The organism is Thermithiobacillus tepidarius DSM 3134 (genome assembly GCF_000423825.1).
GTDB classification, from domain to species: Bacteria; Pseudomonadota; Gammaproteobacteria; order Acidithiobacillales; family Thermithiobacillaceae; genus Thermithiobacillus; species Thermithiobacillus tepidarius.
The window spans coordinates 1-55,153 of sequence record NZ_AUIS01000003.1 but is presented as its reverse complement, the minus strand read 5'-3'; the positions used below and the strand labels follow the sequence as shown (position 1 = coordinate 55,153).

53 protein-coding genes and 1 other RNA gene (1 of these 54 cut by a window edge) are annotated in these 55,153 nt (G+C 67.8%); 26 read left to right on the top strand and 28 right to left on the bottom strand.

The window, feature by feature from the left end:
- The 10 genes from G579_RS0100270 to G579_RS0100220 form a co-directional block, all read right to left on the bottom strand.
- Positions 1 to 897, bottom strand: partial view of a hypothetical protein gene (locus tag G579_RS0100270; protein ID WP_028988586.1) — the 5' portion only. It extends 9 nt beyond the left edge of the window; the window shows 897 of its 906 coding nt (coding positions 1-897); it begins with the start codon at positions 895 to 897; the stop codon falls past the left edge of the window.
- Positions 898 to 1,446: 549 nt separating this feature from the next.
- Positions 1,447 to 1,791, bottom strand: a complete 345-nt coding sequence (locus G579_RS18830) for a multicopper oxidase domain-containing protein (RefSeq protein ID WP_028988585.1) — start codon at positions 1,789 to 1,791, stop codon at positions 1,447 to 1,449.
- Complete coding sequence (locus G579_RS19660) at positions 1,761 to 2,780, bottom strand: multicopper oxidase domain-containing protein (RefSeq protein ID WP_408033211.1); 1,020 nt, start codon at positions 2,778 to 2,780, stop codon at positions 1,761 to 1,763. Before G579_RS19660 ends, G579_RS18830 begins: the two co-directional genes overlap by 31 nt.
- A 600-nt stretch (positions 2,781 to 3,380) precedes the next feature.
- A complete protein-coding gene (locus G579_RS0100250) occupies positions 3,381 to 4,151 on the bottom strand; it encodes an RMD1 family protein (protein WP_028988582.1) in 771 nt (256 codons plus the stop codon).
- On the bottom strand, positions 4,148 to 5,548 hold the full coding sequence (locus tag G579_RS0100245; protein ID WP_038017335.1) for an FAD-binding oxidoreductase: 1,401 nt from the start codon (positions 5,546 to 5,548) through the stop codon (positions 4,148 to 4,150). The genes G579_RS0100250 and G579_RS0100245 overlap by 4 nt, the downstream gene beginning before the upstream one ends.
- Positions 5,538 to 6,035 (bottom strand): D-glycero-beta-D-manno-heptose 1-phosphate adenylyltransferase, encoded by a 498-nt coding sequence (rfaE2, locus tag G579_RS0100240; RefSeq protein ID WP_038017332.1) that lies wholly within the window; start codon positions 6,033 to 6,035, stop codon positions 5,538 to 5,540. The genes G579_RS0100245 and rfaE2 overlap by 11 nt, the downstream gene beginning before the upstream one ends.
- A 1-nt stretch (position 6,036) precedes the next feature.
- Entirely contained in the window at positions 6,037 to 6,609 is a 573-nt protein-coding gene (locus G579_RS0100235) for a BON domain-containing protein (RefSeq protein WP_028988579.1), read from the bottom strand.
- Positions 6,610 to 6,641: 32 nt separating this feature from the next.
- Entirely contained in the window at positions 6,642 to 7,241 is a 600-nt protein-coding gene (locus tag G579_RS0100230) for a phosphoheptose isomerase (protein ID WP_028988578.1), read from the bottom strand.
- Positions 7,238 to 7,615, bottom strand: coding sequence for a YraN family protein (locus G579_RS0100225; protein ID WP_051180647.1), 378 nt, complete (start codon positions 7,613 to 7,615; stop codon positions 7,238 to 7,240). The genes G579_RS0100230 and G579_RS0100225 overlap by 4 nt, the downstream gene beginning before the upstream one ends.
- Positions 7,608 to 8,807: a penicillin-binding protein activator gene (locus tag G579_RS0100220; RefSeq protein WP_162142943.1), complete on the bottom strand. Its 1,200-nt coding sequence runs from the start codon at positions 8,805 to 8,807 to the stop codon at positions 7,608 to 7,610. The genes G579_RS0100225 and G579_RS0100220 overlap by 8 nt, the downstream gene beginning before the upstream one ends.
- Positions 8,808 to 8,983: 176 nt before the next feature.
- Between G579_RS0100220 and rsmI the strand changes: the two genes are divergently transcribed.
- The 19 genes from rsmI to lpxC all read left to right on the top strand — a co-directional run bounded on the left by rsmI (position 8,984) and on the right by lpxC (position 29,463).
- Complete coding sequence (gene rsmI, locus G579_RS0100215; protein ID WP_028988575.1) at positions 8,984 to 9,829, top strand: 16S rRNA (cytidine(1402)-2'-O)-methyltransferase; 846 nt, start codon at positions 8,984 to 8,986, stop codon at positions 9,827 to 9,829.
- A 282-nt stretch (positions 9,830 to 10,111) separates the two neighbouring features.
- Positions 10,112 to 10,457: RNase P RNA component class A (gene rnpB, locus G579_RS18025), an RNA gene on the top strand.
- 191 nt (positions 10,458 to 10,648) lie between these two features.
- Positions 10,649 to 11,092: a division/cell wall cluster transcriptional repressor MraZ gene (mraZ, locus tag G579_RS0100210; RefSeq protein WP_028988574.1), complete on the top strand. Its 444-nt coding sequence runs from the start codon at positions 10,649 to 10,651 to the stop codon at positions 11,090 to 11,092.
- 20 nt (positions 11,093 to 11,112) lie between these two features.
- Positions 11,113 to 12,069: a 16S rRNA (cytosine(1402)-N(4))-methyltransferase RsmH gene (gene rsmH, locus G579_RS0100205; RefSeq protein WP_028988573.1), complete on the top strand. Its 957-nt coding sequence runs from the start codon at positions 11,113 to 11,115 to the stop codon at positions 12,067 to 12,069.
- On the top strand, positions 12,069 to 12,332 hold the full coding sequence (gene ftsL / locus G579_RS0100200; RefSeq protein ID WP_028988572.1) for a cell division protein FtsL: 264 nt from the start codon (positions 12,069 to 12,071) through the stop codon (positions 12,330 to 12,332). The genes rsmH and ftsL overlap by 1 nt, the downstream gene beginning before the upstream one ends.
- Complete coding sequence (locus G579_RS14935) at positions 12,329 to 14,164, top strand: peptidoglycan D,D-transpeptidase FtsI family protein (protein WP_211218613.1); 1,836 nt, start codon at positions 12,329 to 12,331, stop codon at positions 14,162 to 14,164. Before ftsL ends, G579_RS14935 begins: the two co-directional genes overlap by 4 nt.
- Entirely contained in the window at positions 14,146 to 15,612 is a 1,467-nt protein-coding gene (locus tag G579_RS0100190) for a UDP-N-acetylmuramoyl-L-alanyl-D-glutamate--2,6-diaminopimelate ligase (protein WP_028988571.1), read from the top strand. Before G579_RS14935 ends, G579_RS0100190 begins: the two co-directional genes overlap by 19 nt.
- Before the next feature lie 2 nt (positions 15,613 to 15,614).
- Positions 15,615 to 16,952, top strand: coding sequence for a UDP-N-acetylmuramoyl-tripeptide--D-alanyl-D-alanine ligase (locus G579_RS0100185; RefSeq protein WP_038017328.1), 1,338 nt, complete (start codon positions 15,615 to 15,617; stop codon positions 16,950 to 16,952).
- Positions 16,953 to 18,035, top strand: a complete 1,083-nt coding sequence (mraY, locus tag G579_RS0100180) for a phospho-N-acetylmuramoyl-pentapeptide-transferase (protein ID WP_028988569.1) — start codon at positions 16,953 to 16,955, stop codon at positions 18,033 to 18,035.
- Positions 18,035 to 19,435, top strand: a complete 1,401-nt coding sequence (gene murD, locus G579_RS0100175; protein ID WP_038017325.1) for a UDP-N-acetylmuramoyl-L-alanine--D-glutamate ligase — start codon at positions 18,035 to 18,037, stop codon at positions 19,433 to 19,435. The genes mraY and murD overlap by 1 nt, the downstream gene beginning before the upstream one ends.
- A complete protein-coding gene (ftsW, locus tag G579_RS0100170) occupies positions 19,423 to 20,661 on the top strand; it encodes a putative lipid II flippase FtsW (RefSeq protein WP_155989674.1) in 1,239 nt (412 codons plus the stop codon). Before murD ends, ftsW begins: the two co-directional genes overlap by 13 nt.
- Positions 20,658 to 21,755 carry an undecaprenyldiphospho-muramoylpentapeptide beta-N-acetylglucosaminyltransferase gene (gene murG / locus G579_RS0100165; protein WP_028988566.1) on the top strand — a complete coding sequence of 366 codons (1,098 nt, stop codon included), beginning with the start codon at positions 20,658 to 20,660 and terminating at the stop codon, positions 21,753 to 21,755. The genes ftsW and murG overlap by 4 nt, the downstream gene beginning before the upstream one ends.
- A 39-nt stretch (positions 21,756 to 21,794) precedes the next feature.
- On the top strand, positions 21,795 to 23,195 hold the full coding sequence (gene murC / locus G579_RS0100160) for a UDP-N-acetylmuramate--L-alanine ligase (protein WP_028988565.1): 1,401 nt from the start codon (positions 21,795 to 21,797) through the stop codon (positions 23,193 to 23,195).
- Positions 23,192 to 24,133 carry a UDP-N-acetylmuramate dehydrogenase gene (gene murB, locus G579_RS0100155; protein ID WP_081662469.1) on the top strand — a complete coding sequence of 314 codons (942 nt, stop codon included), beginning with the start codon at positions 23,192 to 23,194 and terminating at the stop codon, positions 24,131 to 24,133. The genes murC and murB overlap by 4 nt, the downstream gene beginning before the upstream one ends.
- 64 nt (positions 24,134 to 24,197) lie before the next feature.
- Complete coding sequence (locus tag G579_RS0100150; protein ID WP_028988563.1) at positions 24,198 to 25,133, top strand: D-alanine--D-alanine ligase; 936 nt, start codon at positions 24,198 to 24,200, stop codon at positions 25,131 to 25,133.
- Positions 25,133 to 25,897 carry a cell division protein FtsQ/DivIB gene (locus G579_RS17960; protein ID WP_051180646.1) on the top strand — a complete coding sequence of 255 codons (765 nt, stop codon included), beginning with the start codon at positions 25,133 to 25,135 and terminating at the stop codon, positions 25,895 to 25,897. The genes G579_RS0100150 and G579_RS17960 overlap by 1 nt, the downstream gene beginning before the upstream one ends.
- Entirely contained in the window at positions 25,894 to 27,126 is a 1,233-nt protein-coding gene (ftsA, locus tag G579_RS0100140) for a cell division protein FtsA (RefSeq protein ID WP_028988562.1), read from the top strand. Before G579_RS17960 ends, ftsA begins: the two co-directional genes overlap by 4 nt.
- Positions 27,127 to 27,237: 111 nt before the next feature.
- Positions 27,238 to 28,392, top strand: coding sequence for a cell division protein FtsZ (ftsZ, locus tag G579_RS0100135; RefSeq protein WP_028988561.1), 1,155 nt, complete (start codon positions 27,238 to 27,240; stop codon positions 28,390 to 28,392).
- 162 nt (positions 28,393 to 28,554) lie between these two features.
- Positions 28,555 to 29,463, top strand: coding sequence for a UDP-3-O-acyl-N-acetylglucosamine deacetylase (lpxC, locus tag G579_RS0100130; RefSeq protein ID WP_028988560.1), 909 nt, complete (start codon positions 28,555 to 28,557; stop codon positions 29,461 to 29,463).
- Here the strand turns inward: lpxC and G579_RS0100125 are convergent.
- Positions 29,453 to 29,923, bottom strand: coding sequence for a DUF721 domain-containing protein (locus G579_RS0100125; protein ID WP_028988559.1), 471 nt, complete (start codon positions 29,921 to 29,923; stop codon positions 29,453 to 29,455). The genes lpxC and G579_RS0100125 overlap by 11 nt on opposite strands.
- 138 nt (positions 29,924 to 30,061) lie before the next feature.
- On the opposite strand from G579_RS0100125, the gene secA reads away from it, so the two are divergent.
- The 4 genes from secA (at position 30,062) to G579_RS14920 (ending at position 35,176) form a co-directional block, all read left to right on the top strand.
- Positions 30,062 to 32,761, top strand: coding sequence for a preprotein translocase subunit SecA (secA, locus tag G579_RS0100120; protein WP_028988558.1), 2,700 nt, complete (start codon positions 30,062 to 30,064; stop codon positions 32,759 to 32,761).
- Positions 32,762 to 32,894: 133 nt separating this feature from the next.
- The gene (argJ, locus tag G579_RS0100115) at positions 32,895 to 34,115 is read left to right on the top strand and encodes a bifunctional glutamate N-acetyltransferase/amino-acid acetyltransferase ArgJ (RefSeq protein ID WP_028988557.1); all 1,221 of its coding nucleotides are present in this window, start codon (positions 32,895 to 32,897) and stop codon (positions 34,113 to 34,115) included.
- A gap of 7 nt (positions 34,116 to 34,122) precedes the next feature.
- The gene (gene mutT / locus G579_RS14925) at positions 34,123 to 34,560 is read left to right on the top strand and encodes an 8-oxo-dGTP diphosphatase MutT (RefSeq protein WP_162142942.1); all 438 of its coding nucleotides are present in this window, start codon (positions 34,123 to 34,125) and stop codon (positions 34,558 to 34,560) included.
- On the top strand, positions 34,547 to 35,176 hold the full coding sequence (locus tag G579_RS14920) for a thiamine phosphate synthase (RefSeq protein WP_051180645.1): 630 nt from the start codon (positions 34,547 to 34,549) through the stop codon (positions 35,174 to 35,176). The genes mutT and G579_RS14920 overlap by 14 nt, the downstream gene beginning before the upstream one ends.
- A 150-nt stretch (positions 35,177 to 35,326) precedes the next feature.
- On the opposite strand, the gene G579_RS14915 is transcribed toward G579_RS14920, so the two are convergent.
- Positions 35,327 to 35,842, bottom strand: a complete 516-nt coding sequence (locus G579_RS14915) for a hypothetical protein (RefSeq protein WP_051180644.1) — start codon at positions 35,840 to 35,842, stop codon at positions 35,327 to 35,329.
- A gap of 62 nt (positions 35,843 to 35,904) precedes the next feature.
- Between G579_RS14915 and G579_RS0100095 the strand changes: the two genes are divergently transcribed.
- Positions 35,905 to 36,849, top strand: coding sequence for a sigma-54 interaction domain-containing protein (locus G579_RS0100095; RefSeq protein ID WP_028988556.1), 945 nt, complete (start codon positions 35,905 to 35,907; stop codon positions 36,847 to 36,849).
- Between the two features lie 152 nt (positions 36,850 to 37,001).
- On the opposite strand, the gene G579_RS0100090 is transcribed toward G579_RS0100095, so the two are convergent.
- The 13 genes from G579_RS0100090 to aroE all read right to left on the bottom strand — a co-directional run bounded on the left by G579_RS0100090 (position 37,002) and on the right by aroE (position 50,954).
- A complete protein-coding gene (locus tag G579_RS0100090) occupies positions 37,002 to 37,451 on the bottom strand; it encodes a copper chaperone PCu(A)C (protein ID WP_028988555.1) in 450 nt (149 codons plus the stop codon).
- A 37-nt stretch (positions 37,452 to 37,488) separates the two neighbouring features.
- Entirely contained in the window at positions 37,489 to 38,205 is a 717-nt protein-coding gene (locus G579_RS0100085; RefSeq protein WP_155989673.1) for a sulfite exporter TauE/SafE family protein, read from the bottom strand.
- Between the two features lie 52 nt (positions 38,206 to 38,257).
- On the bottom strand, positions 38,258 to 40,297 hold the full coding sequence (locus G579_RS0100080; protein ID WP_028988553.1) for a TonB-dependent receptor domain-containing protein: 2,040 nt from the start codon (positions 40,295 to 40,297) through the stop codon (positions 38,258 to 38,260).
- A gap of 195 nt (positions 40,298 to 40,492) precedes the next feature.
- A complete protein-coding gene (locus G579_RS0100075) occupies positions 40,493 to 41,500 on the bottom strand; it encodes a class 1 fructose-bisphosphatase (RefSeq protein WP_028988552.1) in 1,008 nt (335 codons plus the stop codon).
- Positions 41,500 to 41,709 carry a DNA gyrase inhibitor YacG gene (locus G579_RS0100070; RefSeq protein ID WP_028988551.1) on the bottom strand — a complete coding sequence of 70 codons (210 nt, stop codon included), beginning with the start codon at positions 41,707 to 41,709 and terminating at the stop codon, positions 41,500 to 41,502. The genes G579_RS0100075 and G579_RS0100070 overlap by 1 nt, the downstream gene beginning before the upstream one ends.
- A gap of 14 nt (positions 41,710 to 41,723) precedes the next feature.
- A complete protein-coding gene (zapD, locus tag G579_RS0100065; RefSeq protein ID WP_028988550.1) occupies positions 41,724 to 42,485 on the bottom strand; it encodes a cell division protein ZapD in 762 nt (253 codons plus the stop codon).
- 4 nt (positions 42,486 to 42,489) lie between these two features.
- A complete protein-coding gene (coaE, locus tag G579_RS14910; RefSeq protein ID WP_051180643.1) occupies positions 42,490 to 43,152 on the bottom strand; it encodes a dephospho-CoA kinase in 663 nt (220 codons plus the stop codon).
- A gap of 4 nt (positions 43,153 to 43,156) precedes the next feature.
- Positions 43,157 to 43,960: a prepilin peptidase gene (locus G579_RS0100055; RefSeq protein ID WP_028988549.1), complete on the bottom strand. Its 804-nt coding sequence runs from the start codon at positions 43,958 to 43,960 to the stop codon at positions 43,157 to 43,159.
- An 88-nt stretch (positions 43,961 to 44,048) separates the two neighbouring features.
- Complete coding sequence (locus G579_RS0100050) at positions 44,049 to 45,410, bottom strand: sigma-54-dependent transcriptional regulator (protein ID WP_211218612.1); 1,362 nt, start codon at positions 45,408 to 45,410, stop codon at positions 44,049 to 44,051.
- Entirely contained in the window at positions 45,407 to 47,116 is a 1,710-nt protein-coding gene (locus G579_RS14905) for a two-component system sensor histidine kinase NtrB (protein WP_051180642.1), read from the bottom strand. Before G579_RS14905 ends, G579_RS0100050 begins: the two co-directional genes overlap by 4 nt.
- Before the next feature lie 13 nt (positions 47,117 to 47,129).
- A complete protein-coding gene (locus tag G579_RS0100040) occupies positions 47,130 to 48,377 on the bottom strand; it encodes a type II secretion system F family protein (RefSeq protein ID WP_051180641.1) in 1,248 nt (415 codons plus the stop codon).
- Positions 48,378 to 48,393: 16 nt separating this feature from the next.
- On the bottom strand, positions 48,394 to 50,115 hold the full coding sequence (pilB, locus tag G579_RS0100035) for a type IV-A pilus assembly ATPase PilB (protein ID WP_028988546.1): 1,722 nt from the start codon (positions 50,113 to 50,115) through the stop codon (positions 48,394 to 48,396).
- Entirely contained in the window at positions 50,082 to 50,954 is an 873-nt protein-coding gene (gene aroE / locus G579_RS0100030; protein ID WP_028988545.1) for a shikimate dehydrogenase, read from the bottom strand. Before aroE ends, pilB begins: the two co-directional genes overlap by 34 nt.
- 192 nt (positions 50,955 to 51,146) lie before the next feature.
- Between aroE and G579_RS0100025 the strand changes: the two genes are divergently transcribed.
- A complete protein-coding gene (locus tag G579_RS0100025; RefSeq protein ID WP_028988544.1) occupies positions 51,147 to 51,776 on the top strand; it encodes a sulfite oxidase-like oxidoreductase in 630 nt (209 codons plus the stop codon).
- Between the two features lie 15 nt (positions 51,777 to 51,791).
- Positions 51,792 to 52,220, top strand: a complete 429-nt coding sequence (locus G579_RS0100020) for an FKBP-type peptidyl-prolyl cis-trans isomerase (protein ID WP_028988543.1) — start codon at positions 51,792 to 51,794, stop codon at positions 52,218 to 52,220.
- A 13-nt stretch (positions 52,221 to 52,233) separates the two neighbouring features.
- Here G579_RS0100020 and G579_RS0100015 read toward each other — a convergent pair whose 3' ends face one another.
- The 3 genes from G579_RS0100015 to G579_RS0100005 form a co-directional block, all read right to left on the bottom strand.
- Positions 52,234 to 54,150 (bottom strand): ATP-binding cassette domain-containing protein, encoded by a 1,917-nt coding sequence (locus tag G579_RS0100015; RefSeq protein WP_028988542.1) that lies wholly within the window; start codon positions 54,148 to 54,150, stop codon positions 52,234 to 52,236.
- A 12-nt stretch (positions 54,151 to 54,162) separates the two neighbouring features.
- Positions 54,163 to 54,762 (bottom strand): histidine phosphatase family protein, encoded by a 600-nt coding sequence (locus tag G579_RS0100010; RefSeq protein ID WP_028988541.1) that lies wholly within the window; start codon positions 54,760 to 54,762, stop codon positions 54,163 to 54,165.
- 69 nt (positions 54,763 to 54,831) lie between these two features.
- Positions 54,832 to 55,153, bottom strand: a 322-nt coding sequence (locus tag G579_RS0100005; RefSeq protein WP_028988540.1) for an IS5 family transposase, incomplete at its 5' end; no start/stop codon positions are given.

Genomic DNA, 55,153 nt, shown 5'->3' with positions numbered 1-55,153 from the left:
GACGGACACGGCGACCTGCTGCTGCATGGCGTTGTTGGCGCCGTTGTTCTGCTGCACCTGGGTGATGCCGGACACCTGCTGGAAGGCATTGTCCTTGATGGTGTTGTCCTGGCTGGCCATGATCACGGCGCTGCCGTTGCCGGCCACCACCGCACCCAGGGAACTGCCGGCGACGGCCGTGCTCCAGATGCTGTCCCACTTGTTGGCGGCCACCGCGGCACCCTGCTGCATGGCATTGTTGCTGCCGTTGTTCTGCTGCACCTGGGTGATGCCTTCGGCCTGCTTGAAGGCGTTGTCCTTGATGGTGTTGTCCTGCGTACCGCCATAGAAGTAGAAGGAGGTGGTGGCAGCACCGTTGCCGATCACGGCAGCGCCATGTCCGGAATCAGCGATGGCGGTGCTGGCGCCGTAGTTGTCGGCCTCATTGGCCGCCACCGCGGCACCCTGCTGCATGATGTTGTTGCTGCCGTTGTTCTGCTGCACCTGGGTCACGCCAGAGGCACCCTGGAAGGCATTGTCCTTGAGAGTGTTGTTCTGGGTGCTGCCGATGTTGACGTCGAGATTGGGCCCGACTTCCGCGACGTTGTAGTCGCCGGTGGCGGCGGCGTTGCTCTTGGCGCCGCCCACGTTCTTGTTGGCCGATACCGCCACGCCCTGCTGCATGGCGTTGTTGCTGCCGTTGTTCTGCTGCACCTGGGTGATGCCCTCGGCGTGCTGGAAGGCGTTGTTCTTGATGGTGTTGTCTTGGGCGCTGAACAGCGTGACCGCCACGTTGCCGGCCACGGCGGCGCCGGCGTCGGCGATGCTGCCGGCGGCGTTGGTGTCTCCGGACGCCCAGGCGGAGGCGGACAGGCCGAAGAGCACAGCGGAAATGCCAGCCATCAACGTCTTGTTCATGGTGAATCCTCCTGAAATTTGGATTTATGGTGATTACGCAACGTATCCGGTGCGCGAGTCCTACCCACTATTCTGCCGGTGCAGCCTGCAGCCCGTTGGTCGGCACTGGGATTTAGCAAGGGGTGTGCCAAGTGCTTCGCTCGACCTTAAGTCGTTAAAAATGAATTGCTTTTTGTCGGATTTGGCAGGGCGGGGTTCGTGGGAGCGACAGTGGCGGCAGATGCAAGTGTAAATGCGGATTAACACCCCTCCTTCAGCGGCAGCCAGGGCGGGTTGCCAAAAGCGCATGAAAACTGAGTCGCGGCCCTGGACGCAAAACTGTTCAGCACCTTAACAGTGCGGCTGCATGCAATCGGGCTGCGGGGGGAGGATCTGGCTGGAAACCGCGCTGCGGCTCGGCAATGGGGAGCTTGGCGCATCGTAAACGGCGGGATATCCGTAGCCGGATATCCCGCCGGACGCCTTCCAACTGGCCGGTGCCTTGGCTCAGGGCAGGACCTCGAAGGGCCGCATCATGTCATGATCCTCGTGTTCGATGATGTGGCAATGCTAGGAGTAGCGCCCGGTGAAGTCGGTGAATGGCACCAGCAGCGACACCACCTTGCCGGGATTCACCCGCACCGTGTCCTTGTATCCCAACTCGTTCCGGTCGGGCGGCACGAGGGAGCCGGTAAAGACGAGTTGCTTGCTCGCCAAATGGCGGTTAACGTCGAAGCGTTGCCGGCCGAGCACCTGGAACTGCACCAGATGGAGGTGGATGGGGTGGGTGTCCACCGTCAGGTTGATCAGGCGCCAGATTTCGGCCGTGCCGCGCTTGGGCGTTTCCGTCACCGGGGCGTCGAAGGGCAGGCCGTTGAGCAGCATCAGGAGCCGGCCGGGCACGACCGGGTCCATGCCCTCCGAGCGTCAGGTTGCGCGTCCGGACGACCGGTACCCGGAGCTGCGGCACCGGCGGCAACGCCAAGGGCAGGCTGGAGGTGTCCGCCCCCGCCAGCGGCTTGTCCACCCGCAACTGCAGGATGTTCAGCGTCTGGGCCGGGCCATTGGGGAACGGCGCAGTCGCCGTGCTGCTCAGGATGATCGTCTGCCCGGCGCGCCGCGAGAAGTCCAGGATCACGTCGGCGCGTTCGGCCGGCGCCAGCAGGATTTCCGCCGCGATGGCGGGCGCGGGCAGCAGTCCTCCTTCGTTGCCGATCTGGTGGAAGACCTGCCCCGAGGACAGTCTGAGGCGATAGAAGCGGGCATTGGAGTCGTTCAGGATGCGGAAGCGATACTTCCTGGGCTCGACCCGCAGGAAGGGCCACACCTTGCCGTTGACCAGCACCGTGTCCCCGAAGAACTCCGGAATCCAGGGCGCGTTCGGGAAACCCGACAGCGGATACAGCGATTGGCCGTTCTGGTCGAGGTTGCGATCCTGGATCACGAGCGGGATCTCGTAGGAACCGCGGGACAGGTTGAGCCCGTCCTCGACCGCGTCCCGGAGCAGGTAAAAGCCCGCCAGGCCGGCGTAGACGTTCAGGCGGGTATTGGAGATGGCATGGTCGTGATACCACAGGGTGCTGGCCCGCTGGATGTTCGGGTAGTCGAAGGTCGCCGAGCCGCCCGAAGGCGTACCAGTCCATGGGCCCGCCGTCGCTCTGGGACGTCACGTGGCCGCCATGCAGGTGCACTACCGTGCGCACGGCGGGATTGCCGGTCATGTCGTGCAGGGTGAAGTCCAGCGCGTCATTGAGCAGGTGCGTGGTCGGCAGATTGTTGATCCAGGTGACCTTGATCGGTACGTTGGCGCGTGCTTCGATGGTGGGGCCGGGGTAGGTGCCATTATAGCCCCATACACGGGTGAGCGGCAGGTTGGCGTGGAGTTTCTGGTAGAACTCCGTCATCCGGATCTGGTACTGCGCGGCGGTGGGCAGGGCCGTGGGGATGGGCAGGGGGTCCAGGAAGGGCGTCAGGACGGCTGGCTGCCCGAAGGCCTTGCGCAGGTCCAGTTGCCATGGCAGCAGGCCCGCGCCCGCGATTGCCCCGAGTTTGAGAAACTGCCGTCTGCTGTATTTCATGATTACTCCTCCTGGCTCGAAGAGCCGCAGATGGAGTGGTGCAGGTTCTGTTTAGGGTCGCTTTCCTCCGTTGCTGCTGGTTGCCTCGATGCTGCTTGCCATGGACGGTGACGCCGTGGTCCCGCCGAGGCCGTTCGCCGGGCGAACGAAAAAGGGCGAGCCTGCGCTCGCCCTTTGGGTACTCTGCACCGTTTTCCGGCCTGCCGGCCGCCGGCCGCTTCCGCGAGGGCGGCTGCGATGGACAAAAGGTAATCCGCGCTTGGTCATGGCCTGCCGCCTGGTGGCTTGCAATGAGCCGCTCGGCTGGTGGAAACAAGGCGCTGGAGGGAAACCAACAACTTCTCTGAAGTATAGACCGCCTTTCGTCCTAGTGCTTCTTGTTTCCGGCTTAAGTGCTAGGACTTTGGTGCGGGACATGAAGACCGCTCAGTCCGGCCCGATGAGCATGATCAACCCTTCCAGGGCGATCAGGACGATGATGATCCACTCCAGCAGCGTCTCGCGGTTGTGGCGGCTGCCTTCGATGATGACTTCCAGCCCTTCGCTGATGGCGTCGAGCTTTTCATCCAGCGCCCGAAAGCGGCTGGTGAGCTCCAGGTCGGCGGACAGGTCGCGCGACAGCAGCTCCAGGCCGGGCTCGTCCCAGACGATGTCCGGGTTGTCCAGCACCGCCAAGCGGGCGAGGATTTCGGTGCGGGTGGCCGAAGTGGAGGCCAGGAATTTGAGATGGTTGCTGCGCCGTCCCGGCAGGCGGCCGCTGGCCTCCACCTGATTGAGCAGGTTCAGCGTGGTCTCCATGAGGTTTTCCACCGCTTCCTCGTGCAGCTCCAGGGCGACGCTCTGCGCCAGGCGCAGGGCGACGAGGAGCAGGCGCTCGTCGTCCAGTTGCCGGAGCGTGATGCCGTCCTTGCCGACGCCGTCCCGCTCTCCCAGGCCGATCTGCACCTCTTCGCCATGGGGCGTATCCAGCGGCTCGAAGTCGGCCTGCACCCTGGCCAGCACCCTGGCCTGCAAGGCCGGCGGCGCGTCATAAAAGCCGATCACGCCGGCGCGGAAGAGATAGACGCGGATGTCGCCTTGGCGCAGCACCCGCTGGGCGGCCGTATCGACCAGCACCGTCATGCCGAAGTCCTCGGGCCACTGCTTGAGGGCGATGTGGCGCACGGCCTGGACGGCATGCAGGACGGTGCTGCTCATTGATCGGAATCCGGGAGCGTCTTGCCGGGATTGAGGAGATCGAAGGGGTCGAACTGGGCCTTGATGGCGCGCATGACCGCGAGGGTGGGCGGGTCGAGTTCCAGGGGCAGGTAGTTGCGCTTTTCCGTGCCGATGCCGTGTTCGCCGGAGAGCGTGCCGCCCAGGCGCAGCACCTCGGCGAAGAGGCGGTGCAGCGCCTCGCGCGCGCGCGCCATCTCATCCGCGTCGTCCGGGTGCACCATCAGGTTCACGTGCAGGTTGCCGTTGCCGGCATGGCCGAAGGCGACGATGGAAATGCGCCAGTCGCGGGCCAGCCGGTCCACGTGGGCGACCAGCTCGGCCAGGCGGCTGACGGGCACCACCACGTCCTCGTTGATTTTCAGGGGCGCGATGCGCTTGATGGCGCCGGACAGGGACTTGCGCGCGCTCCACAGGGCGGCGACGGCGGCGGGGTCCTGCGCCTCCTGCAGCTCCAGCAGGCCCGGTCCCTGCAGGGCCGCCTTCAGGGCGGCGGTCTGGCGCGCTACGTCGGCGGGGTCGCCATCCGCCTCCACCATGAGCAGGGCCTGGGTGCCGGCCGGCAGGTCGGACGCCGCGCCGGCGGCGCGGATGGCGGCGATCGCGTGGTGATCCATGAACTCCAGGGCGCTGGGGATCACCGGCTGGCGCATGACGCGCGCCACCGCGGCGCAGGCCGGCACGCTGCCGTCGTAGCAGACCCGCAGGGTGGCCTTGGCGGCCGGCGCCGGCAGGAGCCGCAGGGTCGCTTCGGTGATCAGCGCCAGGGTGCCCTCGCTGCCCACCAGCAGCCGGGTGAGATCGTAGCCCACCACGCCCTTGCTGGTGCGGCAGCCGGTGTGGATCTCGGCGCCGGTGCCGGTCACCGCACGCAGGCCGAGCACGTAATCGCGGGTCACGCCATACTTGACCGCCTTGGGGCCGGCGGCGTTCATGGCCAGATTGCCGCCGATGCGGCAATAGGGCGCGCTGCCCGGATCGGGCGGATAGAAGAGACCTTGGCTGCGGGCCAGCCGGTCGATGTCGCCGGTCACCACGCCGCTCTCCACGGTGATGGTGCGATTGGCCGGATCGAAGTCGAGAATGCGCGTCATGCACTCGAAGCTGACCACGACGCTGCCGGCCACCGGCAGGGCGCCGCCCACGTTGCCGGACCCGGCACCGCGCGCCACCAGGGGGAGGCGATGGCGCAGGGCGATCTCCATGATGGCGCGGACCTCCGCGTGGCTGCGGGGGAAGACCACCGCCTGCGGCGGGCAGGATTTGGGCGTGTCGTCGCTGGCGTAGGCTTGGCGCGCGAAGTCGTCGGCCAAAACCCGTGCGGAGCCCAGGCCATCCTCCAGCTCGCGCAGGACACTCGCGAAGGCGTCAACGGCCATGGCCGGTCTCCTGCAGACGCCTCACCAGCGCGGTGGTGGAGCGTTCATGCTCGAAGGGAATGGAATGCACCTGGCCGCCGCGGGCCAGCACCAGGTCGGCGCCGACGATGGCCGTCACCGGCCAGTCGCCGCCCTTGACCAGCACGTCCGGCTGCAGGGCGGTGATCAGTTGCAGCGGGGTGTCCTCGTCGAAAGCGGTCACGAAATCCACGCTCTCCAGGGCGGCCAGCACTTCCAGGCGGTCTTCCAGCGGGTTGATGGGGCGTTCCGGCCCCTTGTTCAGGCGGTGCACGGAGGCGTCCGTGTTGACCCCGACCACCAGCGCCGCCCCCAGGCTGCGCGCCTGGTCCAGGTAGGTGACGTGGCCGCGGTGCAGGATGTCGAAGCAGCCGTTGGTGAAGACCAGCGGCCGCCGCCCACCGCAGGCGGCGGCCAGCGCCTGCCAATCCCGGATGATCTTGCGGCGGAAGCGGGGCGGGGCGTCCATGTCAGGAGATGTACTCGTAGACCTTGACCACCTGGGTGACGCCGCTGACGTGGCTGGCCACATCGGCCGCCCAGTCGCCTTCGTCCTGGCGCACCAGGCCTTGCAGGTACACGACGCCGCGATCCACCGTCACGTTGACCTTGAGGCCGGGATGGTCCTCGGCGGCCAGGAGGCGCGTCTTCACCTCGGCCGTGATCCAGGAGTCCTTGGCGCGCTCCCCCAACGGAGCGATGGGGCCGACGCGCAGTTCATTGACCACCCGCTGCACGCCGCCCTGCCGCTGCACCAGATCGCCCGCCCGTGCCTTGGCCTCCTCGCTGGGTACCTCGCCCACCAGCAGCACGGTGCCGTTGAAGCTGGACACGATGATGCGGCCCGGCACGGTCAAGGGGTCCTGGCGCAGCGCCGAGGTGGCCTTGACCGCAAGCATCTTGTCGTCCACCAGGCTGCCGACGGTGCGGCGATCCTGGGCCACGTAGGCGCCCGTGGCCAAGCCGCCGACCACGGCCGCGGCGCAGCCGCCGAGCACGGCGGGCAGGGCGAGAGCAAGAAAGAGAGAAGCAGTACGACGCATGGAGACTCCTTTGTGTGAAGCGGGCGGGGGCTTCAGTCGAAGCCGCCCAAGAGCTGCTGGTCGATCAGGTCGCACAGGCAGTGCAGGACCAGCAAATGCACTTCCTGGATGCGGGCGGTGCTTTGGCTGGGGACGCAGATGACCACGTCGCCGTAGCCCTGCGCCAGGCGGGCCAGTTCGCCGCCGTCGCGTCCGGTCAGGGCGATGACGACCATCTCCCGTTCCTGGGCGGCCTCCACCGCCTGGGTGATGCTCGGCGAATTGCCGCTGGTGGAAATGGCCAGCAGGAGATCGCCGCTCTGGCCGAGGGCCTGGATCTGGCGCGAGAAGACCTGAGCGTACTGATAGTCGTTGGAGATGGAGGTCAGCGTGGAGCTGTCCGTGGTCAGGGCGATGGCGGGCAGGGCCGGGCGCTCCAGTTCGAAGCGGTTGAGCAGTTCGGAGGAAAAGTGCTGGGCATCGGCCGCCGAGCCGCCGTTGCCGCACACCAGGATCTTCCGGCCGTCCAGCAGTGCGCTGGCCATGCGCTCGGCGGCGATGGCGATGACCGGAGCGAGCAGGTCGGCGCAATCGAGCTTGGTCTGGGCGCTGGCGAGAAAGCTGGCGCGGGCGCGGTCGCTGAGTTGATTCATGTATCGGAAACCTCGAAGGCATGCTGGATCCACTGCGGCTGGCGCCGCGCGTCGAAGGCAATGATATCAAAACGGCAGTCCCGGTGCTGATGCTCCGGGTGCTGATGTAAAAAGTAGCGGGCCGCCTGGATCAGCTTGGCCTGCTTGCGCGGGTCCACCGAGAGCGCCGCGCCGCCGAAGCCGGCATGGCTGCGGTAGCGGACTTCCACGAAGACCAGCGTGGCGGCCTCCAGCGTGATCAGGTCCAGCTCTCCCCGGCGGCAGCGGAAATTGCGCGCCACCAAATGATGGCCGCGGCTTTGCAGGAAGTGCAGGGCAAGGTCCTCGCTGGCGCGCCCCTTTTCCTGGGTGGATGGCCAGGGCAGCCTAATCATGCAGCTTCGGCGGCGGGCCATTGCGCAGCCGGACTTGCCCCTGCTCGTACGCCGCCCAGATGAGTCGCCGCTGCAGGATGCCATTGTCCGCGAAGCTGATCAGGCCGGTGGCGCCGGCGTAGGCGCTCTGGGTCTGCCCCTGCCAGATGCGCAGCGCAATCTGGTAGCTGTCGAGGCCCAAAGCCGCCAGCCGCCAGGTGATTTCGTTGCGTGCCGGCAGTTTTTGGGCCAGTTCCTGGCGCAGCAGCGTCCATTCCTCGCCGGGACTGAGCAGCCAGGGCATGTCGACGAAGCTCAGGGCATCCAGCACACTGTCCCGCAACGGGTCGGGCTGGGTGCTGTAAACCCGGGAGCTGCTGAAAACCGGCAGATCGAGGGCGTAGCTGCGCAAGACCGGCATGAGGGCGCGGGCGCGGACATCGCTGACCAGCAGCAGCACGAAGTCCGCGGCCGGTTGCGATGCCGGCGCGGCGGCATCGCCGTCAGCGTCGGATGGCTGGGTCTCGTCCAGGCCCAGCGCCCTGCGGATCAGCCCGTCCGGATCCTCGTTCCGGGCGGGCAGCGGCGTGGCCGCCGCCACCTGTCCGCCCTGGCGGCGCCACGCCTGGACGAAGGCGTCGCGCAGCCGGGTGCCCATCTCGTTTTGCGGGAAGATCAGCGCGGGATGGCGGTAGCCCGCCGTCCAGGCATCCTCTGCGATTTGCTCCATCTCCTGCTCCGGCGGCAGGCCGAACTGGTACAAGCCTTTCTGCACAGGAGCTGCGATGGGCGTGAGGGTCAGCAGGGGCGGATCCGTGTCCTGGCGGGAGCGGATGACGGTCGCCGCCTCCTGGCGCAGCAGCGGGCCGATGATGACCGCGCAACCGTCGCGCAGTGCCTGCCGGTAGGCGGCGGCCGCCGCTTGCGGCTGGCCCTGGGTGTCATAGCTCCGTATCGCCAGCCGCGGCGGCGGGTTCGGCTGCCCGGCCGCGCTTTCCAGGCCTATGCGGATGGCGTTGGCCAGCGCGGCGTAGTGGCCGGACTCGGGGAGGAGCGCGCAGGCGCGCGCGGGCGGAGCGGATGCGGCCGGCTGGTCGGCGGGCGCCGGCGGGAGCTCGGCGGCGCGTCCGGGGCGCGTACCCAGCGCACCCGCGATCCCCAGCACGGCAATCAGCAACCCGGCTGTGCGGACGGGCGAATGGGGTTTGGCCACAGGCCGGCGCTCGTTCTGTTTTGGCATCTGTTGAGTGTCACCGTGCAGCATGCGCGCGCATCAAAGCAAGCAGTGTAGGGAGCTTTGGCGCGCAGATCAATTGCGAGCGGCTTGTCCCCCATTCATATAGAATATGGACTGTTGCTTGTCAGGGAGCGCGGGAGCCCGTCACGGATATGGCAGAAGCTGGGATTTTGTATGTGGTCGGCACACCCATCGGCAATCTGGGCGATTTTTCGCCGCGGGCCCGGGAGGTGCTGGCCCGGGTGGACCTGGTGCTGGCGGAGGATACCCGGCATTCGCGCAAGCTCCTGGACCATTTCGCGCTGCGCCCTCGGCTGCAGTCCCTGCACGAGCACAACGAGCGGGAGGAAACGCCGCGCCTGCTGGCCCGCCTGCAGGCCGGCGAAAGCCTGGCGCTGATCAGCGATGCGGGCATGCCGCTGGTCTCCGACCCCGGCTTTTTCCTGCTGCGCGCCGCCCGGGAAGCACGGATTCCGGTCCGGGTGGTGCCGGGGCCGAGCGCCGTGCTGGCGGCCCTGGCCGCTTCCGGTCTGCCCAGCGATCGCTTCTGCTTCGAGGGTTTCCTGCCGGCCAAGGCCGCGGCTCGCCGTGCGGCCCTGCAGGCCCTCGCCTCCGAAACCCGCACCATGATCTGGTTCGAATCCCCGCGCCGGATCACGGAGACGCTGGCGGACATGGCCGCGGCCTTCGGCGCGGAGCGCTCGGCGGCGATCGGCCGCGAGTTGACCAAGGTACACGAGGAAATCCTGCGCGACAGTCTCGGCGGATTGCTGGCCATGCTGCAGGCTCAGCCAGAGAAGTGCCGCGGCGAGATGGTCCTGGTCCTGGCCGGCGCGGAAAAGGGTGCCGCCTCGGCCGGGGAGCAGGACCTGGACAGGCTGCTCGCGCCCTTGCTGCAGGCCCTGCCCCTGAGCCGGGCCGTCGCCGTGGCGGTGCAGATCAGCGGGCTGCCGCGCAAGCAGGTGTATGGGCGGGCGCTGGAGTTGAAAGAGAGTTGAGGGGGCGGGGCTGAGCGCGCGAAGTTGCGGATAACAGGCGCGGCTGCGCCGCGACCCGCGCACTCTTCCCGTCGGGGTTGCGGCACCCGGCGGCTAAGATGGGAGCCCCGCAGGCTTGGCAAGGCCCAGGCCCGACCACCTCAGATGTAGGAGCGGGTAAGCCCGCTCCTACGATCCTGGCGATGATGCACCAAGCTGGATGCGGCATCTCGCCCGCCCCAGCCTGGACTCATCACTCATCACTCATCACTCATCACTCGATTAATGATATAATGAGCGCGTTGAGCAGGCTGGGCGGCCGCCGGGAGCGATCCCGGAGGAAAGTCCGGGCTCCATAGGGCAAGGCGCCGGCTAACGGCCGGGCGGCGTGAGCCGACGGAAAGTGCCACAGAAAAGATACCGCCGATGTCCCGCAAGGGGCAGGTAAGGGTGAAAAGGTGCGGTAAGAGCGCACCGCGCTGCCGGCAACGGGAGTGGCAGGGTAAACCCCGCCTGGAGCAAGACCAAATAGGCGTGCGATCATGCGGCCCGCATGGCACGCGGGTAGGTTGCTGGAGTCCCGGCGCGAGCCGGGACCAAGAGGAATGGCCGCCCTCGACAGAACCCGGCTTACAGGCCTGCTCAACATCATACAGCTTAAGAAGGAGGGGCCCACCGCTGATGCGGTGGGCCCTTCTTTTTTTCCTGAAATTTAAGGGTTTCCTTATGCGTCCGGTGCACTTTTGTTCACCTTGACAGGTGGGGGATGGGTCACTATTCTTCGGATCAAAGTGGGGATAAGTGGGTAAAAGTGGTTCCAAGGGGGGAGAGTAAAGCCGGATGTTTCGCGGAACCCACCAGCACAGCATGGACAGCAAGGGGCGTCTCAACGTCCCGGCTCGCTTTCGCGAGTGGCTGGAGGTGCAGTGCCGCGGACAGCTGGTGGTGACCATCGACAAGGATCGCTGCCTCGTTGCCTATCCCTTGCCCCACTGGGAAGAAATCGAGCGGAAGCTGGCGCAACTCCCCAGCGCCGATCCCGCGGTCCGCAAGTTCCAGCGTCTCTTCGTGGGGCATGCCGAAGAGCTGGGCCTGGATGCCCAGGGGCGGGTGCTGATTTCGCCCACGCTGCGCCGCTTTGCCAGCCTCGAAAAGAACGTGGTCCTGGTCGGACAGGTGCACAAGTTCGAGATTTGGGATCAGGGCCTTTGGAACCTCCGGCAGGAGGAGTGGCTGGCCTCTATGGATGAAGACTTTACCCACCTGGGCGATCTGGTTTTATGAGTGCTCAAGGCGCGCTTGCCATGACTGACGATGCAAGGCACAGCCACGTGCCGGTTCTGCTGGAGCCGGTGCTGGACGCCCTGGCGGTTCGCCCGGACGGGGTGTATGTCGACGCCACTCTCGGGCGCGGCGGCCATGCCGCGGCCGTGCTGGAACGGCTGGGCCCTGCCGGGCGGCTCATCCTGCTGGACCGCGACCCCGCGGCCGTCGCCGCCGGCCGCGCCCGCTTCGGCCAGGACGCCCGCGTCGCCATCGTGCATTCCCCTTTTTCCCGTTTGCAGCAGGTGCTGAGCGGTTTGGACGTCGCGCAGGTCCACGGCATCCTGGCCGATTTGGGCGTGTCCTCTCCCCAGCTGGACGAGGCGGCGCGCGGCTTCAGCTTCCGTCAGGACGGTCCGCTCGACATGCGGATGGATCCCACCCAGGGGGAGACGGCCGCCGACTGGCTGGCGCAGGCCGAGGTCGGCGAGGTCGCGCGCGTGCTGCGTGACTATGGGGAGGAACGCTTCGCCCTGCGCATTGCTCGCGCCATCGTGGCCGCGCGCGGCCAGCATCCGCTGACCCGCACCGGCGAGCTGGCGGCGCTGGTGGCGAAGGCGGTCCCCACGCGCGAAGCCGGCAAGGATCCGGCCACCCGCACCTTTCAGGCGATCCGCATCCACATCAATCGGGAATTGGACGAACTGCAGCAGTTTCTGGCCCAGGCCGAAGCCGTGCTGGCGCCCGGCGGCCGCTTGGCGGTCATCAGCTTCCATTCTTTGGAAGACCGCTTGGTGAAGCGCTTCATGCGCCACGGTGCCCAAGCGGCCCAGGTGCATCCGGATTTGCCCATCGCTGCGGCGGCGCTGCCCGCGCCCGCCTGGCACGCGGTCGGCAAGGCCGTGCACGCCTCCGCCGCGGAGGTGGCCCGCAATCCGCGCGCCCGCAGCGCCGTGCTGCGGGTGGCCGAGCGCGGCACCGGCGGAAGGGGGCGCTGATGCGCTTGAGTACGATCTTGCTCGCTCTGCTGGTGCTGGTCAGCCTGCTTGGCGTGGTGGCGGCTCGGCAGACGAGCCGCGATTTGTTCATCGCCCTGCAGGATGCGCAGAACCAACACTTCAAGCTGGATACCGCCTGGGGGCAGCTGCAATTGGAGCAGTCCACCCTGGCGGCGCACGGCCGCATTGAGACCATCGCCCGCGAGAAGCTCGGCATGACCATGCCGCCGGTGAATGGCATCCTGGTGGTGCGGCAGCCATGATGGGCCGCGACTTCAAGGGCGGGGATCCTCAACCGCGGCGGCGGGACGCCGGCAAGCCGGGATTCGAGCCGCAGATCGGCACCCGGGCCTGGGTTACGCTCGGGCTCATTTTTTTGGCTTTTGTCTACATGGGCTGGCGAGCCTTCGACCTGCAGGTGTTCCAGGCCGGCTTCCTGCGCGAGCAGGGCGCGCAGCGTTATCTGCGCGAGGTACCCATGCCCACCTTGCGCGGCGCCATTCACGATCGCAACGGCGAGCCGCTGGCCCTGTCCACGCCCATGCGTTCCATCTGGGTCAATCCCAAGGAATTTCGCCGCAGCCGGGAGCGCTGGCCCGAGCTGGCTCGGGTGCTGGGCATGAATCCCGCCAAGCTGGCCCGCCTGGTGCGCAACGACCATGCCACCTTTGTCTACATCAAGCGGCAGATTCCCCCGTCCCTGGCGGAGCAGGTGGCGCAGCTCGACATTCCCGGCGTCTATGCCTTGAAGGAAAGCCGTCGCTATTACCCTACCGGTGAGGTGACGGGCCATCTGCTCGGCTTCACCAACGTGGACGACCACGGGCTGGAGGGCATCGAGCTGGCTTACAACGACTGGCTGCAGGGGCAGCCCGGCAAGATGCTGGCGATCCGTGACAACATCGGCCGGCGCGTGACCAATCTCGCCATGCTGCAGCCGGTCAAGCCCGGGCGCGAGCTCACTCTGAGCATCGACAAGCGCATCCAGTATCTGACCTATCGCGAGCTGAAGGCGGCCGTGCAGAAATTCCAGGCCAAGTCCGCTTCGGCGGTGGTGATGGACGTGCGCACGGGCGAAATTCTGGCCATGGCCAGCCAGCAGGGTTTCAACCCCAACAATCGCGCCGGCAGCACGCCGAAGGACTGGCGCAACCGCGCCATCGCCGACGCCTACGAGCCGGGCTCGACCATCAAGCCGTTCACGGTGGCCGCCGCATTGGAGGCAGGGGTCATCCGCCCCAACAGCACCTTCAACTGCGGCTATAAGTACTACCCCGTGGGCAACGCCCGCATCCGCGACGATCATCCGCATGGTGTGCTGGATGTCAGCCAGATCATCCTGTATTCCAGCAACATCGGCGCCGCCCAGATCGCCCTGAAGACGCCCCCCGAAAAATTTTACGAGATGCTGAGCGGCGCCGGCTTTGGCCAGTTGTCCGGCAGCGGCCTGCCCAGCGAATCGCCGGGCAGCCTGCCGGCTTACCAGGGCTGGGGCTTGGTGGAACGGGCCACGCTGGCCTTCGGCTACGGACTTTCCGCCAATGCCTTGCAGCTTGCCGGGGCTTACGCCGCCATCGCCAACGGCGGCATCTATCTGCGGCCGACGCTGTTCCGGGTGGCGGACCCCGCGTCGGTGCGCGGCCAGCGCATCATGAAGGAGCAGACTGCGGCCGTCTTGCGCCAGATGCTCGAAGGCGTGATCAGCCCGGAAGGCACGGGCACCCTGGCGGGCATTCCGGGTTACCGGGTGGCCGGCAAGACCGGCACGGCCCACAAGGCCAGCCGCGGCGGTTACGCCAACAATTACGTCGCCTCCTTCGTCGGCTTCGCGCCCGCCAGCGATCCGCGCTTGGTGATGGCGGTCATGGTCAACGAGCCGAAGGGACAGTATTACGGGGGGCTGGTGGCCGCGCCGGTGTTCCGTCAGGTGATGGCCGGCAGCCTGCGCCTGCTGAACGTCTCGCCGGACGCGGCGGCGCCGCTGCTGCTGGAAGGGCCGCAGCCCGCGCTGAAGGAAGTAAAGGCCAAGCCCAAGCCCAAGCTGGTCAACGTCGAGGACAGGGCACGGGAGGGACAATGGCCGCAACAGGGCTGAAGCCGGCCGCCGCGCTCTTCGATCGCCTCCCCGGGGCGTTGGCCGATCTGGCTTTTACCGGCATCGCCACCGATAGCCGCCGGGTGCGCGGCGGTGAGCTCTTCGTCGGCTTGAGGGGCACCCGGGGACCTGCGGATCGCTACGTGAAGGCGGCACTGGCCGCCGGGGCGTCGGCGGTGCTGCTGGAATCCGATGATGCCGGCCTGGACTGGCGCGCCGGGCGTCCGGTGTGGCGAGAGCCGGCCGCCCGCGCTCTGCTTGGCACGGCGCTGGCCCGCTATTACGATCTTTCGCCCGACTCGGTGTTCATCGCTGGCGTGACCGGCACCAACGGCAAGAGCAGCGTGACGCATCTGCTGAGCGCCGTGCTGCCGCAGCCGGGGTTCATCATCGGCACACTGGGCTGGGGCCTGCCGGGCCAACTGCAAGCCCAGGCCAACACCACGCCCGATGTCGAGGCGCTGCATCGCACCATCGCCGCCTGCCGCGAGGCCGGCGCCCGCAGCATCGCCATGGAGGTGTCCTCCCACGCCCTGGATCAGGACCGCATCGCCGGCGTGCCGATCCAAATGGCCGTCTTCACCAACCTGAGCCGGGACCATCTCGACTACCACGGCGACATGGAGGCATATTTCGCGGCCAAGGCAAGCCTGTTCCGGCGGCCGGGGCTGCGCTACGCGGTGATCAATGCCGATGACCCGCAGGCACAGCGCCTGCTGGCTCTCTTGCCCGCCGGCGCCGAACGCATCACCTACGGCTTGACGCAAGGCGAAGTGCGTCCGCGCGAGCTGACCGCCGAGGCGAGCGGCCTGCGCATGACGGTGGACACGCCGTTGGGCGAGTGCCGGCTGCACAGTCCTTGGATTGGCCGCGTCAATGCTTACAATCTCCTGGCGGCGCTGGCCGCCGCTTTGCTGTTGGGCGAGGCGCCACGGGCGGCAGCCGAGCGCCTCGCCCGGGTGGCACCGGTGCCGGGACGACTGCAGCGCGTGCCCGGTCCCGCCGCTGCGCCCGTGGTGGTGGTGGACTATGCCCACACGCCCGATGCCCTCGACGCGGTGCTGGCGGACCTGCGCAAGATGACCACGGGGCAGCTGTGGTGCGTGTTCGGCTGCGGCGGCGATCGCGACCGCGGCAAGCGCCCGCAGATGGGGCGCATTGCGGAGACCTGGGCGGACTGGGTGGTGGTGACCGACGACAATCCACGCAGCGAGGCGCCCGAGGCGATCGTGGCGGAGATTCTGGGCGGGATGACGCAGCCCGCCGCCGCCGTCCGGGTGCATGACCGCGCCCGGGCCATCCAGGCCGCCGTCCGCGCGGCCCGGCCCGGCGACTGCATCCTGATCGCCGGCAAGGGGCACGAGAATTACCAAGAGCAAGCCGGCGTGCGCCGGCCTTTCGATGACGCAGCAGTGGCCCAGCGGGCCTTGGAGTCTTGGCAGTGTTGACAATGGCAGAAGTGGCCCGGATCACGGGCGGTAAGCTGCTCGGTGCGGATGTCCGGGTCGAGAGCGTGGGCACGGACAGCCGGACCGTGGAGCTGGGCATGCTCTTCGTTGCCCTGCAGGGGCCGCGTTTCGACGGTCACGCCTATCTGGCCGACGTGGCGGCCCGCGGCGGCGCCGGCGCCTTGGTGAGCCGCGCCCAGTCGGAGATCACGCTGCCGCAGGTGGTGGTGCCCGATACGTTGACCGCCCTGCAGACGTTGGCCACGGCTTGGCGCAGCCGCTTCGCCATTCCCGTGGTGGCGGTGACCGGTTCCTGCGGCAAGACCACGGTCAAGGAAATGACCACCCGCATCCTGGCGGGCGTCGGTCCGACCCTGGCCACCCGCGGCAACCTGAATAATCACATCGGCGTGCCGCTGACCCTGTTGCGTCTGCGTCCCGAGCACCGCTTCGCCGTGATTGAGATGGGCATGAACCATGCCGGCGAGCTGGCGCAGTTGACCCGGCTGGCCCGTCCCGACGTGGCGGTGATCAACAACGCCCGGCCGGCGCACCTGGAGGGCTTGGGCAGCGTGGCAGCCATCGCGGCGGCCAAGGGCGAGATTCTGGAAGGGCTGAGCGAGGCGGGCGTGGCGGTGCTGAATGGCGATGACGACTTCGTGGAGCAGTGGGCGGCACGCTCGCCGGGACGGGTGCTGCGCTTCGGCCTGGATGCCGCGCAGCTGGACGTGCGCGGCACCTGGCAGGCGCATTCCGCGGGCGGCGAGCTGCTGGTCGAGGCGGCGCAGGGCCGCTTTCCCCTGGAGATTCCGCTGCCGGGCCGCCACAACGGCGCCAATGCCCTGGCGGCGGCCACGGTGGGCCTGGCCCTGGGCCTGAGCCCGGCGCAAATCGCCGCGGGGCTGGCGCAGATGCCGTCCCTGCCGGGTCGTCTGCAGTGGCGCGAGGGACGGGACGGCAGCCGGGTGCTGGACGACACCTACAACGCCAATCCCGCTTCCCTGGAGGCGGCCATGCAGGTGCTGGCCGGCGGCAATGGCTTCAAGGTGCTGGTGCTCGGCAACATGGGCGAGCTCGGGCCGGAAGCGGCAGCGCTGCACGCCGCGGCTGGCCAGACGGCGCGGGCCTTGGGCATCGATCGGCTGCTGGCCTTGGGCGATCTGGCCGCCCATGCGGCGCACACCTTCGGCGAGGGCGGTGCGGCCTACCCGGATCTGGAAGGGCTGCTCGCCGCTTTGCGCCCGCTGCTGAACGAAAATGCCCGGGTGCTGGTCAAGGGGTCGCGCTCGGCGCGCATGGAACGGGTGGTGCAGGAAATAACGACGAAGGGAACGAACTGAATGCTTTATCACCTGTTTCAGGACCTGGCCCTGAACTATCGCGGGTTCGGCGTTTTTCAATACATCACCTTGCGCGGGGTACTGGCGACCTTGACGGCTCTGGGCATCTCCTTCATCGTGGGCCCCGCCTTCATCGACTGGCTGAAGAAGTATCAGATCGGCCAGACGGTGCGCACGGACGGGCCGCAGACCCACTTGAGCAAGTCCGGCACCCCGACCATGGGCGGCGGGCTGATCCTGGTGGCGGTGGCGGTGGCGACCCTGCTGTGGGCCGATCTCAGCAACCGCTTCGTGCTGGTCGCCTTGGCGACGACCCTGGCCTTCGGCGTGATCGGCTGGGTGGACGACTACCGCAAGCTGGTGCTCAAGGATCCCAAGGGGCTCGCGGCCCGCTACAAATATCTGTTCCAGTCCCTGGTCGCCCTGGTGGCGGCCTTCGTGCTTTACCGTACCGCCCAGCACCCTGTGGAGACGCAGCTGATCCTGCCCTTCATCAAAGGTGTCAGCATCGATCTGGGCTACTTCTACATCCTGCTGACCTACTTCGTGATCGTCGGCTCGTCCAATGCGGTCAATCTCACCGACGGCCTGGACGGCCTGGCCATCCTGCCCACGGTCATGGTGGCGGCGGCGCTGGGCGTGTTCGTCTACGTGTCCGGCAACATGGTCTTCGCCAATTACCTGGGTATTCCGGCGGTGCCCGGCAGCGGCGAGCTGCTGATCTTCTGCGGCGCCCTGGTGGGGGCGGGCCTCGGTTTTTTGTGGTTCAACGCCTATCCCGCCCAGGTCTTCATGGGCGACGTGGGCGCCCTGGCCCTGGGCGCGGCCCTGGGCTTGGTGGCGGTGGTGGCGCGCCAGGAAATCGTGCTCTTCATCATGGGCGGCGTCTTCGTCATGGAAACGCTCTCGGTCATGATCCAGGTGGCCTCCTTCAAGCTGACCGGCCGGCGGGTGTTCCGCATGGCGCCCCTGCACCATCACTTTGAGCTGAAAGGATGGCCCGAACCGCGCGTCATCGTGCGTTTCTGGATCATCACCGTCATTCTCGTCCTGGTTGGCCTGTCCAGCCTGAAGATACGCTGATGCGCGAACTGCGAAACCAAAATGTCCTGGTGGTGGGCCTCGGCAAGACCGGGCAGTCGGTGCTGCCCGTGCTGCTGCGCCTGGGCGCCCGGGTGCAGGCGGCGGACAGCCGGGCGGCGCCGCCCGGCCTGGACGCGCTGCGCGAGCGTTATCCCGCGGTGCAGTGGTACCTGGGTCCCTTCGAGCCGGCCCTCTTCGCCGCCCAGGATCTGATCGTGGCGAGCCCGGGATTGGCGCAGAGCGATCCGGCCTTTGCGCAGGCGCGCGCCGTCGGCGTGCCGGTGATCGGCGACATCGAGCTCTTTGCCTGGCTGGCCAAGGCCCCGGTGGTGGGCATCACCGGCTCCAACGGCAAGAGCACGGTGACTACTTTGGTCGGCGAGATGGCCCAAAAAGCCGGGCTGCGCGCCGGGGTGGGCGGCAACCTGGGCACGCCGGCCCTGGATCTGCTGCCCGCCGATGGCGGCGAGCCGGATCTTTACATTCTGGAGTTGTCCAGTTTCCAGTTGGAGCTTGTGGACAGTTTCCGCCCGCGGGTGGCGGCGGTCCTGAACCTGTCCGAGGACCACATGGACCGCTACAACGGATTCGCCGACTACGTGGCCGCCAAGGCGCGCATCTTCGCCCGCATGGGGGCCGGCGATACCCTGGTGCTCAATGCCAATGACGCGCCGACCCGGGCGCTGGCTGCCCAGGTGCCGGCCGGCGTAGATCTGGTCTACTTCGGCCGGCAGGCGCCGCATGGACTCGGCCATGTGCGGGTGCTGGACGAGGGCTTCGGCGAGCAGTTGTGCATCGATGGCGCCGCAGGCACCACGCAGATGGTCCTGCCGCTTTCGGCTTTGCGGATGGTGGGCGAGCACAACGTGGAAAACGCCATGGCGGCCCTGGCCATCGCCTTTGCCGCCGGCATCCCTGCGGCGGCCGCTGCGGCGGCCCTGCGCGAATTCGCCGGCTTGCCGCATCGCATGATCCGGGTGACGGAACTGAACGGCGTTACTTACTACAACGATTCCAAGGGCACCAACGTGGGTGCCACGCTGAAGGCGTTGTCCGGCTTGCCCGGGCCGGTGGTCGCCATTTTGGGCGGCGACTGCAAGGGAGCCGATTTCACGCCCCTGCGCGCGGCGGTGGTGGCGCAGGCACGGGCGGTGGTCCTGCTGGGCCGCGATGCACCCCGCCTCGAGGCGGCTTTGGCCGGGCTGGTGCCCATGCGCCATGCCCGCAGCATGGAAGAGGCGGTGCAATTGGCGGCGGAGCTGGCCAAGCCGGGTGATCAGGTGCTGCTGTCGCCCGCCTGCGCCAGCCTCGACATGTTCCAGGACTACGCGGAGCGGGGGCGGGTGTTCACGGAAGCGGTGCTGCGTTTGGCGAATGGAAGGCAGGCATGGTCAAGCTGAAAGCGGGTATCAACAAACTGTTCGAGCCGCAGGCGCCGGGCAACGGCCAAGCCAAGCGCCAGCCGGGTCTGCTGTCCCAGATGGACCCCTGGCTGCTCGGCGGCGTGCTGCTGCTCATGGGCCTGGGGCTGGTCATGGTCTTTTCGGCCAGCGCCGCGCGCGCCGGCCACGACCTGGGCAATCCGTATCACTACCTGATCCGCCAAGCGGTCTACGTGGCCGCCAGCACGGCAGCCATGTTCGGCGTGGCCCGCGTGCCGATGGCCTTTTGGCGGGAGCGCGGACCGCTGTTGCTGCTCATCAGCCTGGTGCTGCTGGTGCTGGTGCTCATTCCGGGCATCGGCGTGACGGTGAACGCCAGCCGCCGCTGGATCAACCTTTTCGTCATGCGTCTGCAGCCCTCGGAGGTGTTCAAGCTCACCCTGCTCATCTTCATGGCGGGCTACGTGGTGCGCAAAGGACAAGCGCTGCAGTCGCTCAAGGACGGCATTCTGCCCATCGTGGCGGTGTTGGTGATCGGCGGTCTCCTGCTGCTGATGGAACCGGACATGGGCGCCCTGGTGGTCGCCGTGGTGATCGCCGGCGGCATCATCTTCCTGGGCGGCCTGCCGCTGCGCTACGTGGTGGTGGGCGGGTCCCTGGCCGCCGCGGCCCTGGCTTGGCTCGCCATCGCCGAGCCTTACCGGCTGGCGCGCATGACCGCCTTCCGCGACCCCTGGGCGCATCCGCTGGACTCGGGCTTCCAGTTGATCCAATCCCTCATCGCCTTCGGCCGCGGCGGTTTCTTCGGCGTCGGGCTGGGCGAGGGCGTGCAGAAGATGTTCTACCTGCCCGAGGCTCATACGGACTTCATTCTGGCGGTGATCGGCGAGGAACTGGGACTGGTGGGCGTGCTCGCCGTGCTGAGCCTGTTCGTGCTGGTCACGGTGCGCATCTTCCGGGTGGCGCAGGCGGCCGAGCAGGCGGGCTTCGCCTTTGAAGCGCTGCTGAGCTATGGCGTGATGATCTGGTTCGCGGCGCAGGCGCTGGCGAGCATCGGCGTCAATCTGGGGGCCCTGCCCACCAAGGGGCTGACCCTGCCGTTGATGAGCTACGGCGGCAGTAGCCTGCTGTCCATGGCGGCGGCCATCGGCATCGTCCTGGGCATCAGCGCCCGCCTGCAGCCTGCCTTGCGCAAGCAGCCGGGCCTGATGGACACGTTGACCCGTCCGAGGCTCGGAACATGAATGCGCCGATCCGCGTGCTCATCGCGGCCGGCGGCACTGGCGGCCACGTCTTTCCCGCGTTGGCGGTGGCGGAGGAACTGCGCGCCGGCGGCGCCAGCGTGGGCTTCCTGGGCACGGCCGCCGGCCTGGAGGCGCGCGTGGTGCCGGCGGCGGGCTTTCCGCTGGGCCTGATGCAGATGGCCGGCCTGCGCGGCAAGGGCGTGGGACGCTGGCTGGCAGCGCCGTGGCTCCTGCTGCGCGCCATCGGCCAAGCCCGCGCCTTCCTGCGCCGCGAGGCTCCGCAGGTGGTGCTGGGCATGGGCGGCTTCGTGTCCGGGCCGGCGGGCCTGGCCGCCCGCAGCCTGGGCGTGCCGCTGTTGATTCACGAGCAGAACGCCGTGCCCGGCTATGCCAACCGGCTTCTGGCCCGGGTGGCGCAGGCGGTGCTGACCGGTTTCCCCATCCCGACCCTGGGTCGGAGCGAGTGGGTCGGCAATCCGGTGCGCGCCGCCATTGCCGCCCTGCCGGTGCCCGAGGCGCGCCTGGCCGGACGGACGGGCGCCCCGCATCTGCTGGTGATGGGCGGCAGCCTGGGCGCCCGCGATTTGAACCGGGTGCTGCTGGAGGCCATGGCCCGCCTGGCGCCGGCGGAGCGACCGCTGATCTGGCATCAGACCGGCCAGAAGCACTTCGAGGAGGTGCAGCGGGCCTACGCCGAGGCAGGCGTGGAAGCGCGCGTGGAGCCCTTCATCGAGGACGTGGCGGCCGCCCTGGCGTGGGCCGATCTGGCCCTGTGCCGGGCCGGCGCCCTGACCATCGCCGAGCTGGCCTGCGCCGGCCTGGGCGCCATTCTGGTGCCCTATCCCTATGCGGTGGACGATCACCAGGCCGTGAATGCCGAGTTTCTGGTCAAGGCCGGGGCAGCCCGCGTGATCCGGCAGGAGGCCCTGAACGCGGATTCGCTGCTGAAGCTCTTGATGCCGCTGCTGCGCGATCCGCAGGCGCGGCTGCGCATGGCGACGGCGGCGCGCGCCCAGGCCAAGCCTGCCGCGGCGCAGGCGGTGGCGCAGGCGTGCCGCCACTGGGCCATGCAGCACGCCGGAGGCGGGAAGTGAAACGGATGAACACGGCACATTATTTCTGGAGAGCGGGACGTGCGTAACTGGATCAGAAGAATCCACTTCGTGGGCATCGGCGGCGCCGGCATGCGCGGCATTGCCGAGGTCCTGCTCAACCTGGGCTATCACGTCTCTGGCTCGGATCTGGCGGCCAGCCCCGCCACCCTGCGCCTGCAGGACTTCGGAGCGACGGTCTTCGTCGGTCATGAGTCCGCCAACGTGCGCGGCGCCGACGTGGTGGTCATCTCCTCGGCGGTCCGGGCCGACAACCCGGAGGTGCTGGCGGCCCGTGAAGCTCACATCCCGGTCATTCCGCGGGCGGAAATGCTGGCTGAGCTGATGCGCTTCAAGCAGGGCATCGCCGTGGCCGGCACCCACGGCAAGACCACCACCACCAGCCTGATTGCCAGCATTCTGGCGGAAGGCGCCCTGGATCCCACCTTCGTGATCGGCGGATTGCTGAACGTCGCCGGCACCCACGCGGCGCTGGGCAGCGGCGATTACCTGGTGGCCGAGGCGGACGAATCGGATGCCTCCTTTCTCTACCTGTCGCCGGTGATGGCGGTGGTCACCAACATCGACGCCGACCACATGCAGACCTACGACAACGATTTCGACAAGCTGCAGGGCGCCTTCCTGCAGTTCCTCGGCCGGCTGCCCTTCTACGGGCAGGCGGTGCTGTGCCTGGACGACCCGGTGGTGCGTCAGATCCTGCCCCAGGTGCAGAAACCGGTGCTCACCTACGGCTTCAGCGAGGAAGCCGACCTGCAGGCGCGCGCCCTGCAGCCGGACGGGCTGTACAGCCGCTTCGAGCTGTGGCGCAAGGTTTCCAACGGCGAGAGTCTGAAGTGGCTGGACGTGGAGCTGCGCCTGCCGGGCCGCCACAACGTGCTCAATGCCCTGGCGGCGGTGGGCATCGCCAGCCGGGTGGGCGTGGACGAGGCGGCCATCCTGCGTGCCTTGTCCCAGTTCGGCGGGGTCGGACGGCGCTTTCAGGTGCTGGGCCAGTGGCGCGACGTCATTTTCGTGGATGACTATGGCCACCATCCGCGCGAGATCGAAGCGACGCTGGCCGCGGCCCGCAGCGCGTGGCCGCAGCGGCGTCTGGTGGTGAGCTTCCAGCCGCATCGCTACAGCCGCACCCGCGATCTCTTCGAGGCCTTCACCGGAGCCTTCGGCCACGCTGATGAAATTTTCATCACCGAGGTTTACCCCGCCGGAGAAGCGCCTATATCAGAAGCCAGCGGCACCCGGCTGACGGCGGCCATTGCCGCGCAGGGCAAGGCGGCGCACTTCGTCGCCGAGATCGGCGAGCTGCCGGCCCGCCTGCGCGAGTGCCTGCGCCCGAACGATGTTTGCCTGACCCTGGGCGCAGGCAGCATCGGCAAGCTGGCCGGCCAGTGGCCCGCCTTTTTCGGCGAGGAGTGGCAGGCATGAACGCCCTGCACCCGCCAGCCGCCGCTGCGCCGACTGCGGCTTCGGCCGGTACCCCGGCGCCTCTGCGGGGCCGGCTGCGCCTGGGCCAGCCCATGAGCCGCTACACCAGTTGGCGGGTGGGCGGGCCGGCGGACCGTCTCTATCTGCCCAAGGATCTGGCGGACTTGCAGCATTTCCTGCGGCACTGGGCAGTCGGTCCGGTCACCTGGGTCGGGCTGGGCAGCAATCTGCTGGTGCGCGACGGCGGCATCCGCGGCACGGTCGTGGTCACCGCCGGCGCCCTGAGCGAACTGCGCCTGCTGGACGAGCGCACCGTGCGCGCCGGTGCCGGGGTGAGCTGCGCCAAGCTGGCCCGCTTCTGCGCCAACGCCGGGCTGGCCGGCGCCGAGTTCCTGGCCGGCGTGCCGGGCACCCTGGGCGGCGCCCTGGCCATGAACGCCGGCGCCCACGGCGGCGAGACCTGGCGGTTGGTGCAGGCGGTGGAGACGCTGGACCCCCATGGCCAACTGCAGCGCCGTGCCCCGGAGTCTTTCCGCATCGGCTATCGCAGCGTGGAGGGCCTGGGCGACGCCTGGTTCGCCGCCGCGGAGCTGCGCCTCAATCCCGATGCGCCGACGGCGGTGAACGCCCGCATCCGCGAGTGGCTGGAGCGGCGCAGCCAGACCCAGCCTTTGGAGCTGCCGAGCTGCGGTTCGGTGTTCCGCAATCCGCCCGGCGACCATGCCGCGCGGCTGATCGAATCCTGCGGCCTGAAGGGCTGGCGCATCGGCGGTGCTCAGGTTTCCGAGAAGCACGCCAACTTCATCGTCAATCTGGGCGACGCCAGGGCCGCCGACATCGAGACCCTGATCCGGCACGTGGCGGCAACGGTCGAAGCCCGCTGCGGGGTGCGCCTGCACCCGGAAGTGCGGGTGATCGGCGAGGAAGTGGATATTTAGCGCGGCATCAGGCTGCGTCAATGGGGCCCGCCGCTTGGCGGCGGGCCCGGAGGCAAGGAGCGAGATGGAGAGTTTTGGACGGGTGGCGGTTTTGTATGGAGGGCCGGCCGGGGAGCGCGAAGTCTCCCTGGAGAGCGGCCGCAACGTGCTGGAGGCCCTGCAGGCCCAGGGCATCGACGTTGTCGGCATCGATGCCATGCCCGGCACCCTGCCGGCGCAGCTGCAGGCCAGCGGGGCGCAGCGGGTGTTCAACATGCTGCACGGGCGCTTCGGCGAGGACGGCGTGGTGCAGGGTTGCCTGGAGACCCTAGGCCTGCCCTACACCGGTTCCGGCGTGCTGGCCTCCAGCCTCGCCATGGACAAGTTGCGCAGCAAGTGGCTGTGGCATGGCGCCGGGCTGCCCACGCCCGAGTTCCGCATCGTCCGCGGCGAGACGGCGGACTGGACGGAACTGGTGGCGGTGCTGGGCCTGCCGCTCATGGTCAAGCCCATCCGCGAGGGTTCCAGCCTGGGCATCAGCAAGGTGAATGCCCTGGAGGCGTTGCCGGCGGCCGTGGCCGAGGCGCGTCGCTTCGACGATACGGTGATCATCGAGCGCTTCATCAAGGGACAGGAAACGACGGTGGGCATCCTGGAGCGCCAGCCGTTGCCGGTGATTCGCCTGGAGACCGCGCGGGAGTTCTACGACTACACGGCCAAATATCTGGCCGACGACACCCGCTACCTGATCCCCTCGGGCCTGGGCGAGACGGTAGAGCGCCGGCTGCAGGAGTTGGCCCTGCAGGCCTTCGATGCCCTCGGCTGCAGCGGCTGGGGGCGGGTGGACTTCATGGTGGACGAGGCCGGGCAGCCCTGGCTGCTGGAAATCAACACCGTGCCCGGCATGACCAGCCACAGCCTGGTGCCCATGGCGGCCAAGGCGGCCGGCATCGATTTCGCCACCCTGACCCGCCGCATCCTGGCCGGCGCGCAGTGCCAGATGCAGGCGCGGGCCGGTTGATGCAAACTTACCGCCGCCCGGCGCCCCGGCCCGTCGCCGGCGGCTTTCGGCCGCGCCACCTGGCGCTGCTGCTGGCTGCCGTGCTGCTCTTGGCTGCGGTGGGATGGACCTGGCAGTGGCTGCGTGATCCGCAGAGCTTCCCGGTGCGGGCGCTGGTGGTGGAGGGGCGCCTGCAGCACGTGCAGGCGGCGCGCGTGCTGGAGCAGGTGAAGCCCTTGGCGGCGGTCGGCTTCCTGCGCCTCGATCCACTGGCCATCCGTCAGGCGGTGAGTGAGCTGCCCTGGGTGGATCAGGTGGCCGTCTGGCGCGAATGGCCGGACCAGCTGCGCATCCGGGTGGTGGAACAGAAGCCGGTGGCACTCTGGCGGCAGGACGAACAGACGGTGCTGGTCAACTCCCGCGGCGAGCTGTTCCGGGTGCCGGCCGCGCAAATGCCCAAGGACCTGCCGGTGCTGGAGGGACCGCTGGGCCAGCAGAAGAAGATGTTGACGCAATTGATGGATTTGAACCGGACCCTGCAGTCTTCCGGGACACGGGTGACGCGGCTGGAGCTGGATGCACGAGGCTCCTGGCGCTGCACCCTCAATGGGCAGATCCATCTGGCACTGGGGCGCACGGAACCGTTCGCGCGCCTGCAGCGCTGGTTGGCCATCTATCCGCAGATCCGCGGCTATCTGGCGTCGAATGCCGCCGTGGATCTGCGCTACGCCAACGGATTTGCCATGATGAACCCGCTGGAAAGCACGGCTTGGGAGAGGAAATGAGCAAGAAGCTTGATAAGAATCTGGTTGTCGGCCTGGACATCGGGACCTCCAAGGTCTGCGCGGTGGTGGCCGAGCTGACGCCTGAAAACGAAGTGGAAATCATCGGCATCGGCCAGCATCCCTCCCGGGGGTTGAAGAAGGGCGTGGTGGTGAACATCGACTCCACGGTGCAGGCCATCCAGCGCGCCGTGGAAGAGGCGGAGCTGATGGCGGGCGTGCAGATCCGCAACGTCTTCGCCGGCATCGCCGGCAGCCACATCCGCGGCTTCAACAGTCACGGCATCGTCGCCATCAAGAGCAAGGAAGTGACCCAGGACGACATCAACCGTGTGATCGACGCGGCGCGTGCCATCGCCATCCCGATGGACCAGAAGATCCTGCACATCCTGCCCCAGGAGTTCATCATCGACGATCAGGAGGGCGTGCGCGATCCCATCGGCATGTCCGGCGTGCGCCTGGAGGCCAAGGTGCACATCGTCACCGGCGCGGTGAGCGCGGCCCAGAACATCATCAAGTGCATCCGCCGTTGCGGCCTGGAGGTGGAGGACATCGTGCTCGAGCAGATCGCCTCCAGCGAATCGGTGCTGACCGCCGACGAGAAGGAGCTGGGCGTCTGCCTGGTGGACATCGGCGGCGGCACCACCGACATCGCGGTCTTCGCCGACGGCGCCATCCGTCACACGGCGGTGATCCCGATCGCCGGCGACCACGTGACCAACGACATCGCCGTGGCGCTGCGCACGCCCACGCAGGCGGCAGAGGAGATCAAGAAAAAGCATGCCTGCGCCCTGACCCAGCTGGCGCACATGGAGGAAAACATTCAGGTGCCGAGCGTCGGCGACCGGCCGCCCCGGACCCTGTCGCGCCAGACCCTGGCGGAAATCGTCGAGCCGCGCGTGGCCGAGCTGTTCCAGCTGATCCAGGCGGAGTTGCGCCGCTCCGGCTTCGAGGACGTCATCGCCTCGGGCGTGGTCCTGACCGGCGGCTCCAGCAAGATGGACGGCATGGTGGAGCTGGCCGAGGAGATCTTCCACATGCCCGTGCGCCTGGGCGAGCCGACCCACGTCAGCGGCCTGCTGGACGTGGTGCGCGACCCCACTTACGCCACCGGCGTGGGGTTGATCCTCTTCGCTCAGCACAACATGGGCGGGCGGGCGGTGGAACAGCATCTGAACGGCGGCATGAAATCCATTTTTCAGAAGATGAAGACCTGGTTCCAGGGCGAGTAGGGCGATTGTTGCACATTTTTTGAATCGGGCCGGCGGCTTTTCGGGCGCGCCAAGGTAAGCGGATCATCGATCCGCGCGTTGCATAACTGCAGGAGAACGGGGGTAACAACCATGTATGAACTGATGGAAACACAGGAAATGTCGGCGGTCATCAAGGTCATCGGCGTCGGCGGCGGCGGCGGCAACGCCATCGACAACATGGCCGAGGTCGGCCTCGATGGCGTCGAATTCATCGCCGCCAACACGGATGCGCAGGCGCTGGCCCGCTCCAAGGCCCAGCACGCGCTGCAGCTGGGCGCGGAGATCACCCGCGGCCTGGGCGCCGGCGCCAACCCCGACATCGGGCGCAAGGCAGCCGAAGCCGATCAGGAACAGATCCGTGAAATGCTCGCCGGCGCCGACATGGTTTTCATCACCGCCGGCATGGGCGGCGGCACCGGCACCGGCGCCGCCCCGGTGGTGGCCAGCATCGCCCGCGAGCTGGGCGTGCTCACCGTGGGCGTGGTCACCAAGCCGTTCGGCTTCGAGGGCAAGAAGCGCATGGCCAACGCCATGGCCGGCATCGAAGAGCTCACCAAGCACGTGGACTCGCTGGTGACCATCCCCAATGATAAGCTCCTGTCCGTGCTGGGCAAGAATGTGTCCCTGAAGGATGCGCTCAAGTACGCCGACAACGTGCTCCTGGGCGCGGTACAGGGCATCGCCGAGTTGATCACCCGGCCGGGCCTGATCAACGTGGACTTCGCCGACGTTCGCACCGTGATGTCGGAGATGGGCGTGGCCATGATGGGTTCCGCCACGGCCACCGGCGACAACCGTGCCAAGGATGCGGCCACCCGGGCGGCCAGCAGCCCGCTGTTGGAGGACGTCCATCTGAGCGGCGCCCGCGGCATCCTGGTCAACGTCACGGCGGGCATGGACCTGTCCATCGGCGAGTTCGAGGAAGTGGGCAACGTCATCAAGGGCTTTGCCGCCGACGATTCCACCGTGGTGGTCGGCACCGTGATCGACCCGGAGATGAGCGGCGAGCTGCGGGTGACCGTGGTGGCCACCGGCCTGGGCCGTGCCGTGACCCTGCCCAACGAGCCGATGATGCGGGTGGCTGCCAGCACTGCCACGCCGGCCCGCCCCAACTGGGAGGAGCTGGATCGCCCGGCGGGGCAGCGCGGCAGCTGGCGGACCCAGCATCGCGCCGTGGGAGCGGGGCCGCTGCCCGACTACAGCGATCTAGACATCCCCGCTTTTCTGCGCAAGCAGGCCGACTGAGCGGCAGACTTTTGGGTGTTGCAAAAAGGCTACAGCTGTTGGATAAAAATAAGTATAATGGTTGTGTCTGACCGACCGGTCAGTTTTGGTCTGGACAAGCGGCCAGTTTTTGGTAGGCTTGTCCCGAAGCCAGGGAGGGGCCCGTGAGGGCCTAAAGCGAGCATGGTAAGACAGCGCACACTCAAGAACATGGTCTGGGGCACGGGCATCGGCCTGCATTCGGGAAAAAAGGTGTACATCGGCCTTCGCCCGGCCCCGGCCAATACCGGCATCGTCTTTCACCGGACCGATCTGGGCGAGGGCGCGCTGGTCAAGGCCTGCCCCGAGAATGTTGTAGACACCCAACTGTCCACCAACCTGGGCAAGGACGGCGTGCGCGTGGCCACGGTGGAGCACCTCATGTCCGCGCTGGCCGGCATGGGCATCGACAACGCCTACATCGACCTCGATGGGCCGGAAGTGCCCATCATGGACGGCAGCGCCGCTCCCTTCGTGTTCCTGATCCAGTGTGCCGGCATCGAGGAGCAGAGCGCGCCCAAGCGCTTCATCCGCATCACCAGGCCGGTGCAGGTGCAGGACGGCGACCGCTGGACCCGCCTGGAACCCTACGACGGTTTCCGGGTGTCCTTCGCCATCGACTTCGATCACCCGGTCATCCGCCACGGCCAGCAATTCGTCAGCATCGACTTTTCCACGACCTCCTTCGTCAAGGAGGTGTCGCGGGCGCGCACCTTCGGCTTCATGCGCGAAGTGGAGGCCTTGCGGCAGATGGGGCTTGCCCTGGGCGGCAACCTGGACAACGCCATCGTCGTGGATGATTACCGCGTGCTGAACGAGGACGGTCTGCGCTACGACGACGAGTTCGTCCGCCACAAGATCCTCGATTCCATCGGTGATCTCTATCTCATGGGCTATGCCATGATCGGCCACTTCAGCGGCCACAAATCGGGCCATGCCTTGAACAATCAGCTTCTGCGCCATCTGTTGGCCCATCGCGACGCCTGGGAGTTTCTGGACGGCCGCGAGGACTATGCGCCCGGCGCCTTCGTGGAAGGGCTTGCTAGTACCTGAGTTTGCCTTCCAGGGTGCGCGCCAGCCGGTCCATGGCGCCGGCCAGCTGCGGATCCTCGACCATCAGTGCCGCTACCCGCAGGGCTGCCGCGGCCTCCGGTGAACTTGCCGGACCATTTGCGGGTCTCTTGTTCTGGGAAGCCGGCGTTTGGCGCAGCAGGGTCGCCAAGCGCGGTTGCACGCGACAACGCAGCGCCGTCACCGGGCTGTCCGCATAGTGCCGGTTCCAGCGGGCCAGCAGCTCATCGCGCCGCAGGCGCAGCCACTGGGCCCAGGTCCCGGAGCTGACACCCACCCACAACGTGCCGTCCTGCCAATCGAGCAGATGCATGTGTCCCCGGGCCTCCTTCCCCACCCATGCTTCCCAGGCCTGCTGGCGTGCGTGCAAGGTGCGGGCGATGCCGAGCAGGTCCGCCAGCTCCGTGCCTTGGGCGCAGCGCATGATTTGATGGATGGTCACCGGCCCTTTACCCCTGCATGCTCGTGGAATTGCCTGATTTGTCTTTGCTTCTGATGTCCACCCCTTACGCGGGGGAGCGTCCTATGGTAATTTGTCAGCAAAATTTTCTCATCTCCTGTGCTGGATGCAGACTTTCCTATGATTTCTAGTTTAGTACGCCGCTTCATGGGCAGCCGCAACGATCGGCTCATCAACCGCTTGCAGGGGCTGGTCGCCCGCACCAATGCCCTGGAGGCCGACCTCGCCGCGCTCAGCGACAGCCAGTTGGCCGCCAAGACCGAGGAGTTCAAGCGGCGTCTGGCCGGCGGCGAGAGCCTGGACGATCTCCAGCCCGAAGCCTTCGCGGTGGTGCGGGAGGCTTCCAAGCGCGTGCTGGGCATGCGCCACTTCGACGTGCAGCTGATCGGCGGCATGGTGCTGCACCAGGGCAAGATCGCCGAGATGCGCACCGGCGAGGGCAAGACCCTGGTCGCCACGTTGCCGGCCTACCTCAACGCCCTGACCGGCCAAGGCGTGCACGTGGTCACCGTGAACGACTACCTGGCGCGCCGCGATGCCGAATGGATGGGCAAGGTCTACCGCTTCCTGGGGCTCTCCGTGGGGGTGATCGTGTCCGATCTGTCCCAGGAGGAGCGCCGCGCCGCCTATGGCACCGACATCACCTACGGCACCAACAACGAGTTCGGCTTCGATTACCTGCGAGACAACATGGCCTTCCGCCCAGAGGAACGGGTGCAGCGGAAGCTGCACTACGCCATCATCGACGAGGTGGATTCCATTCTCATCGACGAGGCGCGCACGCCGCTCATCATCAGCGGCCCGACCGAGGACAGCACCGAGCTCTACCATCAGGTGGACAAGGTCATCCCGCACCTGAAGCCGGAGGAGGATTACACCGTCGACGAGAAGGCGCGCCAGGTGATGCTCACGGAAGAAGGCACGGAGCGGGCGGAGAACCTGCTGCGCGATGCCGGCCTGCTGGTACAGGGCAATCTCTATGACGCGAGCAACGTCACCCTGGTGCATCACCTGAACCAGGCGCTGCGCGCCCATGCCCTGTTCAAGCGCGAGGTGGACTACATCGTGCGCGACGGCCAGGTGATCATCATCGACGAGTTCACCGGCCGCATGATGAGCGGGCGGCGCTGGTCCGACGGCCTGCACCAGGCCGTGGAGGCCAAGGAGGGGGTCAAGATCCAGAACGAAAACCAGACCCTGGCTTCCATCACCTTCCAGAACTACTTCCGCATGTACCAGAAGCTGTCCGGCATGACCGGCACCGCCGATACCGAGGCCTACGAGCTGCAGCAGATCTACGGCCTGGAAGTGGTGGTGATCCCGACCCACCGGCCGGTGCAGCGCAAGGACATGCCCGACCTGGTCTATCGCACCGCCGAGGAGAAGTACAAGGCCATCACCGACGAGATCCGCGACTGCTATGAGCGCGGTCAGCCGGTGCTGGTGGGCACCACCTCCATCGAGACCAACGAGTATCTGTCGGGCCTGTTGAAAAAGGCCAAGATCCCGCATCAAGTGCTGAACGCCAAGCAGCACGAGCGCGAGGCCGAGATCGTGGTCCAGGCCGGTCAGCCCAAGGCGGTGACCATCGCCACCAACATGGCCGGCCGCGGTACCGACATCGTGCTGGGTGGCAACCCCGAGCCGCTCATCCAGCAGGTGCGCGACGATGTCCTGCTGAGCGAGGAGCAGAAGCAGGCCAAGATCGAGCAGATCCGCCAGGAATGGCAGGCGCGCCACGACGAGGTCATTCAGCTGGGCGGCCTGCACATCGTCGGCACCGAGCGCCACGAGTCGCGCCGCGTGGACAATCAGCTGCGCGGCCGCGCCGGACGTCAGGGCGACCCGGGCTCCAGCCGCTTCTTCCTGTCCCTGGAGGACAGCCTGATGCGCATCTTCGCCAGCGAGCGCATCGGCGTCATCATGCAGCGCCTGGGCATGCAGGAAGGCGAGGCGATCGAGCACAAGTGGGTCACCAAGGCCATCGAGAACGCCCAGCGCAAGGTGGAAGGCCGCAACTTCGACATCCGCAAGCAGCTGCTGGAATACGACGACGTGGCCAATGAGCAGCGCAAGGTCATCTACCAGCAGCGCAACTCCCTCATGGACACGGACGACATCAGCGACACCATCGCCGAGCTGCGTCGCGAGGTCCTGGAAGAGCTGCTGGTGACCTACGCACCGGCCGGCGTGATGGAAGAGGAATGGGATCTGGCGGGGCTGGAGGACGCCCTGGAGCGTCAGTTCGGCGCCCGGTTGCCGGTGCGCGAATGGCTGGCTCAGGATCAGGCCATGCACCGCGACGCTCTCTTCGAGCGGCTGCTGGCGGATCTGGAGAGCCTGTACGCGGCCAAGGTGGAACTGGTCGGCGCGCCGGTCATGCGGCATTTCGAGAAGGCCGCCATGCTGCAGGTTCTCGATACCCAGTGGAAGGACCACCTGGCGGCCATGGACCATCTGCGCCAAGGCATCCATCTGCGCGGCTACGCCCAGAAAAATCCCAAGCAGGAGTACAAGCGCGAAGCCTTCGAGATGTTCAACGACATGATCCGGCGGGTCAAGACCGAGGTCATCGAGATCGTTTCCAGGCTGCACGTGGCCGCCGAACAGGACGTGGCCGCCTTCGAGGAACAGCGCCCGCATCCTGCCGAGGTGCAGTATCAGCATCCCAGCTTCGCCGAAGCGGCCGGCGGGGTGGAGGAAGGGCCGGAAATGCGGCCGCAGCCGATCGTGCGCGAAGGACAGAAGGTCGGCCGCAACGAACCTTGCCCCTGCGGTTCGGGCAAGAAGTACAAGCACTGCTGCGGCCGGTTGGCCTGAACCAGTCAAGTCGTTAATAAGCCATGAATAAAAGAAAGCATGTCGTGCCCACTGGGAAAACGCCCCGTCGGCCGGGCGGTGTGATGGAGCCCGCTTGTGCCGCGCGGCGCTGGCTGGGCGGGGTGCGCTGATCATGGCTGTCGGACTCAGTGCCTTGCCGTCCTTGCATCCCGTTGCCGGCGTGCGCCTGGGCAGCGTGGCGGCCGGCATCAAGAAGCCGAACCGGCTGGACCTGACTCTGATGCACCTGGCTCCCGGCAGCAAGGTGGCCGCGGTGTTCACCAGGAACCGCTTCCGCGCCGCGCCGGTGATCCTGGCCAAGAATCACCTGCGCGTGGCCACGCCGCAAGCGCTGGTGATCAACACCGGCTACGCCAATGCCGGCACCGGCGAGGCCGGCATCGAGGACGCCCGCGCGGTTTGCGACGGCGTGGCCCAGCAGCTGGGCTGCGAGCTGCACGAGGTGCTGCCCTTCTCCACGGGCGTGATCGGCGAGCGCTTCCCGGTGGAGCGGCTGCTGGCCGGCCTGACCGGCTGCGCGGCCCAGCTGGACGAGAACAACTGGGCGCGGGCGGCTGAAGCGATCATGACCACCGACACCGTGGCCAAGGGCGCCTCGCGCCGCATCGAGATCGACGGCGTGCCGATGACGGTGACTGGCATCTGCAAGGGCGCCGGCATGATCCGCCCGGACATGGCTACTATGCTGGCCTTCGTCGCCACCGACGCGCCGCTGGGGCAGAGCGCCCTGCAAGCCTGCCTGGAGCATGCGGCCAACCGTTCCTTCAACCGCATCACCGTCGACGGCGACAGCTCCACCAATGATGCCTGCGTGCTGATCGCCACCGGCCGGGCGCCCTTGGCGCCCATTGCCGAGCCGCAGGGGGCGGCCTTTGCCGCCGTGCAGGCGGCGGTGGCCGAGGTCATGCTGGAGCTGGCCCAGGCCATCGTCCGCGACGGCGAGGGGGCGACCAAGTTCATCACCATCGCCGTGGAACGCGGCACCGACAGCGCGGAGTGCCTGCGCACCGCCTATCGCATCGCCCACTCGCCGCTGGTCAAGACCGCCTTTTTTGCCTCCGACCCCAACTGGGGACGCCTGCTCGCCGCCATCGGCTCGGCCGGCATCGACGATCTGGACGTGAACCGGGTGGCCATCTGGCTCAACGAGCTGGCCATCGTGCAGCAGGGCGCGCGGGCGCCCGGCTACCGGGAGGAGGACGGGGCGGCGGTCATGGCCCAGCCGGAGATCGTCATCCGCGTGGACCTGGGTCGCGGCGCGGCCAGCGAGACCATCTGGACCTGCGATCTGTCCTACGACTACGTCAAGATCAACGCCGAATACCGGACCTGAGCGCAACGTGAGCGGTGAGCAGTCGCACGGCAGCGTGGTGCAGGTGGCGGTGGGGGTGGTGCTGGACGCGGCGGGGCGGGTGCTGGTCGCCCGCCGCCGGCCCGAGGCGCACCAGGGCGGCCTCTGGGAGTTTCCCGGCGGCAAGATCGAAGCGGGCGAAGACCTGCTGGCGGCTCTGCGGCGCGAGCTGCACGAGGAGCTGGGCATCCGGGTGGAGGAGGCCCGCCACTGGTTTACCCAGGAGCACCGCTACCCCGACAAGTCGGTGGCTTTGCAGATCTGCCTCGTGCGGCGCTTCAGCGGCGAGCCGCGCGGCCTGGAGGGGCAGCCGCTGCGTTGGGCGTCCGTGGCCGAGCTGATGGCGCTGTCCTTTCCGGCGGCCAATCTGCCCATCGTCGCGGCGCTGCAAACCCTGTCCGCGGAGCTGCCGCATGGCCCTGCCTGAGCCGCGCCTCTACTTCATCGCCGATCCGTCCCGCTGCCCGCCCGGGCACTTTCTGCCCCACCTGCAAGCCGTCATCGATGCCGGCGTATCCTGGGTACAGTTGCGCGCCAAAGGCTTGGCGGAACAGGAGTCCCGTGCGCTGGCGGCACAGGTGCTGGCCATCACGCGCCCGGCGGGCGCCCGGCTGCTGCTGAACGGCGATCCCGCCCAGGTGGCTGCCTGGGGCGCGGACGGGGTGCAGCTCTCCGCCGCCCAGCTGGCGCACCTTGCGGGGCAGCGACGCCAGGCGGACTGGGGCTTGCTGGGGGCTTCCTGCCACGATGCGGCCGAGCTGGCGGCCGCCGCGGCTGTGGGCTGTGATTTCGCCCTGCTGTCGCCGGTTTTCCCGACCGCCACCCACCCCGGCGCTCCGGCGCTGGGTCTGGAGCGCTTCGCCGGCCTGGTGCGGCAGGCGGCGTTGCCGGTGCTGGCGCTGGGCGGCATCACCCCGGCGCGGGCGGCAGCGGCGCTGGCCCGCGGGGCGGCGGGCGTGGCGGTGCTGGGCGGCATTCTGGAGGCGCCGGATCCGCGGGAGGCGGTGACGGCATATCTGGCTGCCCTGGCGCCCGCCGCCTGAAAGTGCTTTTCAGGCCGGGCGCCCATCGCGCGAGCTCGCTCCGGTGACTGGGTGCCACCCGCCTTGCAGCGGCGAGCCTGCTCGCGGTCGCCGTGGCCGTGCCGTCCCACAGCGCTGCGGCGGGCCACCGACGCATTCGGGAGGCGGATGCTAGGCGCCTGATGCCAAGCCGCCGGCCACGTGCAGCGGCCACTGGGCCTGCCACAGTCGGCCGTTGCGGTCGCGCAGCAGCAGGGTGGCGCGCCAGTCGCTGCCGCCCTGGGTGCAGATGGGCAGCATGGCCGTGGCCGCCCATTGCGTCGGCGTCTCGGGGCGCAGGGTGAAGCGGTTCACGCCCATGTCCATGCCCGGCATGGTGAAGTCCACCTGCGCTTCCTGCAGCGGCGCCAGTGCCGGGTCTACCCGGATGGTGAAGCGCAGCCGCTCCATGGTGCGTACCGGGCGCGGCTGCAGCTCGGCGCTCACGTGCCGGCCGTCGGCATCGACTGCGCCGCAGGGGCCGCTGCCCAGATCGCAGCCGGCGGGTGCGGCGCGCATGATTTGCGCGGCGGCGGGCGGGGCGATGACTTGCCGGAGCCGGTCGCGTTGTATATAAATGGATGCCAATATCCCGACAAGGATCAGGACCGGCAGCAGGCCCAAGAGCCATTTGCGCTTGACGGTCATCGTATGCTTTCTCCAACTTGCCGCGGGCGCCTCCCGGCGCTGCGGATATGACGGTGGACGCCATGACGGATCTCAGACTCGATGCTCCCTTCCTCCTGGGCCGCGCGGCGGCCCTGCAGCAGGTATTGCGCGCGGCGCGCCTGGTGGCGGCCACGGATGTCACCGTGCTGATCCAGGGCGAGTCCGGCACCGGCAAGGAGCTTCTGGCCCGCTTCGTCCACGCCGGCTCCGCCCAGGCGGCGGGCCCCTTCGTGGCCATCAACTGCGCCGCCATCCCGGACCAGCTCCTGGAATCCGAACTGTTCGGCTACCGGCGCGGCGCCTTCACCGGCGCCACCCAGGACTATGCCGGCCGCATCCGCGCCGCCGCCGGGGGGACGCTCTTCCTGGACGAGATCGGCGAGCTGTCGCTCATGGCACAGGCCAAGCTGCTGCGCTTCCTGGAAAGCGGCGAGATCCATCCGGTGGGCGAGGCCCGGCCGGTGACCGTGCGCACGCGCCTCATTGCCGCCACCCATCGCAATCTGCTGCAGCTGGTGCGCGAACAGCGCTTTCGCGCCGACCTCTATTATCGCCTGCAGGTGGTGCCGCTGGAAATGCCGCCCCTGCGCGAACGGCTCGAGGACATTCCGCTGCTTTTCGCCCACTATGCCGCCGAAGCGGCGGCCCGCTACGGCCGTCCCTGCGTCAGCCTGGACCGGCGGGCGCTGGCTCGACTGACGGCCTATGCCTGGCCCGGCAACGTGCGCGAACTCAAGAACCTGTGCGAGCGGCTGACGGTGCTGCACGGCGAGGCCGGCGTGCCGCTGGGGCCGGAGTGCCTGCCGGCCGAATTCGCGGAGGCCGTCCCGGCCGCCGGGGAGAGCCTGGGTCTCTTCGCCGCCGAGCGCCGCCTGATCGAAGAGGCGCTCCAGCAGGCCCGCGGCAATCGCTCCCAGGCCGCCCGCCTGCTGGGCATCAGTCGCGACACCCTGCTTTACCGCCTGAAGAAGTACGCACTGGCGTAGTACTCCGGGCGGGCGCAGGCGCAAGCTGGCTCGCGATATGGCGCGCCGGCTGGCATGAATCGCGGGCAAGCCCGCTCCTACCCAGCCCGGCTGCGATCGGTCCCGTCCTCGTCTGGCACGGCATCGCGTCCCGCCAGGCCGTTCACCCAGCCTCAGTGATGATGCTCATGCCCCATGGGCATGCCCGTGCGATCCTCCACCGGTGCTTCCAGCTCGATGATGCTGCCGCTCTGGAACTTCAGGGTCAGCGGTACCTTGTCGCCCGCCTTCAGGGGCTGCTTGAGGTTAATCAGCATCAGGTGATAGCCGCCCGGCTTGAGCTCCGTCTGACCGCGGGCGGGCAGGGGGATCTTGTCCTGCTGGCGCATGCGCATGACGTTGCCGTCGGCAATGGTGGCATGCAGTTCCACCGTCTGCGCCGCCGGGGTGCTGGCGCTGATCAGGGCGTCCGCCTTGGCATCGGGGTTCTTCAGCACCATGAAGGCGGCGCTGATCTTCTGGGCCGGCGGGATGGGGCGTACCCACGGATGGTCCACGGCGGGGGCGGCGTGGGCCAGCAGGGGGGCGAGCGCGAGGCTCAGGGCCAACAAGGTCTTACGCATGACAACTCCTCATCGAAAGCCGGCGAACCGGCATGCACTAATGTAACGGCTGCTGGCCGACCAGCTTGGTCAGCAGCAGCACCAGGGACAGCACGCCGAAGCCGGCGATGCTGAAGCCCGCCGCCCTGCGCACCCAGGGCTTGCGGGTGAAGTGGGTGAGCAGGCCGGCCAGACTGCCCATGGTCAGCACGGTGGGCAGGGTGCCCAGTCCGAAGGCCAGCATCAGCAGGCCCCCGCGCGCCGCCGAACCGGCGGACAGGGCCATGATGAGCGCCGAGTACACGAGACCGCAAGGCAGCCAGCCCCAGAGGGTGCCCAGCAGCAGGGCGTGACCGGGGGAGCGTACCGGCAGCAGGCGTCGGCCGACCGGCTCCAGCCGCCGCCACAGGGGCTGACCCAGGTGCTCGATGCGGCTGACCTTGGGAGCCAACCCGGCCAGGTAGAGGCCGATGGCCAGCATCATCACGGCCGCCAAGCCCTGCAGGACGAGCTGGGCCAAGCGCAGCGGCAGCACGCCGGCCGCCAGCGCGCCGAGGCCGCCCGCCAGCAGGCCCGCCACCGAGTAGGAGAGGATGCGGCCGGCGTTGTAGCCGAGCAGGTAAGGCATCTGGCGCAGGGGTTCGGCGCGCACGGCGGGCGGCAGGCTGAAGCTCAGCATGCCGACGATGCCGCCGCACATGCCCACGCAGTGGACGCCGCCCAGCAGGCCGACGATGAGGGCGGTGAGAATGGGAAGCTGCGTACCGAAATCCATCAGCGTATCTCACCACATCTCCGAAGCCGTTGCCAGCGGGCCACGAGCCCGCTCACAGGCGGTAGCTCGCCTGCAGATAGACGTTGATGCCGGCGCCGGGCAGCTTGCCGCCTACCGGCACGTCGCTGCCCGCCACCCGGTTGATGCCGTTCAGGTGGTCCACGTAGTAGCGGTTGAGCAGGTTCTCGATGCCGGCATCCACTTGCCAGGCTTGGTTCGGCGTGAAGCGGGCACGCAGGTTCAGTAGCTGGTAGCCGGGCGTCCGCTGCTCGCCGTTGAAGGCGGCCACGGCGTTCTGCGGGGCGACCAAGCGGGTTTCCAGGCCCGCCTGCCAGCTCTGCCGCCGATGCCAGAGGCCCAGGGTGCCCCACAGGGGGGCGATCCGGTACAGGCTGTCGCCGTCGCCCAGTCGGCGGCCGCGCACGTAGGCGGCCTGGCCGGTCAAACGCCAGGCGGTGCCGAGGTCATAGTGGCCTTGGCCGTCGATGCCGTAGAGCATCACCTTGTCCAGATTGGCGAACTGCAGCACGTCGGCGCCGGCGGCGATGGCGGCCGGGGTGCGCGCGCCCTGGATGTAGTCGTGCACCTGGTTGTAGAAAAGATTGACGGTGAGCAGCGCCTGCCGGGGACGCCAGTCGAGGCCGAGGTTGGCCTGATAGCTCACCTCCGGGCGCAGGTTCACGTCGCCCAGATAGCGGCGGCCATCGGAGAGGCCGGCGTTGGCGGCCAACGGAGTCCAGAGATAGCGCTCCAGGAGGCTCGGCGAGCGCGTCTTGCGGGCCACGCCCAGGCTGTAGCTGAGGTCCGCGCGGGCCAGGTAGCTCAGCTTGGCGGTGGCATCCCAGTTCCAGTCCGTCTGGCGGCGCTCGGCGGCATTGAAGGCGGCCGCCGCCGCGGCGGTCATGCCGTTGCTGCGCACGATGACGTCGGCATCGGACACGTAGCGGTCCAGGCGCGCGCCGAGATCCAGCGTCCAGCGCCGGCCCAGCTCCCGCGACCATTCCGAGAAGACGCCGAGGTCCTGGCTGCGGGCATTGTTGAACATGTCCATGGCCGCGCCCGTGGCCGCGTTCTGCTGATAGGCGTCGAAGCTGTTCACGTGGAAGTCGGCGCCGAGGGTGGCCAGTCCGCCGCCGGCGGCCAGGGACGCGCTGAGCTTGCCGCCGGTGTCGCGGGACTCGGCCGGGGCGAACATGCGCATGCCGGTGTTCGGGCGCAGGCTGTAGTTGTCCATCAGATGATCGACCCGATGGTGATAGAGGCTGGTTTCCACGCGGGCCCAGGGGCCTGGTCCCTGGCCGCTGTACTTGGCCCGGTAGCGCTGCGATTTGTCGTAGATCATGTCCATGCCCAGCGCCGGGGTACCGGCATCCCAGGTATTGTGCAGGCCGGCGCTGAGATCCAGGCGGCCGCGGCCCAGGCGGCGCGCGTAGTCGATGTCGCCGGCCTGATAGCTGTAGCCGGTGTCGGCGATGGTGCCGCCGCGGAAGCGGGTGTTGGCGGCCTTGCCGGCGCTGCCGGACAGGCGCAGGCCCTGGACCTCGTTGGCCACCTGTCCCGCCAGATAAGCACTGATGGCGCCGTTGTTGCCGCGCAGGCCGAGGCCCAGTTCGCCGCCGGGCCGGTACTTGGCGTCGGGCCCCAGCGCCACGCCCTTGCGCTCCGCCAGCACCGCGCCGGCCGGGGCGCCGGGGCCGGTGCTGACCGGCGCGATGCCCGGGATCACCGTGAGCGTTTCCAGCGCCTGCGGCGCGATGTAGTGCAGCGGCGGGTCCATGCGGTTGGGACAGGCCGGGGTGATGGTCATGTCGTCCACCCGGATGCCCACCCGGTCGCCTTCCAGCCCGCGCAGCTGCACGATGCCGGTCAGCGGTCCATTGCGGTTGACCGCCGCGCCGGGCACGGTATTGAGCAGGTCGGCGCTGTCCTGGGGCGCGCGCTCCAGTATCTGCGCGGGCCGTAATGTCGGGCCTTGCGACGTTTCGGATGCGCCTTGGACTTCCACCGGCGCCAAGACGGGCACGCCGTCAGCGAGTGCGGCCAAGGGAAAACCGAAGAGAGCGCTCAGCAGGATGGGGCGGGCAGTGGGCATGTAATCCTCCGTTCTTGGGTCTGTATCAGCGACAGCTGACAGCAAGGAGCATGCCCGATCGCAGGTAATGAAAAATCAAAGACTTGTCCGCATGGTGCGGCAAGAAAATGGGGCATATGCCACAGGGTTGCGGCATATGCCCCAAGAGGAACAGCCAGTCCTTCCGGCTGCAAGGAGCGGGTTACGGCACGGCGCTCACTGTTCCTGATAATAGGTGGTGACCCGGTCTACCTCGTTCCTGGAGCCCAGGATCACCGGCACGCGCTGGTGCAGGGCGTTCGGCTGGATGTCCAGGATGCGCTCGCGTCCGGTGGTGGCCGCGCCGCCCGCCTGCTCGATCAGGAAGGCCATGGGGTTGGCTTCGTACATGAGGCGCAGCTTGCCCGGCTTCTTGGGGTCCTTGGTGTCGAAGGGATACATGAAGACGCCGCCGCGATTCAGGATGCGATGCACATCGGCGACCATGGAGCCGACCCAACGCATGTTGAAGTCGCGCTCGCGGAGGCCGCTCTTGCCGGCATTGAGCTCGTCGATGTAGCGCTGCACCGGGGCTTCCCAGAAGCGGTAGTTGCTGGCGTTGATGGCGTACTCTTTGGTGTCCTCCGGCACCCGCATGTCGGGATGGGTGTGTATGAACTCGCCGATGTTGGGATCCAGGGTGAAGCCGTTCACGCCGAAGCCGCGGGTGTAGACCAGCATGGTGGAGGAGCCGTAGACCGTGTAGCCGGCGCAGACCTGTCGGGTGCCGGGCTGCAGGAAGTCTTCCACCGTGGCGTCGCGGCCCGCCACCGGCGCTTCCAGAATGCTGAAGATGGTGCCGACGCTGATATTGACGTCGATGTTGCTGGAGCCGTCCAGCGGATCGAAGAGCAGCAGGTATTTGCCGCGCGCCACGCCCTGGGGCAGCACGTAGGGATCGTCCATTTCCTCGGAGGCCATGCCGGCCAGGTGGCCGGTCCACGCCATGGCCTGCAGGATGGCTTCGTTGGAGATGACGTCCAGCTTCTGCTGCTGCTCGCCCTGCACGTTTTCCGCACCGGCCGCCCCGCGGATGTCCATCAGGCCGGCGCGGTTGACCAGGCTACCGATGTACTTGCAGGCGACCATGAGGTCGTTCAGCAACGGGGCCAAGTCGCCGGTCGCCTCGGGATGGCGGCGGGATTCCTCCAGGAGAAACTGGGTCAGGGTTTTGCCGATGTGCATTATGTCTCCTCGTCTTTAGGGACGGCGTCGCCGGGCGGCGCCTCCTCCGCAGGCACGCGGTACTGCTCGCTGGCCCAGGCGCCCAGGTCCAGCAGGCGGCAGCGCTCGCTGCAAAACGGCCGGTAGGGGTTGCCCTCCCAGGGCGCGGGCTTGTGGCACTGCGGGCAGGGGCGCAGGGTGCGTCCGCTGTTCTGGTCTTTGTTCGACATGACGGCCTCTGGTCTCAGAGAGAGCAGATTCCAAGCTCAAAATCCACGTCGGAGTTTACCAGACGGCTGCGTCCCAGGTCGACCAGCTCGGAGAAGCTGATGGTGAAGCGGTGCGGGCCGCCGCTGATCACCGGGAAGTGTTCCGGGGAGTCCAGCCGGACCCGGATCAGGGCCGGCGGCATGCGCGGGTTCAGGGCCTGCTGGTAGATGCCCTGGCGCGCCGTCTGCCACTGCATGGCGCCGCACTCGCGCAGCAGTTGCAGGATCAGGTCGAGGGCGGGGCGCACCCGGTAAAAGCGCGCAGCCCAATCCTGCAGATTCTGCAGGCGCTGGGTCTCGTGCAGGTTCATCCAGTAGTGCAGGGCCGGCAACTCGAAATGGGTGACGCCGCCGGCGATGGCCTGGCGTCCGCGCACGGCCGCGAGGAGCTCGTGCTGGCGCAGATCCTGGCCCAACTGCCCGTGGATCTGGTAAAGGCGCTCCTGCTCTTCCTGCAATTCCCGCGCGTAGTGCTGCAGGCGCTCCCGATCCACGTCGGGGCTTTGGGCCAGTGCCTGCAGCCAGCGGATGAGCCGGTCCAGTTCCACGGTGAACTCGCCCTTCAGGTCCGGCCGGGCGAAGAGGTCGACGAGTTCGTTGATGACGCTCAGGGCCGCCTTGGCCGACCACATGCTGGCATCGGCCAAGTGCCCGTCGAGGCAGGCAAAGAGTGTCTCGATGCGCAGGAAGATGCGGGTGCGTTCGTTCAGCGGATGTTCGTAGACAGGTCCAGTCATGTCCTCACTGCTTCGGCGATGAAGGCCCGCCGTGGGGCAGCGGGTCATTTTTTGTTGTCGCTTGCTGAGCCAGCGCCCGGTAGCGCGCCATGAGCGCCGCGACCTGGGCGTGGGTGCGGGTGGGCGTCCCGTTATTATCGATCACGTCGTCGGCACGCGCCAGACGCACTTCGCGGCTGCACTGACTGGCGATGGCGGCGCGGACCTCCGCGGGCGACCAGCCACCGCGCGCCAAAGCGCGCTGATATTGCAGCTCGGGATCACAATCCACCACCAGGACCCGATCCACCTGCCGGTCGCTGCCGCTCTCGAAGAGCAGCGGCACGACCTGGATCGCCACGGCGTCCGGCTCCTGCCGGCCGATGGCTGCGCTGCGGGCCTGCAGCAGTTCACGGATTGGCGGATGCAGCAGCGCTTCGAGCCATGCCTTTGCCGCCGGATCGGCGAAGATGCGCGACCGCAGGGCTGCGCGGTTCAGCGTCCCATCCGGATTGATCACCGCCGCGCCGAAATGTTCCCGGATCGCCGCCAGGCTCGCTTGGCCGGGCAGGACCAGTTCGCGCGCCATGAGGTCAGTGTCCAGCACGTGCGCGCCGAGCGCGCGGAACTGCTCGGCGACGAGACTCTTGCCGCAGGCCAGACCGCCGGTGAGTCCGATGATCAGCATTCGTTCAGCCGCCGAGCAGGGAAAAGTAGCCATGGATGATCTGCTGCGGCCACAGCAGCATCAGCCAGCCGCCCAGGGCGAGATAGGGGCCGAAGGGAATGGCGTAGTGCCGCCCGCGGCCGGCGGCGAGCAGGGCGATGCCGACCAGGCCGCCCGTCAATGCCGCAATGAAGAGGATCATGGGCACAGCGCTCCAGCCGAGCCAGGCGCCGAGCATGCCGAGCAGCTTCAGGTCGCCAAAGCCCATGCCGTGCTTGCCGGTGAGCTTCAGATAGGCCATCGCCAGCAGCCACAGGCTGCCGTAGCCGAGCAGCAGCCCCAGGAGGCTGCTCAGCGGGCTGGCGAAAAGCGGCTGCCCCATGCCGTACCAAACCCCGGTGTTTAGCAGGACGCCCAGCAGCATGCCCGGCTTGGTGATGGCATCGGGCAGCAGCTGGGTATCCAGATCGATGAAGGTCAGCGCCAGCAGGGCCCAGAGCAGCAGCAGGCCCGGCAGCAGCTGCGGCCCCCAGCCCAGCTGCACGGCGCTGAAGGCGGTCAGCAGCCCGGTAAGGGCCTCCACCACCGGATAGCGCCAGCCGATGCGGCCGGCGCAGCCCCGGCACCTGCCGCCCAAGAGCAGGAAGCTGAGCACGGGAATGTTTTCCAGCGCCCGCACCCGGCGCCCGCAGGCCGGGCAGGCAGAGGGCGGGCTGACCACCGACAGGCCGCGCGGCAGGCGGTGGATCACCACGTTGAGGAAGCTGCCGATGAGCAGGCCCAGGATGCCGAAGAGCAGCGCGGTCTGCATGGGCTCAGCGAGTGGCATCGCGCGCCTCCGTGGCGTGACACGTGACGCGTGAAGCGTGAACGGAGCCCTTTCTCACGATTCGCTACTCACGATTTACGGCCCATGCTCACTGATCCAGCCCCAGCTTCTTCAGGCGGTAGCGGAAGGAGCGAAAGCTGATGCCGAGCAGGCGTGCCGCTTCGGTCTTCACGCCTTGGGCGCGTTCCAGGGCATCCAAGAGGATGCGGCCCTCGGTGGCCTCGATGGTGGCGTCCAGGTTGGGCGGCGCCGCGCAGCTTTCGGCCGGCGGCGTGCCGGGCGCCTGCAGGTCATGGGGTTCGATGCTGGCGCCTTCATGCAGGGCCGCGGCGCGCTCCAGCAGGTTTTCGAGCTCCCGCACGTTGCCGTAGAAGGGGTAGTGGGTCAGCCAAGCCAGGGCGGCGGGGCTGAGCCGCAGGGAACCGAGCCCCTGGCGCTGGGCAATGCGCTGCAGCAGCATCTCGGCGATGACGGGGATGTCCTCGCGGCGCTCGCGCAGGGGCGGCACGGACAGGGGAATGACGTTGAGCCGGTAGTAGAGATCCTCGCGGAAGCGCTTTTCCGCCACCAATTGCGCCAAGTCCTGGTGGGTCGCGGAAATGACGCGCACGTCCACCGGCATCTCCTTGTGGGCGCCAACCGGCCGGATGGCCCGCTCCTGGATGGCGCGCAGGAGCTTGACCTGCATGGGCAGCGGCAGGTCCGCCACCTCGTCCAGAAAGAGCGTGCCGCCGTTGGCGGCCTCGAAGAGGCCGGCCCGGCGCTGGGTCGCGCCGGTGAAGGCACCCTTTTCGTAGCCGAAAAATTCGCTCTCCATCAGGTTTTCGGGGATAGCGCCGCAGTTGACCGGGGTGAAAGGCGCCGCGGCGCGCGGGCTGGCGGCATGAATGGCGCGGGCCACCAGCTCCTTGCCGGTACCCGATTCGCCGGTGATGTGCACCGGGGCCATGCTGCGGCCCAGGCGCTGGATTTGCTCACGCACGCGGGTGATCGCCGGGGAGACGCCGAGGATCTGCGGCCCTTCGCCGACGACCGGGTCGACCGCCGCCTTTTCCGCCACCCGGGGGCCGAGCAGCTGAATGGCGCGGCGGGCCAGTTGCCGCAGGCGGTTGACCTCGATGGGCTTGGAAACGTAGTCGAAGGCCCCGGCTTTCATGGCCTCCACCGCGCTGTCGGCGGAGGAGTAGGCCGTGATCACGGCCACCGGCATGAGGGGGTGGTGGTGCTGGATCTCGGAGACGATTTCCAGGCCGCTGCCATCGGGCAGGCGCAGATCGGTCAGGCAAAAATCGATGCCGCCCTGCTCGAGCTGCATCTTGGCCTCGCGCACGGTGGCGGCCACGCTGACCTGCAGGTCCATGTCCTCCAGGGTGAAGGCCAGGAGCTCACGGATGGCTGGTTCGTCGTCCACGATCAGGGTGCGGATGTTCTGTTCCATGCTGCCGTTCATGAAGAGATGCTTTCCCGTGAATTGGAGATGCTGCGTTGCTGCTGGGTGTCGGAGAGCGGGCCACCGCTGCGCGTGGCCGGTTCGGGGCCCGCCAGGGGCAGGATCACTTTGAATACCGCTCCGCCCTGGGGATGGGTGCTGTATTTTATCCTACCCTGATTGTGGGTGACCAGATCGCGCACGATGTTCAGGCCCAGGCCGGTGCCGCGGGAGCTGGTGGTGAAGAACGGCTCGAAGATGCGGCGGGCCAGGGCGGCGGGGACGCCGGGGCCATGGTCGCGGACGGCGATGCTGCCGTGCTGATCATCCTCGCGTTTAGCATGGATCTCGATGATCGCTTCTTCCTGGTCCCGGTGGCCATAGTGGGTGGCATTGCGCACCAGGTTCCACAGCACCTGCTGCAGTTGGGCCGGATCGGCGCGCAGGCGCAGCTCGGGCTCGGCCAAGTACAGGTGCAGATTGGACGAGATGTGAGCGGGGTCCTGCCGCAGGTGTTCCATCACCTGCTGGATCCAAGGGCGCACGGCAAAGTCCTCGATCTGGGGCGGCCGCGGGCTGCCGAGTTCCAGCACCGATTCCACGATCTGGTTCAGGCGGTCCGTCTCCCGCACGATGATGTGGCTGAGGCGGCGCACCTGGGTATCGAGCAGCCGCTCGTGCAGGAGCTGGGCCGCATGGCTGACGGCGCTCAGCGGATTGCGGATCTCGTGGGCGATGTTGGCGGTCAGGCGGCCGAGGGCGGCCAGCTGCGCCTGCTGCTCGCGCGCCTGGTCCTGGCTGACGTCCGCCAGCAGCATCAGGATCGGGCCCTGGGTCTGCTCCGCCAGCGGCACGCAGTGGACCTTGACCAGCCGTTCCTCGTGCCGTCGGGATTTCAAGACCACCGGGTCGACGCTGCGCGGCTTGCCGAGCCGGCATTGGATCACGAAGCTCAGCAGGGTGGGGCTGACCACGTCGATGGGCAGCCTGACCTCGGACCATTCGGGGTAGCCCGTCATGGTGCGCGCCACCGGATTGGTGAGCAGCACGCGGTTTTCCTCGCTGACCACGAGCACGCCGAGGTCCATGTGCTGAATGATTTCGTTGTTCAGGGCGTTCAGGCTCAGAATCTCCGAGCCGCGCTCGGCCAGGAGCTGCTCGGAGCGCCGCAGGCGGGAGGCGAGGTTGTCGGCCAGCACGGCAATGGCCACCAGCGCCAAGCCGAAGACCCACAAGGGGGCGGTTTCCAGCCGCTGATCGAGGCCGAGGGCCAGGCGCAGCAGGGCGAGCAGGAAGGTGAGCCCGAGAATGACCCAGGCCAGGTAAAAGGCGCTGTGCCCGCCCAGCAGAAAGGCGGCGCTGACCACCGCCAGCAGGTAGAGGGCGTTCAGCGGGCTGTGCTGGCCGCCGGTGTAGTGGACCAGCAGCGTGATCAGCAAGGTGTCCACCACGACCTGGAGCAGGGCGTGGAAGCGGGGCTTGCCGGGCCACCTGGCCAGCGTTACCCCCAGGTAGATGAAGCTGGCCAGCCCGGCCGCCAGGATGCTGTGCTGCAGGAGGGTGCTGTTGCCGCTGACCGCCAGGATGGGCGCGCCATCCGGGAAGTGTGCCAGCAAAGCCAGCGCCGCCGTGATGAGCAGGCGGGAGGCGGCGACGCCCTGCAGCAGGCGCCAGGCACCGTCCGCCATGCGCGGCGCCGGATCGGTGGTCTGATGAAAGAACTGCATGGCTCCTGCCGGCTCAGCCACCCACGACGGAGGCGAGCTTGAAGATGGGCAGATACATGGCGATCACGAGGCCGCCGATGACCACGCCCAGGAAGGCCATGATCATGGGTTCCATCAGGCTGGTCATGCGGTTCACCGCCTCATCCACCTCGCTTTCGTAGAAATCCGCCACCTTGGCGAGCATGGTCTCCAGGGCGCCGGACTCCTCGCCGATGTTGATCATCTGCACGACCATGGGCGGGAAGATGCCGGCCTCGGCCAGGGGCTGAGACAGGCGCTGGCCGGCCGCCACGGCCTCGCGCGCCTTCATGATCGCGTCTTCGATCACCGTATTGCCCGAGGTGCGGGCAATGGTCTCCAGGGACTCGGTCATGGGCACGCCCGCCGCGTGCATGGTGGAGAAGGTGCGGGTGAAGCGGGCGATGGCCGCCTTGAGCAGGATGTCGCCCAGCACCGGCATCTGCAGCAGCATGCGGTCGAAGGCGGCATGGACCTTGGGCACCCGCTTGTAGGCCAGGCGCAGGCCGACGAGACCGGCGATGGGAATGCCGAAGACCAGGTACCAGTAGCGGACGAAGCCGTTGGACAGCTTGATGACGAAGGAGGTCAGCGCCGGCAGCTCGGCGCCGAAGCCGGAGAACATTTCAGCGAATTTCGGAATCACGAAGATCATCAGGATGGCGGTGATGATGAAGGCGACCACGATGATGCTGGTAGGATAGAAGAGGGCCGATTTGACTTTTGCCTTCAGGGCGTAGCTCTTTTCCCGGTAGGTGGCCAGCTTGAGCAGAATGGTATCCAGGATGCCGCCCAGCTCGCCGGCGGAGACCAGCGCCACGTACAGCTTGTCGAAGTAGGCGGGGAACTTGGCCAGGGCGCTGGACAGGCGCTCGCCCGACTCGACATCCGTCTGGATGCTTTTGAGCAGCTTCTGCATGCCCTTGTTGCTGGCGCCCGCGCCGATCAGCTCGATCGCCTGCACAATGGGCAAGCCGGCGTTGAGCATGGTGGCGAGCTGACGGGTGAAGACCACCAGATCCTTTTCCTTGATGCTGCGGTCGCCGAGCAGGGATTTCTGCTTCTTCTTCACCCGGGTCGGCAAGATGCCCTGTCGGCGCAGCATGGCCCGCGCGTAAGCCTCCGATGGGGCACGGATCTCGCCTTTCTTGATCGCCCCCAGCGTGTCCTTGCCCTCCCACACGAATTCCAGGTCCGCTACGGTTTTGCTCCTGACTGCCGCTTCCTGTGCCGCTTGCGCCATAGTGAGTCGTCCTGTCCTACAGATTGGTTACGCGGGTTACTTCCTGCAAGCTGGTGGTGCCGTCCATCACCCGGCGCAGGCCCGATTGGCGCAGGGTGAGGATACCCTCGGCGGCCGCCTGCCGTGCCAGATCCGCCGCGGTCTTGCCTTCCAGGATCATGTTGCGCATGACTTCCGAGATGGGCATGACCTGATAAAGACCGACGCGGCCCTTGTAGCCGGTCTTGTTGCACTTTTCGCAGCCGTCGGCGGTGTAGGGCCGCCAGCCCTTCAGCTGCTCCTTGCTGAACCCGGCCTCCAGCATGGCGGGCTCGGGGATGCTGGTTGGCTTCTTGCAATGCTCGCACAGACGCCGCGCCAGGCGCTGGGCCAGCACCAATTGCACCGCCGAGGCAATGTTGAAGGTGGGCACGCCCATGTTCTCCAGGCGGGTCAGCGTCTGCGGCGCATCGTTGGTGTGCAGGGTGGACAGCACCATGTGGCCGGTCTGCGCGGCCTTGACCGAAATTTCCGCCGTTTCCAGATCGCGGATTTCGCCGACCATGATGATGTCGGGGTCCTGACGCAGGAAGGCGCGCAGGGCGGTGGAAAAGCCCATGCCGATCTTGTCGTTGACGTTGACCTGGTTGATGCCGTGCAGGTTGATTTCCACCGGGTCCTCGGCGGTGCTGATGTTCACGCCCGGGGTATTCAGGATGTTCAGCGCAGTGTACAGAGTCACCGTCTTGCCCGAGCCGGTGGGGCCGGTGACCAGCACCATGCCGTAGGGCCGGTGGATGGCTTCCAGGAAGGCTGCCTGCTGCTCCGGGAAGAAGCCGAGCTTGTCGATGCCGACCCGGGCGCTGGCCGGGTCCAGCAGGCGCAGCACGATCTTCTCGCCGTAGAGGGTGGGCAGAAAGCTGATGCGGAAGTCGATGGCCCGCTCCTTGGACAGGCGCACCCGCAGGCGGCCGTCCTGGGGAATGCGCCGCTCGCTGATGTCCAAGCGCGCCAGGATCTTGAGACGCGAGGTGATGCCTTCGCGCAGGCCCAGGGGCGGCTGGATGATTTCCTGCAGGATGCCGTCGATGCGGTAACGCACCCGGAAGGATTTTTCGTAAGGTTCCAGATGCACGTCGGAGGCGCCGCGCTGGATGGAGTCCAGCAGCAGATGCTGTACGAACTTGACTACCGGCGCGTCGTCGCCGCCCGAGGCCATCTGGTCGAGGCTGACCTCAGCGTCCTCCTCGCTCTCGAGGGTGGCGTTGAAGCTGCCGTTGCCGATGAGATCGGCAATATTGCCTTCCATCTGGCCGAGCAGGCCTTCGATCAGGCGGTTGAGCTTGTCCTCCTCCACCACCACGGGCATGACCTGCAGGCCCGTATTGAACTTGATGTCGTCGAAGGCGCTGAAGTCGGTGGGATCGGAGACGGCCAGGTAGAGGTGCTTGCAGCGTTTGGACAGGGGCAGGGCGTGGTAGCGGCGGATCAGCTTGCGATCGAGCAGGCCGCTGACTTCGTCATCCAGCGCCACGGCGTCCAGATCCAGCATGGAGAGGCCGTAGCGCTCGCTCAGGCTGCGCATCAGGCGCTTGGGATCGACGACGCCGTTGCGCACCAGCAGCGCCACCAGGGTGGTGTGTTGCTGCTGGGCGTCCTGCACCGCGCGGGCGACCACCTCCTCCGAGCAGAGTCCCTGCTGTATCAGCGCCTGCGCAAGCGAATTCAGTGGTTTGCTGTTTGGGTTGACGCTAGCCATTGTTCGAGTTTTTCCTTGACCGCGGCTACCGGCGGCTGTTGGCCCGTCCACAGCCGGAAGCTTGCCGCTCCCTGATGCAGCAACATGCCCAGCCCGTCCACGGTCCGCAATCCCATGCTGTTGGCTGCCGCGAGCAACGGCGTACTTATGGGGTTATAGACGATGTCGCAAATAATGCCAGTTTTGGGCAGCCGGGCGAGTTCCAGCTCCGGATGCCCTTCCCCGTGCAGGCCGCGGCTGCTGGTGTTCACCACCAGCCCCACCTCATGGAGCAGCGGCGTCAGGTGATCCCGATCGAGGGGCAGGGGATGGATGGGGAATTGGGGGAAGGCGGCGGCCAGGGCTTCGGCACGCGCCAGCGTGCGGTTGGCGAGATGGATGGCCGTGGCACCGCTGGCGCCGAGGGCCCAGAGAATGGCGCGCGCGGCGCCGCCGGCGCCGATGACCAGGGCCGTGCGCCCGCGCCAGTCCAGGCCGGTGTCGTCCAAGGCCAGGCTGAAGCCCGCCGCATCCGTGTTGTGGCCGAGCACGCGGCCGTCAACGAAGTGCAGGGTATTGACAGCGCCGATGCCCGCGGCCTCGGGCGTCAGTTCCTGCGCCAGGGCATGCGCCCGTTCCTTGTGGGGGACGGTCACGTTGACGCCGCACACGCCCAGGGCCGGCAGGCCGGCCAGCGCGGCGGCGAAATGCGCCTCGCGGACGTGGAAGGGTACGTAGACCAGGTCCGCGCCCACGGCCTCGGCAAAGGCCGCGTGCATGAGCGGCGACAGGCTGTGGGCGACGGGGTCGCCGACGATGCCGTAAACGGCGGTCTTTCCGGTGATGGGGGATCTGGCCATGTTCCTGTGGTGCGGCAAGGGGATCGGGAGCGGTGTGCCATCATGGGCACGGCAATGCGAATCGGTCCATCGAGGCGCGTAGAGCCTCCGTGTGCAAGCGACGTATTCGGGTGCGGGAAAAGGGTGTAGTCTAACCGGATATCCGCGTTTGTCCAGTCGGAATTGAAGCTGCTGCGTTCCGGGGAGCAAGATATGGACCTGAAAAAGCTGATTGCCGGAAAGCTGCGCGCCGCGGCGCGGGATGCGCCGGCGCGCCCGGCCCCGGCCGCCGGCCGGGTGCCGCCCGGCCAAAGGGCGGTGACCCATTTCCCGGTGCTGGATCTCGGCACCCGGCCCCGGATCGCCACGGCGGACTATCGTCTGCAGGTTGATGGTCTGGTCGAGCGTCCCGTGGCCCTGTCCTGGTCCGCGCTCCTGGCGTTCGGCGTGGTCGCGGTGCCTTCCGACTTCCATTGCGTGACCCGCTGGTCGCGGCTCGACACCGCCTGGAGCGGGGTGCGGGTGCGCGAGCTGCTGGCGCAGGCGCGGCCGGCGCCGTCGGCCACTCACGTGATGGCGCACAGTGCGGAGGGCTACAGCGCCAATGTCCCGTTGGCCAGGCTGCTGGCCGATGACGTGTTGATTGCCACGGCCCTGGACGGCCGGCCCATCCCGGTGGAGCATGGCGGGCCCGCGCGGCTGGTGGTGCCGAGCCTGTATGCCTGGGAAAGCGTCAAGTGGCTGACGCGCCTGGAGCTGATGGCCGGGGACCGGCCGGGCTTCTGGGAGCAGCGTGGCTACCATAACGACGGCGATCCCTGGCGGGAGCAGCGTTTTGCTTGATGATGGAGGTTCGAGATGCAAACGGTCCAAGCCGATTCCAAGGTGACCCTGCGCTACGTCCTGCGCCTGGAGAACGACCAGGTGGTGGATGCTACGCAGGAGAATGAGACGGTGACCATCAGGATGGGGCAGGGCGAACTGGTCGCCGGGCTGGAGCAGGCTCTGCTCGGCATGGCGCCGGGCGAGCACAAGGTGGTCAATCTGCCGCCGGAATATGCCTATGGCGAGCACGATCAGTCGCTGACCACGCGTACGCCGCGCAGCAGCTTTCCCGCGGAGCTCGAACTGGAGCCGGGCCAGGTGCTGAGCTTCGACTCACCGCAGGGCGAAGTGCTGCCCGCCACCATCCTTGAGGTCGGCGACACGGAGGTGGTGGTGGACTTCAACCATCCGCTGGCGGGACTGGCGGTGGAGTTCGAGGTGACCGTGGTAGAGGTGGCCTGACACGCGGCCGGCCTCAGCTCCCGGCCCCGGCCTTGGCTTCCAGCTCCTCCCAGCGGGCGTAGGCCCGTTCCAGGTCCTGGCCGAGGGCGGCGGCCTCCTGCTGCAGTGCCTGGGCGCGTTCCGGCGCGCTCCGGTACAGGGCCGGATCGGCCAGCTGCCCGGCGATTTCGTGCTGGCGGGCCTCCAGCGCCTCGATGCGGCCGGGCAGCTCGTCCAGCTCGCGTTTTTCCTTGAAGGACAGCTTGGGCTTGCCGCCGCTGCCGGCCGCCGCGGGCGCCGGCTTGGGTGCGGCGGGCGGGGGTGCGGCCTTGGGCGCGGCCGCAGCCCGGGCGGCTTGGGCGCGTGCCCAGTCGTCGTAGCCGCCGGCATATTCCGTGAGCACCCCATCGCCCTCGAAGGCGATGATCTGGGTGACCACGTTCTCCAGGAATTGGCGATCGTGGCTGACCAGGAAGAGGGTGCCCGCGTATTCCGCCAGCAGGCCTTCCAGCAGTTCCAGGGTCTCCAGGTCGAGGTCGTTGGTGGGCTCGTCCAGCACCAGCACGTTGGCCGGCTGGGTGAAGAGGCGGGCCAGCAGCAGGCGGTTGCGCTCGCCGCCGGACAAGGTCTTGACCGGGGTGCGGGCGCGCTCGGGCGGGAACAGGAACTCGCCCAGGTAGCCGATCACGTGGCGGCGCTCGCCGCCGATCTCCACGAAGTCGGAGCCGGGGCTCACCGTGTCGATCAGCGTGGCCTCGGGGTCGAGCTGCTCGCGCAGCTGGTCGAAGTAGGCGACCTGCAGGCGCGTGCCGAGCCGAATGCTGCCGCCGTCCGGCTGGAGCTCGCCCAGGATGAGCTTGAGCAGCGTGGTCTTGCCGGCGCCGTTGGGGCCGATCAGGCCGATGCGGTCGCCGCGCATGATGCGGGTGGAGAAGTCGCGGATGACGACCTTGTCGCCGAAGGACTTGCGGACGTGGCTCAGCTCGGCCACCAGCTGGCCGGAGCGCTCGCCCGTATCCAGCTGCAGGTTCACGTTGCCCAGGCGCTCGCGCCGCTGCACCCGCTCGCGGCGCAGCTGCTCCAGGCGCCGCACGCGCCCCTCGTTGCGGGTGCGGCGCGCCTGGATGCCTTGGCGGATCCAGGCCTCCTCCTGGGCGAGGAACTTGTCGAAGAGCGCGTTCTGGGTGGCCTCGACGGCCAGCAGCTCCGCCTTTTTGCGCTGGTAATCGGCAAAGCTGCCGGGAAAACTGGTGAGCACGCCGCGATCCAGTTCGACGATGCGGGTGGCCACGTTGTCCAGGAAGCGGCGGTCGTGGGTGATGAGCAGGACGCTGCCCGGGAACTCCTTGAGAAAGCCCTCCAGCCATTCGATGGCGGGCAGATCCAGGTGGTTGGTGGGCTCGTCCAGCAGCAGGACGTCCGGTTCGGCCACCAGGGCCTGGGCCAGGGCCACGCGCTTGCGCCAGCCGCCGGAGAGCTCGGCCACGCGCTTGTCGGCGGGCAGCTCCAGGCGCGAGATGACCGTCTCCACCCGGTTCTGCACCGCCCAGCCGTTTTCCGCATCGAGGCGGCCTTGCAGGCGCTGCAGGCGTTGCAGCAGTTGCTCCACCTCGGCGCCGGGCTCGCTCAGGGCGTGGGTGACGGCGTGGTACTCCAGCAGGGTCTGCCGCAGTGGGCCCAGGCCTTCCGCCACCGCCTCGAAGACGCTGTGTTCCAGGTCCAGCGGCGGCTCCTGGGGAACATAGGCCAGGCGCACGGCGTTGTCGCGGCGGGCGAGGCCGGCGTCCAGGGGCTGGATACCGGCCAAGACCTGCAGCAGGCTGGACTTGCCGGCGCCATTGCGGCCGATGAGGCCGACCCGCTCGCCGGGCTCCAGGCTGAATTCCGCCTGGTCCAGTAGGGCCCAGTGGCCGTAGGCGAGGGAGGCTTTTTCCAGGGTGATCAGGGGCATGCGCGGGTTCCGTCAGAGTTGCTTGAGGCCATGCGCGAGGAGCGTGAAGCGGCCGTCCTCGTGGCGATAGCGGCTGAATTCGGCGTTGCCGACCTGGATGTGGTAGAGGGCATCCAGGGGCACGCCGAGGGCGTGGGCGAAGACGGCGCGCATGACGCCGGCGTGGGCCACCACCAGGATGCGCTCGCCGGCATGGCGTGCGACCAGATCCTCGCAAGCGGCGCCGACCCGCATGACGAAATCCGCCAGCGGCTCGGCGCCCGCCGGGCGCAGGCCGACGGGGTCGCGGCGGAAGCGGGCCAGCAGGGTGGGATCGTCGGCATGGATCTCGTCGCGGGTGCGCCCCTCCCAGGCACCGAAGCCCACCTCCTTGAGGCGCTCGTCCAGTTCCACGGGCAGGCCCATGGCGGCGGCCAGTTCCTCGGCGAAGGCGCGGCAGCGCAACAGGGGCGAACTGACGATGCGGGTCCATGGGCGTGTGCCGCAGGCGCTGCGCATCTGCGCCCAGCCCTTGTCGCTGAGCGGGTCGTCGATCTGGCCGCGAAAGCGGCTGGAGCCGCCCACGGGCTCGCCGTGGCGGAGGAGGTCGATGTGCGTGACGGTGTTCGGCATGGCGTACGTGTCAGGGCAATGGGGCATTCAAAGGCCGGCAGACTGGGCTATCCTAGGGTCTGTTCTCAATCAAGCCAACCAGACGATGGAACAAGCCAGATGGACGAACGACAGGAAGGAGTGGGCGAGCTTGTCGTAACGCGTGGCGATGCGTCTGAATTGCTTGATGCGAGCGAAGAAACGCTCGATCAGATTGCGGCTCTTGTAGATATGCCGGTCGAACGAGCGGGGGTTGAGTCGGTTGGAACGCGGCGGGATTACCGCCTGACCGCCCTGCGTCGTAATTGTTTCGACGAAGGCATCCGAATCGTAGCCCTTGTCGGCCACGATGAATTCGGCCGGCTGATCCTGGATCAGTGCTGCGGCCTGTTCGATGTCGGCGACCTGACCT

Bases quoted from the DNA above. Each gene is read 5' to 3' on its own strand.
- G579_RS14935 (WP_211218613.1), top strand. From the start codon at position 12,329: ATGATGGGCCGCGACTTCAAGGGCGGGGATCCTCAACCGCGGCGGCGG.
- G579_RS18830 (WP_028988585.1), bottom strand. From the start codon at position 1,791: ATGGACCCGGTCGTGCCCGGCCGGCTCCTGATGCTGCTCAACGGCCTG.
- secA (WP_028988558.1), top strand. From the start codon at position 30,062: ATGATTTCTAGTTTAGTACGCCGCTTCATGGGCAGCCGCAACGATCGG.
- G579_RS0100050 (WP_211218612.1), bottom strand. From the start codon at position 45,410: ATGAACGGCAGCATGGAACAGAACATCCGCACCCTGATCGTGGACGAC.
- ftsZ (WP_028988561.1), top strand. From the start codon at position 27,238: ATGTATGAACTGATGGAAACACAGGAAATGTCGGCGGTCATCAAGGTC.
- murD (WP_038017325.1), top strand. From the start codon at position 18,035: ATGCGCGAACTGCGAAACCAAAATGTCCTGGTGGTGGGCCTCGGCAAG.
- G579_RS0100225 (WP_051180647.1), bottom strand. From the start codon at position 7,615: ATGATTAGGCTGCCCTGGCCATCCACCCAGGAAAAGGGGCGCGCCAGC.
- mraY (WP_028988569.1), top strand. From the start codon at position 16,953: ATGCTTTATCACCTGTTTCAGGACCTGGCCCTGAACTATCGCGGGTTC.
- rsmH (WP_028988573.1), top strand. From the start codon at position 11,113: ATGACTGACGATGCAAGGCACAGCCACGTGCCGGTTCTGCTGGAGCCG.
- G579_RS14905 (WP_051180642.1), bottom strand. From the start codon at position 47,116: ATGCAGTTCTTTCATCAGACCACCGATCCGGCGCCGCGCATGGCGGAC.
- ftsA (WP_028988562.1), top strand. From the start codon at position 25,894: ATGAGCAAGAAGCTTGATAAGAATCTGGTTGTCGGCCTGGACATCGGG.
- zapD (WP_028988550.1), bottom strand. From the start codon at position 42,485: ATGACTGGACCTGTCTACGAACATCCGCTGAACGAACGCACCCGCATC.
- argJ (WP_028988557.1), top strand. From the start codon at position 32,895: ATGGCTGTCGGACTCAGTGCCTTGCCGTCCTTGCATCCCGTTGCCGGC.
- G579_RS0100080 (WP_028988553.1), bottom strand. From the start codon at position 40,297: ATGCCCACTGCCCGCCCCATCCTGCTGAGCGCTCTCTTCGGTTTTCCC.
- G579_RS0100070 (WP_028988551.1), bottom strand. From the start codon at position 41,709: ATGTCGAACAAAGACCAGAACAGCGGACGCACCCTGCGCCCCTGCCCG.
- murB (WP_081662469.1), top strand. From the start codon at position 23,192: ATGAACGCCCTGCACCCGCCAGCCGCCGCTGCGCCGACTGCGGCTTCG.
- G579_RS14920 (WP_051180645.1), top strand. From the start codon at position 34,547: ATGGCCCTGCCTGAGCCGCGCCTCTACTTCATCGCCGATCCGTCCCGC.
- G579_RS0100250 (WP_028988582.1), bottom strand. From the start codon at position 4,151: ATGAGCAGCACCGTCCTGCATGCCGTCCAGGCCGTGCGCCACATCGCC.
- pilB (WP_028988546.1), bottom strand. From the start codon at position 50,115: ATGGCTAGCGTCAACCCAAACAGCAAACCACTGAATTCGCTTGCGCAG.
- G579_RS19660 (WP_408033211.1), bottom strand. From the start codon at position 2,780: ATGACGGAGTTCTACCAGAAACTCCACGCCAACCTGCCGCTCACCCGT.
- G579_RS0100235 (WP_028988579.1), bottom strand. From the start codon at position 6,609: ATGCGTCGTACTGCTTCTCTCTTTCTTGCTCTCGCCCTGCCCGCCGTG.
- ftsW (WP_155989674.1), top strand. From the start codon at position 19,423: ATGGTCAAGCTGAAAGCGGGTATCAACAAACTGTTCGAGCCGCAGGCG.
- G579_RS0100190 (WP_028988571.1), top strand. From the start codon at position 14,146: ATGGCCGCAACAGGGCTGAAGCCGGCCGCCGCGCTCTTCGATCGCCTC.
- G579_RS0100085 (WP_155989673.1), bottom strand. From the start codon at position 38,205: ATGGATTTCGGTACGCAGCTTCCCATTCTCACCGCCCTCATCGTCGGC.
- G579_RS0100090 (WP_028988555.1), bottom strand. From the start codon at position 37,451: ATGCGTAAGACCTTGTTGGCCCTGAGCCTCGCGCTCGCCCCCCTGCTG.
- G579_RS0100075 (WP_028988552.1), bottom strand. From the start codon at position 41,500: ATGCACATCGGCAAAACCCTGACCCAGTTTCTCCTGGAGGAATCCCGC.
- G579_RS0100025 (WP_028988544.1), top strand. From the start codon at position 51,147: ATGGACCTGAAAAAGCTGATTGCCGGAAAGCTGCGCGCCGCGGCGCGG.
- lpxC (WP_028988560.1), top strand. From the start codon at position 28,555: ATGGTAAGACAGCGCACACTCAAGAACATGGTCTGGGGCACGGGCATC.
- G579_RS17960 (WP_051180646.1), top strand. From the start codon at position 25,133: ATGCAAACTTACCGCCGCCCGGCGCCCCGGCCCGTCGCCGGCGGCTTT.
- G579_RS0100150 (WP_028988563.1), top strand. From the start codon at position 24,198: ATGGAGAGTTTTGGACGGGTGGCGGTTTTGTATGGAGGGCCGGCCGGG.
- G579_RS0100020 (WP_028988543.1), top strand. From the start codon at position 51,792: ATGCAAACGGTCCAAGCCGATTCCAAGGTGACCCTGCGCTACGTCCTG.
- ftsL (WP_028988572.1), top strand. From the start codon at position 12,069: ATGCGCTTGAGTACGATCTTGCTCGCTCTGCTGGTGCTGGTCAGCCTG.
- G579_RS0100015 (WP_028988542.1), bottom strand. From the start codon at position 54,150: ATGCCCCTGATCACCCTGGAAAAAGCCTCCCTCGCCTACGGCCACTGG.
- murG (WP_028988566.1), top strand. From the start codon at position 20,658: ATGAATGCGCCGATCCGCGTGCTCATCGCGGCCGGCGGCACTGGCGGC.
- G579_RS0100040 (WP_051180641.1), bottom strand. From the start codon at position 48,377: ATGGCGCAAGCGGCACAGGAAGCGGCAGTCAGGAGCAAAACCGTAGCG.
- coaE (WP_051180643.1), bottom strand. From the start codon at position 43,152: ATGCTGATCATCGGACTCACCGGCGGTCTGGCCTGCGGCAAGAGTCTC.
- aroE (WP_028988545.1), bottom strand. From the start codon at position 50,954: ATGGCCAGATCCCCCATCACCGGAAAGACCGCCGTTTACGGCATCGTC.
- G579_RS14915 (WP_051180644.1), bottom strand. From the start codon at position 35,842: ATGACCGTCAAGCGCAAATGGCTCTTGGGCCTGCTGCCGGTCCTGATC.
- rsmI (WP_028988575.1), top strand. From the start codon at position 8,984: ATGGCAGAAGCTGGGATTTTGTATGTGGTCGGCACACCCATCGGCAAT.
- mraZ (WP_028988574.1), top strand. From the start codon at position 10,649: ATGTTTCGCGGAACCCACCAGCACAGCATGGACAGCAAGGGGCGTCTC.
- G579_RS0100010 (WP_028988541.1), bottom strand. From the start codon at position 54,762: ATGCCGAACACCGTCACGCACATCGACCTCCTCCGCCACGGCGAGCCC.
- G579_RS0100185 (WP_038017328.1), top strand. From the start codon at position 15,615: ATGGCAGAAGTGGCCCGGATCACGGGCGGTAAGCTGCTCGGTGCGGAT.
- G579_RS0100095 (WP_028988556.1), top strand. From the start codon at position 35,905: ATGACGGATCTCAGACTCGATGCTCCCTTCCTCCTGGGCCGCGCGGCG.
- G579_RS0100055 (WP_028988549.1), bottom strand. From the start codon at position 43,960: ATGCCACTCGCTGAGCCCATGCAGACCGCGCTGCTCTTCGGCATCCTG.
- G579_RS0100245 (WP_038017335.1), bottom strand. From the start codon at position 5,548: ATGGCCGTTGACGCCTTCGCGAGTGTCCTGCGCGAGCTGGAGGATGGC.
- rfaE2 (WP_038017332.1), bottom strand. From the start codon at position 6,035: ATGGACGCCCCGCCCCGCTTCCGCCGCAAGATCATCCGGGATTGGCAG.
- G579_RS0100230 (WP_028988578.1), bottom strand. From the start codon at position 7,241: ATGAATCAACTCAGCGACCGCGCCCGCGCCAGCTTTCTCGCCAGCGCC.